At 63.6% G+C, this 57,671-nt stretch carries 51 protein-coding genes and 3 pseudogenes (2 of these 54 cut by a window edge); 33 read left to right on the plus strand and 21 right to left on the minus strand.

Annotation, left to right across the window (positions count from 1 at the left end; genetic code table 11):
• Both SM116_RS08575 and SM116_RS08580 read left to right on the plus strand, forming a co-directional pair.
• Positions 1-342, plus strand: the 3' portion of a protein-coding gene (locus tag SM116_RS08575) for a glycoside hydrolase family 2 TIM barrel-domain containing protein (protein WP_320944016.1). It extends 1,629 nt beyond the left edge of the window; 342 of the gene's 1,971 nt are visible here — the last part of the coding sequence; its start codon lies off the left edge, out of view; it ends in the stop codon at positions 340-342.
• A gap of 624 nt (positions 343-966) precedes the next feature.
• Positions 967-1,170 (plus strand): annotated as a pseudogene (locus tag SM116_RS08580) (SMR family transporter); the annotation flags it as partial.
• Positions 1,171-1,277: 107 nt separating this feature from the next.
• Here SM116_RS08580 and SM116_RS08585 read toward each other — a convergent pair.
• Positions 1,278-2,966 carry an ATP-dependent helicase gene (locus tag SM116_RS08585; RefSeq protein ID WP_320944017.1) on the minus strand — a complete coding sequence of 563 codons (1,689 nt, stop codon included), beginning with the start codon at positions 2,964-2,966 and terminating at the stop codon, positions 1,278-1,280.
• Positions 2,963-4,570 (minus strand): ATP-dependent nuclease, encoded by a 1,608-nt coding sequence (locus SM116_RS08590; protein WP_320944018.1) that lies wholly within the window; start codon positions 4,568-4,570, stop codon positions 2,963-2,965. Before SM116_RS08590 ends, SM116_RS08585 begins: the two co-directional genes overlap by 4 nt.
• A 288-nt stretch (positions 4,571-4,858) precedes the next feature.
• On the opposite strand from SM116_RS08590, the gene SM116_RS08595 reads away from it, so the two are divergent.
• Positions 4,859-5,065 (plus strand): hypothetical protein, encoded by a 207-nt coding sequence (locus SM116_RS08595; RefSeq protein ID WP_320944019.1) that lies wholly within the window; start codon positions 4,859-4,861, stop codon positions 5,063-5,065.
• Between the two features lie 67 nt (positions 5,066-5,132).
• Complete coding sequence (locus SM116_RS08600; RefSeq protein ID WP_320944020.1) at positions 5,133-5,624, plus strand: DUF3846 domain-containing protein; 492 nt, start codon at positions 5,133-5,135, stop codon at positions 5,622-5,624.
• 128 nt (positions 5,625-5,752) lie between these two features.
• On the opposite strand, the gene SM116_RS08605 is transcribed toward SM116_RS08600, so the two are convergent.
• Positions 5,753-6,211 carry a hypothetical protein gene (locus SM116_RS08605; protein ID WP_320944021.1) on the minus strand — a complete coding sequence of 153 codons (459 nt, stop codon included), beginning with the start codon at positions 6,209-6,211 and terminating at the stop codon, positions 5,753-5,755.
• Between the two features lie 103 nt (positions 6,212-6,314).
• Positions 6,315-6,602 (minus strand): hypothetical protein, encoded by a 288-nt coding sequence (locus SM116_RS08610; protein ID WP_320944022.1) that lies wholly within the window; start codon positions 6,600-6,602, stop codon positions 6,315-6,317.
• A 530-nt stretch (positions 6,603-7,132) separates the two neighbouring features.
• Between SM116_RS08610 and SM116_RS08615 the strand changes: the two genes are divergently transcribed.
• The 4 genes from SM116_RS08615 to SM116_RS08630 all read left to right on the plus strand — a co-directional run bounded on the left by SM116_RS08615 (position 7,133) and on the right by SM116_RS08630 (position 12,585).
• Positions 7,133-7,741, plus strand: coding sequence for a hypothetical protein (locus tag SM116_RS08615; protein ID WP_320944023.1), 609 nt, complete (start codon positions 7,133-7,135; stop codon positions 7,739-7,741).
• Positions 7,742-7,892: 151 nt separating this feature from the next.
• Positions 7,893-9,695, plus strand: a complete 1,803-nt coding sequence (locus SM116_RS08620) for a hypothetical protein (protein ID WP_320944024.1) — start codon at positions 7,893-7,895, stop codon at positions 9,693-9,695.
• A 57-nt stretch (positions 9,696-9,752) separates the two neighbouring features.
• Positions 9,753-10,721 carry a hypothetical protein gene (locus SM116_RS08625; RefSeq protein WP_320944025.1) on the plus strand — a complete coding sequence of 323 codons (969 nt, stop codon included), beginning with the start codon at positions 9,753-9,755 and terminating at the stop codon, positions 10,719-10,721.
• A 250-nt stretch (positions 10,722-10,971) separates the two neighbouring features.
• A complete protein-coding gene (locus tag SM116_RS08630) occupies positions 10,972-12,585 on the plus strand; it encodes an SGNH/GDSL hydrolase family protein (RefSeq protein ID WP_320944026.1) in 1,614 nt (537 codons plus the stop codon).
• A gap of 142 nt (positions 12,586-12,727) precedes the next feature.
• Here the strand turns inward: SM116_RS08630 and SM116_RS08635 are convergent, their stop codons facing one another.
• A complete protein-coding gene (locus SM116_RS08635) occupies positions 12,728-13,933 on the minus strand; it encodes an MFS transporter (RefSeq protein ID WP_320944027.1) in 1,206 nt (401 codons plus the stop codon).
• Positions 13,934-14,462: 529 nt separating this feature from the next.
• On the opposite strand from SM116_RS08635, the gene SM116_RS08640 reads away from it, so the two are divergent.
• The 4 genes from SM116_RS08640 to SM116_RS08655 all read left to right on the plus strand — a co-directional run bounded on the left by SM116_RS08640 (position 14,463) and on the right by SM116_RS08655 (position 16,770).
• Complete coding sequence (locus tag SM116_RS08640) at positions 14,463-14,813, plus strand: hypothetical protein (protein ID WP_320944028.1); 351 nt, start codon at positions 14,463-14,465, stop codon at positions 14,811-14,813.
• A 108-nt stretch (positions 14,814-14,921) separates the two neighbouring features.
• Positions 14,922-15,125 (plus strand): hypothetical protein, encoded by a 204-nt coding sequence (locus SM116_RS08645; protein ID WP_320944029.1) that lies wholly within the window; start codon positions 14,922-14,924, stop codon positions 15,123-15,125.
• 242 nt (positions 15,126-15,367) lie between these two features.
• Entirely contained in the window at positions 15,368-15,721 is a 354-nt protein-coding gene (locus SM116_RS08650; protein ID WP_320944030.1) for a histone-like nucleoid-structuring protein Lsr2, read from the plus strand.
• A gap of 248 nt (positions 15,722-15,969) precedes the next feature.
• The gene (locus tag SM116_RS08655) at positions 15,970-16,770 is read left to right on the plus strand and encodes a hypothetical protein (protein WP_320944031.1); all 801 of its coding nucleotides are present in this window, start codon (positions 15,970-15,972) and stop codon (positions 16,768-16,770) included.
• Positions 16,771-16,981: 211 nt separating this feature from the next.
• Here SM116_RS08655 and SM116_RS08660 read toward each other — a convergent pair.
• From SM116_RS08660 to istA, 3 genes and pseudogenes are all read right to left on the minus strand, one after another.
• Positions 16,982-17,644 (minus strand): annotated as a pseudogene (locus SM116_RS08660) (transposase); the annotation flags it as partial.
• 85 nt (positions 17,645-17,729) lie between these two features.
• A complete protein-coding gene (gene istB, locus SM116_RS08665; RefSeq protein WP_425563270.1) occupies positions 17,730-18,524 on the minus strand; it encodes an IS21-like element helper ATPase IstB in 795 nt (264 codons plus the stop codon).
• Complete coding sequence (gene istA, locus SM116_RS08670) at positions 18,521-19,723, minus strand: IS21 family transposase (RefSeq protein WP_320944033.1); 1,203 nt, start codon at positions 19,721-19,723, stop codon at positions 18,521-18,523. The genes istB and istA overlap by 4 nt, the downstream gene beginning before the upstream one ends.
• Before the next feature lie 318 nt (positions 19,724-20,041).
• On the opposite strand from istA, the gene SM116_RS08675 reads away from it, so the two are divergent.
• Positions 20,042-23,386 (plus strand): NACHT domain-containing protein, encoded by a 3,345-nt coding sequence (locus SM116_RS08675; protein ID WP_320944034.1) that lies wholly within the window; start codon positions 20,042-20,044, stop codon positions 23,384-23,386.
• A 271-nt stretch (positions 23,387-23,657) separates the two neighbouring features.
• Positions 23,658-24,371, plus strand: a complete 714-nt coding sequence (locus tag SM116_RS08680) for a hypothetical protein (RefSeq protein ID WP_320944035.1) — start codon at positions 23,658-23,660, stop codon at positions 24,369-24,371.
• Positions 24,372-24,458: 87 nt separating this feature from the next.
• Here SM116_RS08680 and SM116_RS08685 read toward each other — a convergent pair whose 3' ends face one another.
• On the minus strand, positions 24,459-24,917 hold the full coding sequence (locus tag SM116_RS08685) for a GIY-YIG nuclease family protein (protein WP_320944036.1): 459 nt from the start codon (positions 24,915-24,917) through the stop codon (positions 24,459-24,461).
• Positions 24,887-25,273 carry a hypothetical protein gene (locus tag SM116_RS08690; protein ID WP_320944037.1) on the minus strand — a complete coding sequence of 129 codons (387 nt, stop codon included), beginning with the start codon at positions 25,271-25,273 and terminating at the stop codon, positions 24,887-24,889. Before SM116_RS08690 ends, SM116_RS08685 begins: the two co-directional genes overlap by 31 nt.
• 102 nt (positions 25,274-25,375) lie before the next feature.
• Between SM116_RS08690 and SM116_RS08695 the strand changes: the two genes are divergently transcribed.
• The 5 genes from SM116_RS08695 to SM116_RS08715 all read left to right on the plus strand — a co-directional run bounded on the left by SM116_RS08695 (position 25,376) and on the right by SM116_RS08715 (position 33,596).
• Positions 25,376-26,273, plus strand: a protein-coding gene (locus SM116_RS08695; protein WP_320941095.1) for an IS5 family transposase whose coding sequence is annotated in 2 segments (ribosomal slippage) — positions 25,376-25,726 and positions 25,728-26,273 — 897 coding nt in all. Because the reading frame shifts where the segments join, the coding sequence is not laid out codon by codon here.
• Between the two features lie 592 nt (positions 26,274-26,865).
• Positions 26,866-28,446 carry a type I restriction-modification system subunit M gene (locus SM116_RS08700; RefSeq protein ID WP_320944038.1) on the plus strand — a complete coding sequence of 527 codons (1,581 nt, stop codon included), beginning with the start codon at positions 26,866-26,868 and terminating at the stop codon, positions 28,444-28,446.
• A complete protein-coding gene (locus SM116_RS08705; RefSeq protein ID WP_320944039.1) occupies positions 28,433-29,248 on the plus strand; it encodes a hypothetical protein in 816 nt (271 codons plus the stop codon). Before SM116_RS08700 ends, SM116_RS08705 begins: the two co-directional genes overlap by 14 nt.
• Positions 29,245-30,498 carry a restriction endonuclease subunit S gene (locus SM116_RS08710; RefSeq protein WP_320944040.1) on the plus strand — a complete coding sequence of 418 codons (1,254 nt, stop codon included), beginning with the start codon at positions 29,245-29,247 and terminating at the stop codon, positions 30,496-30,498. Before SM116_RS08705 ends, SM116_RS08710 begins: the two co-directional genes overlap by 4 nt.
• A complete protein-coding gene (locus SM116_RS08715; protein WP_320944041.1) occupies positions 30,495-33,596 on the plus strand; it encodes a type I restriction endonuclease subunit R in 3,102 nt (1,033 codons plus the stop codon). Before SM116_RS08710 ends, SM116_RS08715 begins: the two co-directional genes overlap by 4 nt.
• 6 nt (positions 33,597-33,602) lie before the next feature.
• On the opposite strand, the gene SM116_RS08720 is transcribed toward SM116_RS08715, so the two are convergent.
• The 4 genes from SM116_RS08720 to SM116_RS08735 all read right to left on the minus strand — a co-directional run bounded on the left by SM116_RS08720 (position 33,603) and on the right by SM116_RS08735 (position 36,306).
• Positions 33,603-34,091, minus strand: coding sequence for a hypothetical protein (locus SM116_RS08720; protein WP_320944042.1), 489 nt, complete (start codon positions 34,089-34,091; stop codon positions 33,603-33,605).
• Between the two features lie 483 nt (positions 34,092-34,574).
• Positions 34,575-34,925 carry a hypothetical protein gene (locus tag SM116_RS08725; RefSeq protein WP_320944043.1) on the minus strand — a complete coding sequence of 117 codons (351 nt, stop codon included), beginning with the start codon at positions 34,923-34,925 and terminating at the stop codon, positions 34,575-34,577.
• Between the two features lie 265 nt (positions 34,926-35,190).
• The gene (locus tag SM116_RS08730; protein ID WP_320944044.1) at positions 35,191-35,679 is read right to left on the minus strand and encodes a hypothetical protein; all 489 of its coding nucleotides are present in this window, start codon (positions 35,677-35,679) and stop codon (positions 35,191-35,193) included.
• A gap of 57 nt (positions 35,680-35,736) precedes the next feature.
• Positions 35,737-36,306, minus strand: a complete 570-nt coding sequence (locus tag SM116_RS08735; RefSeq protein ID WP_320944045.1) for a hypothetical protein — start codon at positions 36,304-36,306, stop codon at positions 35,737-35,739.
• 381 nt (positions 36,307-36,687) lie between these two features.
• Here SM116_RS08735 and SM116_RS08740 point away from each other — a divergent pair, with 381 nt between their 5' ends.
• Together SM116_RS08740 and SM116_RS08745 are read left to right on the plus strand one after the other, a co-directional pair.
• Entirely contained in the window at positions 36,688-36,975 is a 288-nt protein-coding gene (locus SM116_RS08740; protein ID WP_320944046.1) for a hypothetical protein, read from the plus strand.
• A 258-nt stretch (positions 36,976-37,233) separates the two neighbouring features.
• Positions 37,234-39,360, plus strand: coding sequence for a GmrSD restriction endonuclease domain-containing protein (locus SM116_RS08745; RefSeq protein WP_320944047.1), 2,127 nt, complete (start codon positions 37,234-37,236; stop codon positions 39,358-39,360).
• Between the two features lie 214 nt (positions 39,361-39,574).
• Here SM116_RS08745 and SM116_RS08750 read toward each other — a convergent pair whose 3' ends face one another.
• Positions 39,575-39,871 carry a hypothetical protein gene (locus SM116_RS08750; protein WP_320944048.1) on the minus strand — a complete coding sequence of 99 codons (297 nt, stop codon included), beginning with the start codon at positions 39,869-39,871 and terminating at the stop codon, positions 39,575-39,577.
• 619 nt (positions 39,872-40,490) lie between these two features.
• Between SM116_RS08750 and SM116_RS08755 the strand changes: the two genes are divergently transcribed.
• Positions 40,491-41,354 (plus strand): hypothetical protein, encoded by an 864-nt coding sequence (locus SM116_RS08755; protein WP_320944049.1) that lies wholly within the window; start codon positions 40,491-40,493, stop codon positions 41,352-41,354.
• A 40-nt stretch (positions 41,355-41,394) separates the two neighbouring features.
• Positions 41,395-42,560 (plus strand): annotated as a pseudogene (locus SM116_RS08760) (IS30 family transposase).
• A gap of 115 nt (positions 42,561-42,675) precedes the next feature.
• On the opposite strand, the gene SM116_RS08765 reads toward SM116_RS08760, so the two are convergent.
• The 3 genes from SM116_RS08765 to SM116_RS18430 all read right to left on the minus strand — a co-directional run bounded on the left by SM116_RS08765 (position 42,676) and on the right by SM116_RS18430 (position 43,695).
• A complete protein-coding gene (locus SM116_RS08765) occupies positions 42,676-42,813 on the minus strand; it encodes a hypothetical protein (protein ID WP_320944051.1) in 138 nt (45 codons plus the stop codon).
• A gap of 386 nt (positions 42,814-43,199) precedes the next feature.
• On the minus strand, positions 43,200-43,436 hold the full coding sequence (locus tag SM116_RS08770; RefSeq protein ID WP_320944052.1) for a hypothetical protein: 237 nt from the start codon (positions 43,434-43,436) through the stop codon (positions 43,200-43,202).
• On the minus strand, positions 43,357-43,695 hold the full coding sequence (locus SM116_RS18430) for a nuclear transport factor 2 family protein (RefSeq protein ID WP_430438689.1): 339 nt from the start codon (positions 43,693-43,695) through the stop codon (positions 43,357-43,359). The genes SM116_RS08770 and SM116_RS18430 overlap by 80 nt, the downstream gene beginning before the upstream one ends.
• A 261-nt stretch (positions 43,696-43,956) precedes the next feature.
• On the opposite strand from SM116_RS18430, the gene SM116_RS08775 reads away from it, so the two are divergent.
• The 5 genes from SM116_RS08775 (at position 43,957) to SM116_RS08795 (ending at position 50,380) form a co-directional block, all read left to right on the plus strand.
• Positions 43,957-44,457 carry a peptidoglycan-binding domain-containing protein gene (locus SM116_RS08775; protein ID WP_320944053.1) on the plus strand — a complete coding sequence of 167 codons (501 nt, stop codon included), beginning with the start codon at positions 43,957-43,959 and terminating at the stop codon, positions 44,455-44,457.
• Positions 44,458-44,916: 459 nt separating this feature from the next.
• Positions 44,917-45,459, plus strand: coding sequence for a hypothetical protein (locus SM116_RS08780; protein WP_320944054.1), 543 nt, complete (start codon positions 44,917-44,919; stop codon positions 45,457-45,459).
• Positions 45,456-47,549 carry a DEAD/DEAH box helicase family protein gene (locus SM116_RS08785; RefSeq protein WP_320944055.1) on the plus strand — a complete coding sequence of 698 codons (2,094 nt, stop codon included), beginning with the start codon at positions 45,456-45,458 and terminating at the stop codon, positions 47,547-47,549. Before SM116_RS08780 ends, SM116_RS08785 begins: the two co-directional genes overlap by 4 nt.
• Entirely contained in the window at positions 47,542-49,902 is a 2,361-nt protein-coding gene (locus tag SM116_RS08790; protein WP_320944056.1) for a hypothetical protein, read from the plus strand. Before SM116_RS08785 ends, SM116_RS08790 begins: the two co-directional genes overlap by 8 nt.
• Before the next feature lie 136 nt (positions 49,903-50,038).
• On the plus strand, positions 50,039-50,380 hold the full coding sequence (locus tag SM116_RS08795; RefSeq protein WP_320944057.1) for a DUF2834 domain-containing protein: 342 nt from the start codon (positions 50,039-50,041) through the stop codon (positions 50,378-50,380).
• Between the two features lie 172 nt (positions 50,381-50,552).
• On the opposite strand, the gene SM116_RS08800 is transcribed toward SM116_RS08795, so the two are convergent.
• A complete protein-coding gene (locus SM116_RS08800) occupies positions 50,553-51,584 on the minus strand; it encodes a DUF695 domain-containing protein (RefSeq protein ID WP_320944058.1) in 1,032 nt (343 codons plus the stop codon).
• A gap of 639 nt (positions 51,585-52,223) precedes the next feature.
• Complete coding sequence (locus SM116_RS08805) at positions 52,224-53,126, minus strand: LysR family transcriptional regulator (RefSeq protein ID WP_320944059.1); 903 nt, start codon at positions 53,124-53,126, stop codon at positions 52,224-52,226.
• A 127-nt stretch (positions 53,127-53,253) separates the two neighbouring features.
• Here SM116_RS08805 and SM116_RS08810 point away from each other — a divergent pair, with 127 nt between their 5' ends.
• The 3 genes from SM116_RS08810 (at position 53,254) to SM116_RS08820 (ending at position 55,691) form a co-directional block, all read left to right on the plus strand.
• Entirely contained in the window at positions 53,254-54,111 is an 858-nt protein-coding gene (locus SM116_RS08810; protein WP_320944060.1) for an aldo/keto reductase, read from the plus strand.
• Positions 54,108-55,172 (plus strand): aldo/keto reductase, encoded by a 1,065-nt coding sequence (locus SM116_RS08815; protein WP_320944061.1) that lies wholly within the window; start codon positions 54,108-54,110, stop codon positions 55,170-55,172. The genes SM116_RS08810 and SM116_RS08815 overlap by 4 nt, the downstream gene beginning before the upstream one ends.
• Positions 55,173-55,253: 81 nt before the next feature.
• Entirely contained in the window at positions 55,254-55,691 is a 438-nt protein-coding gene (locus SM116_RS08820; RefSeq protein ID WP_320944062.1) for an SRPBCC family protein, read from the plus strand.
• A 40-nt stretch (positions 55,692-55,731) separates the two neighbouring features.
• On the opposite strand, the gene SM116_RS08825 is transcribed toward SM116_RS08820, so the two are convergent.
• On the minus strand, positions 55,732-56,262 hold the full coding sequence (locus tag SM116_RS08825) for a GNAT family N-acetyltransferase (protein WP_320944063.1): 531 nt from the start codon (positions 56,260-56,262) through the stop codon (positions 55,732-55,734).
• A 140-nt stretch (positions 56,263-56,402) separates the two neighbouring features.
• On the opposite strand from SM116_RS08825, the gene SM116_RS08830 reads away from it, so the two are divergent.
• The gene (locus SM116_RS08830) at positions 56,403-56,900 is read left to right on the plus strand and encodes a hypothetical protein (RefSeq protein ID WP_320944064.1); all 498 of its coding nucleotides are present in this window, start codon (positions 56,403-56,405) and stop codon (positions 56,898-56,900) included.
• 53 nt (positions 56,901-56,953) lie between these two features.
• A protein-coding gene (locus SM116_RS08835) for a bifunctional polysaccharide deacetylase/glycosyltransferase family 2 protein (RefSeq protein WP_320944065.1) crosses the window boundary here: on the plus strand, positions 56,954-57,671 show its 5' portion. It continues 1,394 nt past the right edge of the window; 718 of the gene's 2,112 nt are visible here — the first part of the coding sequence; it begins with the start codon at positions 56,954-56,956; its stop codon lies off the right edge, out of view.

The following is a 57,671-nucleotide window of genomic DNA, read 5'->3' on the forward strand; positions in this document are numbered from 1 at the left end:
GAGACGGTCGCCCCCGGCGTCGACGAGCTCGCATTCGTCTGGGTCGAGCTCGCGGACGACCAGGGCATCGTTGAGTCCAACGCGATCGACGTCGCCGCGCTGGAGGTCAGTGGCGGTGCGGAATTGGTCGGCTTCGGCAGCGCCTCGCCGACAACCACCGAGACGTTCGGCGCAACTCAACACCAGACATATCGAGGACGAGCGCTGGCCGTACTGCGTGGAACAGGCGCAGCCGGACCCGTACAGGTTGTCGCGCGAAGCACCTCGCACGGGGACGCGGAGCTCGAGCTCGAGCCAGCGGCGGTGCCCGTTACTGTTGGAACGGGCATCGTTGCGGCCTGAAGCAGTGATCGGCAATTCGGTCGACCTGCCCTCCCGAGTTCAGAGGCTGGTATCGCGCGGGAAGGGACACCGCGTGTATGGGGAAGCCGCGGACCCGTCGATCGTGAGGTTCCGCGAACGGCTCTACCTCTTCGCTTCGATGTCCGCCGGCTTCTGGCATACGCAGGCCTGCAGCCAGTCCAGTCAGCGCGGACAGCACGTCGGTGTAGCGCTCCGGGACGCGGATTGCCATGACCGTCCGGTCTCCGACCGGCTCGACCTTGAACTCGAAGAATGAGCAGCAGTCGGTTTCGCGTGCTGCCAGACTCCGTGCCATCGCGAGCATGCCACCGGGCATCATGACGACAGCCTCGGTCAGCGACACCCGGCGGACGTCGCCCACGGCTGTGGCGAACGGTCTGTGAACTCCGCGATACGCAATGGCCGCTCGACGGTCGGCAACGTGCACACCTCGAGCTGCCTGAGAAGATCCGCCGACTGGCCCACGAAACCAAAGCTAGACCTGTGCTTGACGGTTGCAACCCGGATCCCCATGCGGGCGGCGAACGGAAGCGGGACCGTCGCGTGCGATCGCGATGGCCCTGACCGCCTCGCTGGGTTCGAGCACACCCGACAACGTCAACCGTGCTCGGCGCCTTTCAAGCGGGCCGGGCATCGTCTATCGGCTTGTTCTACGCAGTCGCGCTCCCGCTGCTGACGCTGGCGCATATTGAGGGAATGCCAATCGGGATTGCCTACGGCGTGTGGGCGACATCGGGCGTCGCGCTGACGGCGATCGGAGCGCGCATCCTATTCAGGGATCCGCTGACCCGACTCACGACTATCGGCATCGGCCTCATCGGCATCGGAGTCATCCTGATTGACATGAGAACACCGCGCACTAGGCCCGCGGGTTCTCGAAGTCCTGCGTCATGGAGGCACCAAAGCCGGGACAGTCAGCGGCCTGCGACGGCCACCCAATCTGCGGCCTTGAACCACTCAACCAAACCCGCGGCATCCGTGAGCTGGGCCCGAAGTTCTGCCGTGAGGAACCGCGACGGATCCTTCGACCAGACGGTGCCGCTCAGCGCGGGAACGGCAGTCGCGTGACTCAGCACCAGACCGTGACGGGCACGGGACATAATGACGGAGAGCACCCGCGCCTCTTCGAGGAGGGCCTCCGGAGTCTTCGCCTCGAAGAACGGCACATTACCGTCCTCGACACCGATCGCGAACACCCAATCGAACTGCTGGCCCTTGCCAGCGTGCCCAGAGAGAAGGTGAACGCCGGGACGGGTGAGCAGAGTGGAGTTGTCGCCAACCCGAACTCGCTTGGCGATATCAGTGGGAGCGAGCCCCTGAGTGAGAAGTTCCAGCACCCAGCCAAGCGCATCAGCGAGCGCGAGTCGGTCGGCAGGATCCTGGAGCTCGTGGAAGTCGGCCAGGTCGCGCAGAGCTTCAATGGGATCCTTCGACGTGAGCACCGCTGCGCTGTCGACGTTCGCAAGCGTGGACCGAACGCGACGAGCCGTCTCGGTGTCGAGGACGCCGTCGTCCCAGCGATGCACCTCGAACCCTGGCTCCGCAGCGAGAGCAGCATCGGCGAATCGCCGGCGGGAGCCGATACGAGAGATCACACCGATCCGCTGACCGGGTGCGCGCGACAGGATCGCCTTCGCTGCCTTCACAAGCCACTCGGCCTCGCTGTCCGCAGATTGGTGGTGAACTTCGGCGGCGATCCCGCCAGAAGGCCAGGTATTCGGCGCAGCACACGTGAGTTCGGAGCCGAGAGTGAGTGGGGTGAGCGCGTTGACAGCCGCAAGCACCGCGGGCGAGGAGCGGTGCGACTCGGTCAGCTCAATCACCGTGGCGACCTCGTCCACGATCGCGGCATGAATCTCCTCCGGCTTTGCACCGGTGAATCCGTAGATGCCTTGGGCGAGGTCGCCCGCATACGTGGTGCGACCAGCCCCGATTCGATTGATCATGCGGAGCTGCTGCGGAGTGAGGTCCTGGAACTCGTCCACCGCGACAGCCGCGAAGTGGGCGCTGTACAGACCGGCGACCGCGTCGTTGGCCAGGATCAGCTCGGCCATCCGAGGGAGGTCGTCGTAGGTCAGTTGCTGGTCCTTGATGCGGAGACGTTCCACCTCGATCGCATCCCGGTTGCCTACAGCCTCAAGGCGCCGCATCACCTCGTCGTCATCGACCATGTCCTGCTTCGCCTGGCGAAGCGCCTTGTCGACGGCCGAGATCTGGCCATAGATCAGCCCCATACGCTGGCACTGCTCCTTAACCCAATCGTTCTCCGGAAGCTCCCACCCGGGGTCGAGTCCGATCGCCGCGGCATGGGAGCGGTAGAGACGCGCGGCCAATCCGTGGAAGTTGATCACGGTGACCTTGTCGCGGAGCTCGGCCGCAGTCAGATAACTGCGGAGGCGCTCGCGAATGTTGTCCTTTGCGCGGTTTGAGAAGGTCGCGACAAGAATGCGACGCGGGCCGGCGGCGACACCACGACGAATCATGCCCTGAACCCGGAGAGCGAGCGCCTCGCTCTTCCCGCACCCGGCGGGTGCCACGACAAGCAGGCCGAGATCAGGGGTGTCGCGAACCTGCAGCTGGAGAGCGGTGGGCTCAAGGCTCACAGCGCGGCTTCGATCTGCGCGAGCATTCCCTCGATGCTGGTAACGGCGCGAGCCTCAGTCTCGCCCATGAGAGTCACAGCTACAAGCGCGGACTGCACCTTCTTCGTGCGGCAGAACGTAGCCACATCGGCATCCGTGAAGGTTGCGCCCGGCCCAGAAGCCTTAAGGAACACGATCTCGTTTGGCTTGAAAAGAGTGGATGCCTGGAGCGCAGTCGCGAGCGCGCCTGCTCCGATAGCACGGACGTACTCATCCTCGAGATCGAGGCGTGAGACCCACACGAAGTTGGTGTTGAGATCAGCCACGGCGACACCGAGGCGCTTGGCGACTTTCTTCTCAGCATCCTCGTCAATCAGCATCGAGACGGGGACATCGAAGCCGCCCTTGCCGAAGAGGGTGTCGATGGCTCCCATGTCCCCGAATCCGTTGGCTTCGAGGAGCGAGACGCCGAGACGGTCGAGCGTGCGGTCGGTGAGCTCTGCGGCCCGCTCGACGATGATGCGGTCGGCCAGGCCTTCGACGGCGATCACTCGAGCTGCGGTGAGCGGCTCAAGGCGGTCACGCACCCACCATCGGACCGTGGTGCGCTCGTCCTGCGAAAGGAACCCAGCGTTCGGCTGAACGATCCGGCCGCCAGGGCGCACCAGCACGATTGAGTCTGAGTCAAATGCGCCGACGATGTCTGGCGAGTGTGTGGCGAGGATCTTCTGACTGCCACTGGCTTTCAGGAGGCGCGCCAGGCTGCGCTGGCTGGTGGGGTGAAGGTGAATCTCGGGCTCGTCGATACCCACCACGTTGGCGCCGGAGCTGGTCAGGTCGTAGAGCGCGATGGCGTAGAGCGCGCGCGTTCCGTCCGACTGAGCCGCCAGGTCGCGAAGGGCGCCGTCCTTCTGCACCTGCAGCCGAACGTCGCTCAGCGCGTCCTTATCTGCGCTCGATCCAGGGACGAACGCGAGATCCTTCGTTTTGACCTTGTTCGGGAGAGCCTTGGTCAGCTGGGAGGCGAGGTCCTGGCGGACCTGCTTGAGGACCTTCGAGTCGGCAAGTGTGTCGGTCAGAGTCTCGACGGCCTTGTCAAAGTCAGCCTGCTCGGCGCCAAGTTCGACCGCCGCGAGAAGATCCGTGAGGGCGGAGCGACGGTCGCTTCGGAGCTCCCGCGACTGCGATGTCGCGCCGAGGAATCGCCAGCCAATCGTCTCGAGCTGCACTCGCGACAATTGGCGACGAGTGCCAGATCCAACCGCAATGCGCTCGATGCTCAGTGTGTCTTCAGAGTCGACGGAGGCGCTCAGTCGGACGGTCATCGTCGACGGGCCGCCGTTCGGATCCGCGTTGATCTCGTCAGGGAACGCGGCCTCCTCGTCCTTGGAGAAGTCAACGAGCGTGACCTCAATGACGAGATCCTGGTTCGCGTCCCTGAAGTCCTCGCTCGTGATCTGTGCGTAAAGCTGTGCCGCGGAGGCTCCGAGCGCGAGCTGAAGGCAGCGGAGTACCGAGCTCTTGCCGACGTCATTCGCACCGACAAGAACGAGGTGCTCGCGCACCTCAATCTCGACGTCCGTCAGCCGGTTGTGGTTATCGATGCGCAGCTTGCTCAGTCGCATGGTGCCGTGATTCTCCCCTTGGCGAGCCAGTGTGCCCAGACCGCATCGCGCGGCTCTTCGGCCAATTGTTGTAGGCGTCCCTAGTGATGAGGACAGGGCTCGCCGAGGCAAGCGGCGAGTGGTTGTGAGATGGACATCAGCGCGCCATTCAAGAGGCCGGCGTGAGCCCTCGGGCTCAGTGCGTGCTCCGTGAGCAACTGCTTCGTCGTGGCGACAAGCCCGATGAAAACAAGGGTGCCGCGCGCAACCTGCCGCACGGCGCGGCCGTTTCGAGCATGATCAGAGACCATGGCAATCGACGCGATTCACCGGATCAGCTCGATAGGTTACACGCGCGCCGACTGGGCACCCGACAGCCTACTTGCGCTTTCGCTTTGGCATCGTGAAGAGGAACGCTGCCTCGCGGCGTTGGTTCAATCGCTCCCCGATGGCGGGGCTGATTGCCCCGACCAGTCCGAGTGCCGCACCCGCGAAACCTGCCACACCACCCGCTGAGCCCACGACCAGACCCATGCCGCCAGCGATGACCGGCACGGTGAGAGCAAAGCTGCGATACGTTCCCATGCGCTTGTTCGACGAGCCCGTCGAGTTGCGTGAGTTCTCTAGCCTCGAGGACTACCAGGCCGCCGTGGGGGGCTGGATCGAGCCGGTCGACCTGCTCGACCTGGGCACCACCGTCTACATCAACGAGGAAGGGCTGTTGCGGCAGTTGCCGTTCAACAGCCGCGCCACGTTCCTGTGGTGGTATCACGTGCCCGAAGCGCGGCAGCGAGCGATGTTAGCTGGCGACGCCGTCCTGGTCGGGTTGCCGGATAGCAACGGTGACAGCACCGATCTGCCGGGGAGCGTCAGCGAGACGCTTGCTGGCTCTGGCACCTGGCGCGTCGAGGTGCGAACGGTCGGCGACCCAAAGTGGTACGGCAACCAAGCGACCTACGTCGACTACTTCGAAGCGCTGGTCTGGGCCATGCTCACCCTCGAGCGGTGGACCGCTGCCGAAGACGTCCGCGTCGTCCCTGTGCTCCCCGACGAACTACCTCAACCCGCCGCCTGAGCGAACTCGGGTGCGGCGGCGACCCAAGCCTTGATCCGCTTCGTGCGCTCGGGGTGAGGGTCGCCGCCTTCGCATTTTCGGGAGGACCCTGGCCTAGTGCCCTTCCGCGGGCAGGCCCGCTGGTGGCGTTACTTGCTAAGGAGAGACGTTAGGAACACCGTGACCACGCCGCCGATTCCGAGAACCAGGACTACAGCCTTCAGAACTCCAACCCCGTCGCTGCCCACTACGAACACCGGTGCGATCTCGCCAACTTGCAAGGCAATGTTTATTCCAGCGGCGATGAGTGCCAATACCAGTCCAACAAGGGTGATCACCCCCGCAGTAGTTTGGAATAGCCAGCGCATCCGAGCCGCAAATGCCGTAGTCTTTTCCGCGAAACCGTTAATCTGTTGTCTATCCGGCAAGTCAAACGTGTCGGGCGTGACAAAAACTTCGTCGCCTTCACCGAACCCTCGGGGTTCTGCCTTCAGCGATACCTTCTCTCTTCGGCCGTCAACGGTGAGAACGACTCGGTCCTTGGGTCCGAACATGCTGCCCAATTGGGAATTAACCGGGAAGCGTGCGACACCCTTCTTCGCGGTCATGGACGAGGCCTTAATTTTGCACTGCAGTCTTGTCGTTTCAGGGGCGGGCGCTGGTCCTTGGCCAGTCGCTGGCGTACCATCGCTTGCGAGTGTTGCCTTGTTGTCATGCATAGGATTCACCGGCTAACATTGGAACCAGCGAACGGATTTCCGGAGAAATCTGTGAGTGCGGGATTTCGAGCAACATGGCGAGGGCAATCGCCGCCATGAGGAGATCGGTGCGCCTTTCGTCACCGTCGACCTTGATAGCCGCGCGCTGCCGAACGCCTTCGATCCTGCGTAGGCCGTCATCGAACCATTCGCGGTTGTAGGCTGGTCGACGCGCTAGAAACGCGGCGACAGTGGCAAAAGTCCGCCGTCTCCGACGTGCGTTCCTGAGCTCGGCGTTCACGCCACCGCCGCCACCGCCGCCATCGGGATCTCGATTCCCTCCACGATGCGCCCCGGGAATCGCGCTCCTCGTGAGTAGGTTCTGATCGCATTCTATGCAGATGAACAACGCTTCTGCTACGTCACGTTGGCCATGCTGATTGCACGTCAACGCGCCACATGACCTGCATGCCGCAACAGGATCTGACGCGGCAGTGGAAGGGATACTTGCGCACTTGTGAAGGCAGGAAAGACACTGGCTCATGGCCAATGCGCTATCACCTGAGGTCACCCGTGTCAAGGGCACGTTCCGATGGCGAGCCGCAAGTAGGTAGGCCCGCTGATCGGCCTGGGTAGTCTGCGGAAACCTCGCCGGACCCTTTGTAGAGTCCGCCAATAGGTGTAGCAGCCGACGCGACGTCCTTGGCGAAAGAAGTTCGTCTGCGCACGTTGTTCTCACGGCAATGCATGCCGATATGCTGAGCGGCCAGGGTGTGCTGATCCGACAGGGGCTCTAGTCGGAAGGCGCTGGGGAGTGCATAGGGGGAATGCATGCGCGCAACAACTGCGGTGATCCTCGCGGCCGGAATCTTGCTTCTGAGCGGGTGCGCTGCGCAAGCGAATGCGACACAACAAGCCCCCGGCAACGATATGCCGACCGGTCCCGGTGCCTCGGCGGCTGCAAGCCAACTGCCGAGTGTCGCAGCCGCGCCTGCGTCCGGCACGGATGCGCAGCATGTGTGGGAGGTCTGCTACAAGCCGGATTCGTCGGCAGATGAGGTTACGGCGAACCTAAATCTCACGAATGAGATTCTGACAGCCTTCCCCACGGAGTGGACGCAGAACGTGCCCGTTCCGACTGGAGCCAACGACGGTGTGTGCCACCAGCACGTCAACACCGCGGGCACCGGCGGTGTCAAGGACGTGTGGTGGCTGCATTTCACCGACCTGCACGCCGGATATGCCGCGGCGACCGCTTGGGACGCGCAATTGAAAGCGGCTGGTGCCCAAGCGGCGTGTCAGCCAGGCTTCGGCCTCGATCAGGGCGCGGACGCTATATACAGCTGCTCATACGCTCTGCCGACGGGGTACCAGGCGCAGATCAGCCATCACACCTCGAGCTCCGGCGTAGACCTTCAGATCCAGCCACCGCTGTCGTGAATGGACTTCGATCCCGACGGTGCGCATTGGTTCCATCTTCCGATCGACAGTGCTGGGAGGCACCTTGCCAGGGATGCGTACTTCTCCGGAGCTCGCGCGAGTAGGCCATGTGTCCGCTCGACGACGTGGCACGCGATTGCTCGGCTTGGTCATGGCCGGCGCGCTGGCAGTGGCGGGCCTCACCGGCTGCACACAATCAACCCCTGCTGCTAAGCCGGGCGTCCTTGTCGCCCACGTGAAGGGACAAGACAAGACAGTCGCCGTGACCGCTCCCAAGCTGGACGACACGTCGATAGCCGACCTGAAGTCGATTACTGATCTGGGGCCCGTCGCTGTTGGTGTGCCAGTCCACCTGGGCGTGGACGGCGGTCTGCCCAAGGCAGGCGCAACAATTTCAAAGACCTACGCGAAGCCCCTCCCTAACGGCGCTGCTGCGACCTTCATATGGTGGGATCCGACCGCCGGAGCATGGGAGGCCGTGCCGTCAGAGCTCAGCAAGGACCGGCGCGTGCTTACGGCTCACGTCGAGCACTTCTCGATATGGGACGACCTAGTGGCTGGGAGTGCTGGGGCGATAAGTGCTGTGACGTCCGCCGCGAAGTCGGCGGGACAGAGCGTGTCGAATGTCATCAAGATCGTTGGCCAGGGGGTGAGTGCCGCCAATAAGGCGATCTCCAATGCGGTGCAGAGTGGCGCAGATGCGCTCTTCTACGGCGCCGGCGAGGTCCTCAGCACCCGAGCCGACGCGCCGCAATGCACGGGTGGCAACCCGGACTGGGTCGAAAGCGCCGTGTTCATCCAGGACTATCAGACGAACCCATTGCGCTTCTGCGTGGGCTCTGACTCGGCAGGAAACGTCGTCGTCAAGGCAGCGGCGAACCGAGCCTACGCATTTCCGTACACGCTGGCCGTCGCTCCGGTTTCCGAGGAGGGAGAGGCGCTCGGCTTCAAGAAGGCGCTCGACTCCGCCGTCGACCTCGACAAGGACATCGCCAACTCGGTCGCGACGCTCACGAACGGGGGTCGTCTGATCCTGCCCGGGGAGACGGCAAGTTTCACGTTCAGTCAGGACGCGATCGCGGCCCTCAAGGACCCTGCGGTGTTGTCCGCATCAGAGCCGAACCTCGTGACGTGGTTGATGGCCGAGCTGACGTCGATGCTCGTCAAGTACGGGATCTCGCTCGATACGAGTTACGTGTCTGCCGTGCTGAAGTTGGCGACCTGCGCTCGGGACTACATGGACGTCAAGGATTTGGGCTCGCTGGCGAAGGTGGCGAGTAGCTGTGCTGACGCCTCCATCGGGCAGGACGTCCTGACCAACTACCTGAAGCTTCAGGGCGCCGCGGGTAGTGCCCTCGACGCTGCCAAGAAGGTCATGGACAAGATCGGCATCTGCTTGATCTTCATCTCCGCCGGGTTTGACGCGGTCACCTACGGCACGGACAGTCAACTGCCCAGCTCCGCGCGCACCGTCAACATCACGGCGAAGCCCTTCCCGGCGTATGGGCACTGGGTCATCGATTCGACCGGCATCGGGCCGATCAAGCTGAACAAGACGTCGTATTCGCAGTTCTCGTCCTTCTTGGCGAAGACTTGGCAGCAACCGATGTGCGGACAGATCACCGCATATGCCGCAGCGGGTGTGCCCAAGGGTGGTGCTTCAGGCTGGGAGGTCTATGGCACCGGTGTGAAGGACGGTCCGTACACCGAGCTTGACCTGATCACGTTCGACACGTCCAAGGTGGTCAATGCGCCGCGGACCGCGAGTGGGATCACGCTGGGCACGAAGGAGTCCGTGTTGGCGGGGATGGGGTTGACTTCAACGCCGACGGTTCTCGAGCCGGGAATGCAGTACTCCTGGACTGAAAACGGCACGCCAATGCTCGCTGTGGCTCACAACGGCGTCGTCGACATCATCGCGGTCAACCTCGCGCTTTGGTACGGAGACTGCTAAGTGTTCGAGCTGGATCTCGAACGCCGACAAGACATCGACGCAAGGGAGTGGTAACTCGTGGAGAAGCCGACGTTCCAACGCAAGGTGCTCGTTCCGTGTGGATGGGCAAGCCTCATTGGGCTGCTGCCCGGCTTCTTGCTCATGCTTGGGTCGCAGAACCTGACGGACTACCCGTTTTCGCCGGCCCTTTGGCTCATCATCGGTCCGCTCTTCTTTGCCGTGCCGACGTTTCTGGTCCAAAGCGTGCGTCTGGGTATCGCGAGCTCGGAGTATCAGGAGCGTCAACGAAACGAGTGGAACACGCGAAAGTTGGCGGAGGCTGCCGCCGATCGGGCGGCTGAGGACGCGGCGAAACATCGGGCGAAGCGTCTGGCCGCGGAGGTCGACGAGCGCAGCGAACGCGCCGTGGAGTTGTTCGAATCGCTTCCCAAGTGGCTCGACAACTCTGCGTCATGGGTCGCGGATGCGAGGAAACACTTTGCGGCGGGTGCATTTTCGCCCTTCTGGTCGTCGATCGAGAATGCTTACGCAGCGCTCGGCGCATACAACGGGAACGTGCGTGCGATCGAGAACCTTGCGACTCGGTATCGGGCCGACGTGACAGAACTACACCGCCTCGAGAGCCGCGTCTTTCCGGCGGCTTTCCCTATCGACCTCGATGACGTGCGAGCAACCGCGGCTGCAGAGGAAGCCGCCCGCCAGCTCGGGGGCGTCGTCTACGAGGCGCAACGGCACCCCGTATTCGCGCAAATCTGGGAACAGCGACGAACCACCGCTGCTGTCAGCGCGGGGTTTGCGAACCTCGAAGATGCCGTCAACCGCATGAGCTTGAGTCTGCAGTCAAGCGTCGCCGGATTGAGTCTCGTGATACAAAGTGAACTCAGCGAGTCGAGATCAGCTTCTGGTGCGGCAGCAAGCGCCGCCGACCGCCTCGCTTCAGCACAGCTCACCAACCAAATCGCGCTCAACAAGCGCGTCGACGACGCGGTATGGCTTCTGGAGCAGGCGGAGCGTCGCGCGGTCTGACGCTGGGTGATTGAATCCACCCACCCCGCTGAATACGTGCACCCCCAGGTTCATCACGCTTCATTGCGACGCCGAGCGACCAACTCGACGACATCGAGGAATCCGACTAACTGGGGCCTCTTGTGAGCCATCTCTAATCGCTGGACAATGGCCCCGGTTGGCAACCAATGACGGTGTACGCGGGTCGGCGCAGGGGACGCGGTTCGATCGTGAACACCATCGATGCCCACGTCAGTGGTTGGGGGAAACGGTGATGGACGACCCGTGCGAAAAGCAGGAGCCGGAACCGCGTCAGACGAGCGATCGGTATAACGAGACCTTCGACGTCAACCTGCTTGACCGGCCGCGAAGACCTATCACGGACCCGACGCTGGGAGTCCCGGTGGCGAAGAGTGAGGGGGAGAAGCACGACTCCCGTCGGCTCGTCGCCCTCGGCGACTCGCTGACGCAGGGCTTCCAGCATCTCGCGATCAAGAACACGAGCATTAGCTGGCCGGCGATGATCGCGGCGCGGCTCGGACTCGGCGCAGACGAATTCCGATATCCGGTCTTCCCTGAATTCGGCGGCTACCCCTACAACCTGGAAGTGCTGCTCGGACTACTTACGGACGAGCCCCTGAAGGATATTGAGAGCATCCTCGCCCACCTCATGGAGGTCAAGCACTACTACGTCCCGATCGATGGCCCGCTGATGCCGGACCCGATCTATCCAAACGACAACCTGGCAGTATGGGGCTGGGACATTCGGGATCTGCTCTCCCGCACCGTTGAGACGGAACGGACCGCCATCGGCCACGAGGGTCGACTCGATGAGTTGAGCCCGAAGATTGGCCAAGCGATGAACCGGACAGGGCTGGTCACGCTCGCGGAAATCGTAGAGATGGAACGCGACGGGACGCGCATTCCGATGGAGGGTCCGCCGCGCACGGCCCTCGAGCTCGCGCACGATCGCGGCAACGTCGACGGCACCGACGGTATCGAGACACTGCTCATCTGGATCGGTTCGAATAACGCGCTGGGCGCCATCTCGACGATGAAGATTGTTCCCTCGGGCGACGACTTCAAGGACCTGAACAAGAAGTCTGCCTACAACGTCTGGCTGCCCAAGCACTTCGAGGAGGAGTTGAAGGAGCTTGAGGGAGAGGTCGCGAAAATCAAAGCCGAGCATGTGATCTGGGGCACCGTTCCGCACGTCACGATCCCCCCTCTGGCGCACGGCCTCCGCGGACGCCTGCCCGACAACCACCGCTATTTCAACTACTACGCGTACCCATGGGAAGACGAAAAGTCGTTCAAGCCCGACCACCCGCACCTGACCGGCGAGGAAGCTTGGACGATCGACAGCGTGATCGATGCCTACAACGACGCGATCGTCGCGATGGTTCGTCGCCAGCGCTGCGAGTTCAAACGGGATTGGCGGATCGTGGACACATGCGGCCTGCTCGACCGATTGGCGGTGCGTCGGAACGGTGCCGAGGGTCAGGCCTTCGACTATCTACCTCCCTACGAGTTCCCGAAGGAGTACATCCGAGACGGCAAGAACCTGGACACCCGTTTCATCGATGTCGAAGAAGTCGACGCCAGCTTCGTCCTGAGAGCCGGCGGCTTGATCGGCCTCGATGGTGTCCATCCGACGACCGCCGGCTACGGGCTCGTCGCGGACGAGTTCATGAAGGTCATGCACGACGCCGGTGTCGCCTTCCCCAACCTGTCGAACGGGGATGCTCCGCACCCGGTGTGGGCCGAGATCATCAAGGCAGACAGCATCCTGAGCAATCTCCCGGTCCGGATCGACGGAGCGCTCGACCTGATTAGGACCCTTGAAGAAAAGTGGGACGTCATCTCCGACGCCGAATGGGCATGACGAGATGCGTCGTCGCGACAGCCAATCCTTTACACGACGTGACGACACCTGGGTGCGACGTGCGTTCGCGCAGCACGGTCGCCTGGACTGATGTGCCCGCTGTTCATCACCAGCTCGGCAGCGAGCTGGTTGGTCACACGCCTCAGCTCTTGGCGCTCGAGGTATCTGACGAGGCCGCCGTGTCAGTTGTGCTCGACTGGGCCGTCGGGGCACCGGGCGGCGTGAATGAATCGATGCCTTTCAGCGGTCGTTCGAGCAGGAGCAAGACGACGGGCGAGATCGCGACCACCGCGAGCACGAAGATAATTGTCGCGGCCTGCCAGCCGTCGATCTTGCTATCAGACGCCAGGTAGATCACCCACAACGAGAGGATCGCCGAGAAGATCAGGGCAATCGTGAGTACTCGCATTGCCACCTTTGAAAGCGCGCGCCAACGCTTGCGATCCTTAGTGAACTGGTGGACGAAGTCAACGAACTCCGTGTAGTACGCGATCCGTTCATCCTCCAGATCGAGTTGCTTCTGGAGGAGTCCCGGCTCATAGACGGGGATTCCGGCCCGAGCCTTCAAGATGTCGGCGGCCACGGAGCGGCGAGCGGCATCGTCAAGGTACAAGAAGAGTTCGGCGTCGGGCGCCACAGCCCAACCGAGCGAGCGCGTGAGCGTTTGCTCCTCCTCGAGAAACGCCGTTGTGCTCTTCTCGAAGAAGCTCTCGTTCGAGGCCGCGGGCTTCTTCAGGAAGTCTGGCAGTGGGCGCCTCGCCCTTGCGAGTTCGGTTACCAGAGCAGCCACCCCGTCGGGTTTGCTCTCAGTCGCCGGCTTGGTGGCGGCTTTGTCAGCGGAGTTGTCCTGTTGCGCTTTCTTCGAGGGCGGCGATGCCGGCTCGTCAGGGGCTGTGCCGTCGACTGACGTCTTGTCCGTCTCAGCGCCAGCGCTCGTCGGCGAGTCTGAGCGCGTGTCATCACTGTTGCCGCCCCGATCTTCGACGCGAGCGCCCGAGGGGAAATCGGGAAAGGGTGTGTCTATCGGGATGAGGCGGGCAACCTGGACACCGCGGTCCGCGAGCTTGTTCCAGCCCTCTTGGAATATCGGGAGCTCTTGCCACGACGGCTGTGAGACGACAACCTGCGTCGTGTCCTTATCGTCCTTGGCGATTAGGACAGTCGACTTGCCGGGAGACATGAGCTCCTGGAGAGCTGTCGAATCGTCGTGATCGTCCGAACCCAATGGGATCTCGACGACTGCATCCTTTTCTAGGGCAAGGTCGATGTCGTCGAGGAGCTCGCCAACAAGTGCCGGATCGATGTCGCGATCGCCGTTGGACCGCGTGATAAATATACGACGCGCCATTTGAGCCCCCTAGGTCAAGTGCGCATGCCTACGTACTAGTCAGAAGTACGGAAACGACTATGCACCCGCTATGGGCCAGCTGGCAAGAGCTTTGCGAGAAGCCGAGGAGTCGAGGATCGAGCCTTAGTGCGACCCTCCGCTATGCCGTTGCGCCATCGTCGCTGTAGCTGGCCGACGCCACGGAGGGGATCGTGCCGATCACCACGATGCGGCACGAGTGGCAGGCGTAGCCGCTCCCGGCGTCCCTGAGTACCGCACCGCACTCGGGGCACCGGGGCGTTTGTGCATCATCCAGCGGATCGCTGTTCAAGGTGTTCTCCCGGGCATCGTCGCGACTTCAGAACTCGAGCCTATTCTGCCTACCGGGAACCGAACACGAGGTGGCCGACTCGCATCGCCGCGACATGGTGGCCGCCCCGCCGGGCGCCAGCGAGTAGTTTCGAGTGTTACTGTGCATACGCTTGCTCTAACCTGGAAGACAGGTTCGACCGCTGTCGGCGTCCGTTCGAACCGAAGAGGGGTCTTCGCGGTGGGAACGAACAAGCGATACGCCAGCTACTACGACCGGCTCGGCGATGAACGTGCGCTGGCCAGCTGTGCGGCGAAGGGTGGGCTGCAGAGTCTGGGGGAGCGCGAGCTCGATCTGGCGAAGGAGCTGACCACGACGGATCCGGAACCGAAACCAGTGCGGGCTTGGGTTCGGTTCTACGATCACCCGATCAACGTCAGAGCGCTCGCATGCCGATGGACGTCGCGCGCGATCGAGGTCTCGTTCGTGGCGGGCGGCAAGGAGTACAAGACCTGGGTGTGGTCGAACGCGGTGGTAGAGGATCGTGAGCCGCGCGCCGATCCGGACAAGTATGGCCCTTCCGGGCAATAAGGACGATGGTCGCGCGCCTTGACGCGGCGGGGGCGCGGCGCGTTGTGCCCGTGAGGGGCATAACCGTTGATGATCGATGTTGCTGAACCTCGTCCTACTCTGGGGAGGATGGATGCCTACGCGACGAAGTGCTACGACATCACCGTCGAACGGAACGGTGACGTCTGGCGCATCGAGATACCTGAGCTCGGTGCGTCGACGACGGCCGATTCGCTCGAACACGTCGTTCGCGTCGCGCAACGCTTCATCGCGACTGATCGCGGCGTACCTCTGACCTCATTCATTGTTCAGATAACGAGGTTGGTGGAGTAGGAAAAGCGTGCCAGCGCGGCGTTGGGATCGTCGCGCCTAGCTCGTGCTTCCGATGGAGTGATGCTTCCGATGGAGTGATCAGACGGCACTCCAGATTTCGGCGGTCGATGACCGGGCGTACTCCTTTCGCCCCGCATTCGGATAAATGGGTGTCCGGAGTGAACACAGGAAATTGCCCTGGAGAGCGATGATGAGGCGCTTCTAATCTCGACGCCCTGTCATTGAGGACTAATGTCGTCAGCATGGCAAAAAAGATCATTCAGCAACTGGTCGATGACCTCGACGGCTCGCTTCTCGAAGATGGCGCGGGGGATACCATCCTCTTCTCCTTGGATGGCATCGCGTACGAAATCGACCTCTCGGACGCCAACGCCGCCGCACTGCGTGACGCCCTGGCATCGTACGTGGCGGCTGGACGACGCGTCTCCCGCACCGGCTCCGCGTCTGCGACCCCTACTCGACGCTCGCGCACCCGCGGCGGCGCAGTAAACGAAAACGCAGCCATCCGCGAATGGGCCGGCTCGAACGGCTACTCGATCTCCTCGCGCGGGCGCATCCCGGAGAACGTCGTCGTTGCCTACAACGCCGCAAACTGACCGCGCGCAACAAGTCCCCACACGCCGCCGCCCCTCACACGACCGGGGCGGCGGCTTGTCCTACGTAGTCACTCCGGAATCGCCACAACGACCACGCCTTTGGTAGCGCGCCCGAGTTCTGTGTAGGGAAGTCCCGGAGCCCAAGGCGGACCGATGGCAAGTGACGAAAGAGGACGGCACCCGCTTGCTTCGGCAATGTCGGACGGTCGTGGTACAGCTCAGGTGTGCCGACTGCAGCCAATGCTTCCGTGGATGTCCCCCCGATCTTCAACGCGCCTGCACTCCACGAGCGCTTCAAAGATCTCGCCGGCATGCGTGCGTTCGCCCAGCAGATCATCGACTGGTGGGATCGGGACCGGGGGCGCGACTTCAAGATGAAGACCGAATATGTGCAGGGAGCCGGCCCCATCGTCTGGACCTACGCCACGCACGCGGTTGAGGTGATGCGCGTCGTTCTGCGGCAGTCGGAACTGGGTCGCATGGCCGTGGTTGCCTCCGAGGTCCGCCTGATGATCGAGCTCGGTATGACGTCGATCTGGCTCTACCTGCAACCAGTGCCTGCGGCCAAGGCACTGCTACACGAGACTCTGCGCCAGCACCGTGCCACTGTCCGCGATGCCATCGCCGTGGGCCACGACGGATTCGAGGAGTTGCTGAAGCGTCTCGACGCCGAGCAGGCCGAAAACGATGGCGACAGCTCGCCGACGGGTAAGTCGTTCGAGCAGCGTTGTCGCGCCATCGACGGCGGACTGGAGATGTACGTCATGTGGCGGCTGTACAGCCGCATGAGCCACGCGACCGGCAACCTCGCCGACCACTACCTGCTCGAAGTTCCGATCAGCGCGGAGAACCCGCTCGGCATCGCGCTCAACCCGGACGGCGAGGAGGACACCCACGAGTCCTCGCTCGGCCTGGCGATCTGCATGCTACTGGTGGCGCTCAAGGCGTGCGATCTGATCGACGCAGAAGGGCGGCGAACGACGCAGATCCGCACGGCTGCGAAGAAGATCGGCCTCGGCCTCGACTTCAAGCTCATCGCCACTGAATAACGTTCGCGGAGTGGATCGTTGCACACCGAGCGCCGAGATCTGGACGGCGTAAGGCGTCACGGCAGCCGAGCTGGTTCGTCACAAGATCGGAGTCTCATTGCTGAATGTGTGCTGACTGTCGTGACTTTGTTCGGCGTGTCGCCCGCTATGGCGCCCGCTGCGGTCGACGCTGAGAGCCCGACGAGTTGGCCGAAAGGAGGTGATTCCATTGACCGCGCCGGTGATCCCGGCCGGTTCGTAACGGGGACGGCGTCGGTTTGCGCAGAATCCCGGTCGAGGGACGGTAGATCGCCTGATAGATCGTCTCGGTCGCCAGTTGCCGCGCCGGTTCTCCCGGGTGCGCGCGATGCAGCGCCCGCGAGATCTGCTGCGGACTCCACCGCTCCTTCAATCTCGCGACTACGTAGGACAGCAACACCGGATCGGTGGCCAGCTTCAGGGGTCGCGTTCTCCGGCGCCGGGTGGCAGCGGTCGCATGCGCGTGAAACGGCCGATACTGCCCTGAGGGATGCAGATTCCGCCTCAACTCCCGACTGATCGTCGACGGCGCCCTGCCCAGCGCCACTCCGATCGCCGTCGGGCCCAAGCCGCGCGATGCGAGATCGGCGATCTGCACCCGCTCCTCCTCTGAGAGAAACCGGGGCGAGATGACGCGGACCGAAAGCGGCTCAAGCGGGGGCACGACCTTGACGGTGCCATCCTTGCGTCTGACCGTCGTGCCGTTCTTCCAAATGTTCGCCGCGGACCGACTCACACCCACCTCTCGCGCCGCCGCAGACATTGACCACCCTTCGGCGAGCAACTCCATGAAGCGCTTCCGGGCCAACGACTTCGGCCTGCGACCCGGCCCCTTCGGAACACGACGAGACGACATCTGAGAACCCCTTTCGGATGGTCCTCGTTGCGACGGTCACTGGAAACCACCCGGGTGAAAACTAGGCCACCTGGTTGTCGTTTGTTCAGTCTGCCGGATCCTGCGTCTTGATGCTCGGAAGGCTGTCGATGCCCCGCCCGCGGAGCCGGTAGCTGGCTCCTTTGAGGGTGAGCACGTCGGCGTGGTGGACGATCCGGTCGATCATCGCGGCGGCGACGGCCTGGTCGCCGAACACGCCACCCCACCCGCTGAACGGCAGGTTGCTGGTGAGGATCAGTGAGGCGTGTTCGTAGCGGGAGGAGACGAGTTGGAAGAAGAGGTTCGCGGCGTCCTGTTCGAACGGCAGGTAGCCGACCTCGTCGACGATGATCAGCCCGTAGCGGCGGAGCCGGGCGAGCTCACGCGGCAGGTTCCCTTGCCGGTGCGCGTCGGTGAGGCGGGTGACCCAGTCCGTCGCGGTCGCGAACAGCACCCGGTGCCCGTGCCGGGCGGCGACGATCCCGAGCGCGGTCGCGAGGTGTGTCTTCCCGGTTCCGGGCGGGCCGAGTAGGACCACGTTCTGCGCTTCGAGGAGGAACCCGCCGGAAGCGAGGGCGGCGACTTGTTGGCGGGCGGTGGGTTGTGCGTCCCAGTCGAAGTCCTCCAGCGTCTTGCGCGCGGGGAACCCGGCTGCTTTGATCCGCAGTTCCGCGCCGGAGGCGTTGCGGGCCGAGACTTCACGTTCGAGGACGGCGGCGAGGTAGTCCTCGAACGACCACCCCGCATCCCTCGCCTGGTCGGCCATCCGGCCGGCGGCCTCGGTGATCCGGGGTGCTTTCAGCGCGCCGGCGAGATAGGTGATCTGCTTCACCGACTCGGTGCTCTTCTGGGTGCCCATCATGCGACCCCGCTGATCCCGAACGCGCGGTCGTAGTCCGCGAGATCCCGACTCAGGTCATCGTCGCCGACGCGTCGCGGCTGCTGGAACTGGTGCCGCAGCAGCTTCGCGGTCTCCCGATGGGTCGGGTCGGTGACCACGGCGCCGCGCGCCCAGATCCGCGGATGGTCGGCGACGATCCGTCCGTCCAACCGCACCCGAACGCGGTCCAGGTCAGCCGTGACGTCGACCATCCGGCCGATCGCCTGCGGGTCGACGGAGTAGTCGCTCGCATCGAGACGCACGTAGTAGTCCCGTCCCAGACCCACTCGTTCCCGCCAGCCCAGCTGCAGCGGGATCGGCGGCAGGGGCAGCATCCGCGCCCGGTCATGCTCAATCAGATCGATCGGCCGTGCCTTGATCGTCCGCACCACTCTCGCGTTCGCCTTCTCCAGCCAGTCGGCCAGCTGCGTGTTGAAGTCGACGGGTGAGTCAAAGCTGCGGCCGGGCATGAACGAGGTCTCCATCCACCCGTTGCGGCGCTCCACGATGCCCTTCGACTCGGGGTCGTAGGGGCGCAGTTGCACGACCTTCGTGGCGAGGGTGCCAGCGAACGCGGAGACGCCCTGCGCGAGTCGGCCCTTCTGCCCGATGCCGGCCTCGTTATCCCAGATCAGCCGGCGCGGCACCCGGCCCAGCTGGCGGATCAGCTCCCATGAGCCGAGCAGCAGGTCCTCGGTCTTGCGGGTCGGGATCATCCGTGCGGTGACGAACCTGGAGTGCGCCGCCACGATCACCAGCACCGGCAGCAGCACTGCGCCGCCGTCCTCGAGTGGGACCTTCCGGGGAGGGAACCACAGATCGCACTGCGCCGCATCCCCGGCCGCCCAGGTCAGCCGGTCCGCCGGATCGACTGGGCGATGCTCCGGGCGGAGTCGCCTGACGTTCTCCCGGAACCACGTGATCGACCCGCTCCACTCGACGCGTTCCGCGATCACCGTCGCCGGCATGTCGGGATGCTCGGTCAGCAGCGCCCGCACCCGCGCCTCGAACGGCGAGAACGACGTCGACTGCGTGGGCCTCTCATACTTCGGCGGCCGGTCCGATCGCACCGCCGAAGCGACCGTCTCCCTCGCGATTCCGAGGTCTCTCGCGACCTGCCGCTGCGGAACCCCGTCCGCGACCAGCCGCCTGATCAACGCCCAATCTTCCACCGAGATCACCCACCCAATCTGCTCTGGGTGGCCTAGTTTTCGACCGTCGTTTTGGCCTAGATCTCAAGCGTCGTCGACATGCGGTTCGCAAGCTCAACGAGGCAGCGTCACCTAGAGATCCGAATCGCCCTCGGGCTCCTACGCCCCGAATGGTGCTGCGGCGGACTATTCTGTGCGTTCGGTCGTTTATTCTCGTGCAAGCCAGACCCGCGCGATTGTTCCCTGCCGGATGATGAGCTGCACATATCTCACGGCCGCGAGCTGTACCCGGAACACGGCCCTCCCTGCATCCTGCCGAGCACCGGATCGCGCTCTATCGTGACACGTATGTTGACGACGCTTCCCGGGGATGAACCAGCCAGTGAGATTGGGCTGGGCATATTCAAAGCCGTTCTAAAGCTGGCGGGCGGAGAGAAGCTTGCGGACGCACTGGGTGAACTCACAGGACTGGGGCGCGCGACTGTAGAGGGCCTCAGCCAGCGTGCTCTCGAGGCCGTTGCTCACGCAACAGCGGTGGAGTTTAACCTGGTGGCGGAGGCGGACCGTGAGTGGGCGGAGAGCATTCTTGTGCAGGCCTACTGCCGCGTCGCCTCCGCGCCGGATGCCGTACTGGCAGGCGAGAGCCTCACCGGCGCCGAGTCTCTGGCCGCCTGGGTCTTCGGCGTTGGGATCGTTGGGAAGGACCGGTCTGACCTTGAAGAGGCCTCGGAGGACGTTCGCTCCTACTTTCAGTTGATCTCACGGAGCATGGCCACACTGGTCTGCAACTGGTACAGAACCGACCCAAGGGCGAATCAGGCTGCTGTCTCCTCCGCCGCGGGAGCGGTTCTTGCCACGGTGCGCGAGATCCTGGTTCGCGTCGGCAACCTCGAGGGCTCGCTGACTTCGCAGGAACGTGGATCCGTCGAAACGTCGACGCGACGACTCATCTCGAGCTCGCTCGATGAGCTCAATCGTCCTCCCGAGTACTACCCCGATGTCTTCGACAGCGAAGGCCTCGCATCCTCACTTGAGGTCACCGAATTGGACGAGCGGAACTTCATACACTTCGGGGGGACAGGGTTGTACTGGGAGGGTACTCTGTGGGGCGAACGCCAATCGCTCCCTCTCGAAGCGGTGCGTCCCGGTGAACTGACAGTTCTACTTGGCAATCCGGGATCGGGCAAGTCGACGATCGCCAAGGGGCTAGTCGTACACGCTCTGCAGCAGGGTCAGTTGGCGCTGTACTGCCGTCTCGAGGACTTCAGCCGCGTTTGCACCGGCATGCCGGATCAGCCTGCCCCGTCGGCGGTGATTTCGGCCGCGCAGGCAGCGAGTATCCCGATGACTGTGGCGGAAGGCGTACGGATTGCGAGCAGTTGGGACCCGGGCCATCCTCCGCTGATTGTCCTGGACGGCCTCGATGAGCTTGCGACCGCGAGTGATTACGCCGTCGCGCGGCGCGCGGCCAAGCAGCTTGCCAACGCGGGTCATCCCGTCCTTGTGTCGTCACGCGTCGCTGGATACACGACGCCATGGGAAGGCGTTCACCGACACGTTGCAATCTGGCCCTTAAACGAGCATGCGCGAGATTTGTTCGCCGAGCGTTGGTTTGCGTCCACGGGCGATGTCGCAGCCCGCGCTCGCTATGTCGCCTCCACATCCAGTGGGGCGCTTGACGAAGTTCTGACCAACCCGCTAACTCTCGGATTCGTGTGCATGCTCGCGCATTACGGTCACGTCCCGAGCACGGCCGGCGCAATCTTCAACAGGTTCATCGACCACTTCTTGCGCGCCCAGTGGCGCGACCCCGCCCAACAACGGATTAGTCCGGCGCAGATCGGTCGGCTGAAACAGGCCGCCGAGGAGGTTGCCTGGGCGATGGCCAATTTCGGCCATGGCGACGACCTCACATGGCTAGACATCGTGGAGCTGGACACCATCGAACGAGCGACACGGGATCAATCCCCGTATGAGACATACGCTACCGGCCTCCTGATCCCGCACGGACCGGTTGAGCCACTCGGAGGGACTCAACAACGAGCGAGATGGCTTCACCGCGCTCTCCAAGAGAACTTTGTTGCGCAGAGAATGGCGGCCCTTATTGAGACGGATGATCCATCATGGCAGGAACGGCTCCTGCGAGCGACATTTTCGATGACTTGGCGGGGGGCACTGGCTCAGACGTTCATGCTGTTGGGTGAACGCGGGGCATTGAAGCCGGTACTTAGCTACTTCATGGCACAACTGCGAATCGGCGATTCGCCTCTTGGGCATATGGCGGAGATGCTGACTGTCGTAGCCTCTCATAGCGCCGAGCTGGAAGAGCGCCAAAAGGCAGCTGATATCTTGATTGCGCAAGACCGTTGGGACTCGGCGGAATTCATTGATCCGGTAGGAGTTATAGGCGCCCTGCATGATCGGATTCGACTGGGGCAACGAGAATTTGGTGGTCAGATCTGGCCGCATGTCTACCGTTCCAACTCACCGGGTGCGCGAGAGCTACTTGTTGAGGCCCATCAAGTTGGATGCGCGGACCAAAGCCGAGAGTTAGCGTCCGTGGTCATGTGGTTGGAGTTGGAATGCGCCCGTTTCGAAGATGTCGAACGGATCGTCGACAGCCTTTGCTTGGCCAAAGACCCTCCAAATACGTGGTTCCTGCGGCCACTTGAAGAACCGATTAGGAGCGTTGCGGTCGACCGTCTGGCATCGCTTCTCCGAAGGCCTCGGTTGCAGGGGTGTCCGAGCCTCCGTCGGGTCCACTGGATATGGCAGGCGATCGTCGGCGACGAGGAGGCTTCGCGTTCGACACCCACAGATCCGGATCTTCTTGTTGCTGTGATCTTCGGCAGGAAACTCGAGAATATGGACCGCGAGATGGGCGGCATTCGTCAACTACTCAGACGGCCGCTGGCGAATGAGGACATTATGCCTGGAGGCGTGTGGATGGAGACGCAGGGCTCCCCGGTACCAGTTGTCGATCGGGACTATCTGGCCTTCGCGCGGATCGAATGTGAGCTATGGGAGGCGGAGGATTCGCGTGTCGAGGAGCTATTGTCGATCACCGATCTCTCTCAGCCACTCGCCATCGCAATCCTGCAAGAGTTCGCTGATCAATGTCCGCTCCCAACCACCAATCGCCGAGAGACATTGATGTGGACTCTCGCTGTGCTTCGACGAGTGCCGAGCGTGGAAGCCATACCTTGGCTCGTGCCGTTGCGAACGGAGGCGTGGGCCGAGTGGGAGATCGACGCAAACTTCCTGTACTCGGCGATAGGTCGACAATGCTGGGACTTGCTGGCGGAGCGCGTCCTTGCTGAGCCGACGTCGAATCCTTCGTGGGATGCAGAAGTGCTCCTCAGTGCGGCAAACTACTCAGACGGGCCAAATGCCACAATAGAACTGGGTAGGGAATTGCGGATCGCCTACTACCTCGAGGGAATGCGCCGCTGGGCATCGGATAGAAATCGTTCGCTGTCATTAGATGACATTGGATACCTGGAAGACCTGGATCGTGGTAGCGCTGCATTGATCGTCACTGAGATAGAAGCGCTCGTTCGGGAGTGTGATCCGTCCACAGCGAATGCGCTTCTGACGCTCGTTGAGAGGTCACTCGTTGCGACTGGTCAACTCGGCCAATTCTGGGATCGGCTTCGGGTTCGCGCGTCGGCGGATCAATTCGGTCGCCCGTAGAGACAGAACTTGCGGCGGAGTAGTCCTCTCACGGTCTGCCCACAGCACAGCCGGAGCGCGACCGTGACGCTTCAATGCCGTGAGGGCACCAGACGGAGTAGACGTCCGAACTGGCTCACGCTAGGCCCGGGTGGCCACTTGCGGGATACAGAGGTTTGCTGGCTCAGTCGTGAGATAGATCATGTTGGAACCGGGCCAGTGCGGGAGGTCTGCGAGCGTGGCGGAGCGACACGCGAAGCGTGTAGTCGGTGGCGATCAGTACTCTCGGACCATGCCATACGAACCCGATGTGCCCGATGGTCAACACCTTGGGACTTCCCGTACCGTGGATGGCGCTGTCACGGGGCATCTGTTCGACGACAAGACGAACGATCTGAAAGGTCATGCAACGTGGCGCTGGGTCGACGAGCCCGACGAGGACTATTCAGGCGACACGACCTACGCGACTGAGCAACCTCGCCCGCTGACACCCGAAGAGCGCATCATCGCGGAAGCCCTCGCGCAGGCAATCCTGACCGGAATCGTGGTCGCTGTCCAAGTGGCCTCACCGCATGTCAAGCGTTGGTGGACGGAGAAGTTTGTTCCGGGTGTCAGATCTAGGGCGCGTCGTCTAATTGCTCCGCGAAAGCCAAAGCGCGCCAGCAAGCGCTCCGAGCAGTCGATCGATACCCAGCGAGTATTCGTCGCATCCGCAACGGGCGCCGAGCTTGTTGTAGCCGATCCGAAGATCAAGATGAGCCGCGCTGAGTGGAAGCTTCGTCTGCAGGCGATGCTTGACGCCGCCAACTTTCAGGATGAGCAGCGTCGCATTCTGTCTGTCGCCGAAGTCGTCGACGACGAGGCTGAACTGGAGGCCGTCGCCGCCGAAGAACTCACTCCGCAGCAATTCGCTCAGCAGATCAAGCGCATGGTCGAAGCCAACCCGGCACTTCTTGATTCCGAGACATCCGCGGAGTTGATACGCGTACTTGCGCCGAAGTCTTGACATGACGAAGTGAGCTGGCAGGGGACGAGTGATGCGCATGTTCGGAGTAGCGCAAAGCACTGCGTGACCGTTAGTCGTTCGGACGAATCAGTTCCGATTCAGCCCGTGGCGGCAGCTATCGAGTGCGTTCTTGAAGTGGCTCTCCGCCACGTCGTTGTCAGTCCTCGGGGTCGACGGGTCGAAGACACGGAGCAGCGAGAAGCGGAAACTTGAAGGATCAAGTCCCTGGAGCTCGACGTTGCCACCGTGTCCGTTCGTCGCGTAGGCCGTCCAGCGCTGACGGATACCGCCAGCGCCGGCAGCCTGGCCGACGTAGTGCCGCCCATCGCGGGTGTCAGTGACGAGGTAAATGCCGAACACGGATGAAAGCGCCGTGCGCCATGACGCGTACCGATGCTCGCGCATGACCGCCTGCAAACTGTGCGTGGCTGAGTGCGAGTCGGTCAAGCCAGGAAACGGGATCGGTTCGGCGTCCGCGATGCCGACGACGGGATAACTCGCTGCCGTGCTGGCGTTCATCCGCCACGTGCGCGCGGCGAACGCCATCCCATCACGAGACGGTTCCGTAGATCAGCCATGTGCTCGGACTCGATGGCGTCGAAGGTTCGGATGATTCCGGTGTTCTCTACCTCGCCGCGGTTCTCGAGGACTGACCACAGCCGTGCTTGGTCCCCGCCCTCCTTGATGAACACGACCCACAGCGGCGGAGGCGTGGCTGGGAACCGCCTCGAGTCGGCGGACTGCCTGCGGGTGTACTCCAAGATCTCGGAGTGCGTCGAGTCTGAGTGGAGGCCGGTCAGGCCACTCTCCTGAGATTCCTGCGCGAACCCGTGACGAATGACGAGCACCCAGGTCGGATCGACGCCAGCGTCAGTGAGCAGCGGTCCAAGCATCAGTGGCATGTCCTGAACGTAGCGGGTTGGCGGACGTGCAGCGCGCTGAGCCCGAGTGACCTAGGGCGTGTCTCCTAACCTGTCGGGGTGGTTGGCGGCAGGCTGGTGAGCGTGTCGCGTACTGAGTCGCTGTCGGATGCTGCGTGGGCTCGGATCGAGCCGTTGATGCCGGTCGCGTCGCGGAAGGGCGGTCGCCCTTTCCAGGATCACCGGCGGGTCGTGGAGGGGATCGTGTGGCGGTACCGGACCGGTTCGCCATGGCGTGACCTGCCTGCCGAGTTCGGGCCGTGGCAGACGGCGTGGAAGCGGCACCGCCGGTTCAGCGGCGATGGCACGTGGGATCGGATCTACGCGGAGATCCTCGCTGACGCCGACGCTGCCGGTGAGATCGATTGGGCGGTGAGCGTGGACTCCACGATCAACCGTGCGCATCAGCACGCGACGAACCTTCGGCGCGACACAGGGGGCTCTCTCGAGTTACAAGAATCTGCGCGAGGAACCGCCTGACCATGCGATCGGCCGGTCACGCGGCGGTTTGAGCACGAAGATCCATCACCTCGTCGACGGTCGCGGGCGTCCGCTGGTGGTGCTCGTCGGGCCGGGACAAGCCGGCGACGCGCCGATGTTCCCCGTCCTGATGGACCACCTCAAAGTCGCCCGGCGCGGACCCGGAAGGCCGCGCACCCGCCCTGACCGGCTCCGCGGCGACAAGGCGTACTCGTCCCGTGCGATCCGGCAGCACCTGCGGGACCGGGACATCGTCGCCGTCATACCCGAGCCGTCGGACCAGCAGGGCCATCGCAAACGGCGCGGCTCCCGCGGCGGGCGGCCGGTCAGCTACGACATCCAGGACTACAAGGGCCGAAACGTCGTCGAACGCGGCTTCAACGAAGACAAGCAGTGGCGCGGCCTCGCCACCCGCTACGACAAACTCGCCCTCACCTACCGCGGCGGAGCCGTCCTAAGAGCCATCACCCTCTGGCTCAAACGGTTAGGAGACACGCCCTAGGCGGTCGGCGTCGCTGTGGCAATCGCGACGCACAGCGCGCGGAGCTTGGACAGCTCGGGGAGCGCTCTCGGATTGTCGCGAAGCTTCACCAGCGGGGTGTGGGCGCGGATTAGCGCAACCTCTGTGATGTGCACGCCGTCGTCGAACGCGACCCAGGCGATCGACGTGCGGATCGTGCCTGGTCCGTGGGATGAGGCGGCTGGTCAGCCGGCCTCGAACCCAACATTCTGAGCTTCGTCGTCTGGCGGCGGCTACCGAACCGAGCGGCCTTCGCGGGCCTCGGGCGGTGGTCGTCGCCATCTCCACGCATCTTGATGCTTTCGACGCGCCCGAGATCCCCGCGTGCTACCAAGCCGTGAACGCGCATTACGTCCGGCACAGAGGAGACGAGCTGTTTCAGAAAATGCCTGATTGTGAGATAATTTAGCTACTCACACGCTGAGTCGGTTGAGCGCGGATGCTCCCGACCACACGCGGGACCGCTTGCCGGTTGCACCGCACGAGAGTGTGGCGTCTGCGCTCGCCAGTACGGTAAAGGTGAGCACTCGAGTGAAGCAACATTGACGCGCGTCGCTGCGCAGGAGAACAGAGTATGGCACCCACGACAAAGGAAGCGCAGCGCGCTGAACTCCACCGAACAATTTGGCGCATCGCGAACGACCTGCGCGGTTCCGTCGACGGTTGGGACTTCAAGAGCTACGTCCTGGGCATCCTGTTCTACCGCTTCATCTCGGAGAACCTTGCCAATTACATCAACGAGGGCGAGCGTACGGCCGGTGATGTGCACTTCGACTACGTCACGCTCAGCGACGCTGCTGCCGAGTTCGGTCGCAAGGAGACGGTAGCCGAGAAGGGCTTCTACATACTCCCTAGCGAGCTCTTCACCAACGTGAGGAAGCGTGCCGCAGACGATGAGAACCTCAATGAAACGCTCGAGCGGGTCTTTGGCAACATCGAGGGCTCCGCAATGGGCACCGACTCAGAGGACGACCTCAAGGGCCTGTTTGACGACCTTGACGTGAACAGCGCCAAGCTCGGCAACTCCGTGGCACGGCGCAACGAGAAGTTGGTCAAGCTGCTGAACGCGATCGGTGATCTCAATCTGGGTGGATTCGACAATCATGCGATCGACACTTTCGGCGACGCATACGAGTACCTCATGCAGATGTATGCAGCCAATGCCGGCAAGTCTGGTGGTGAGTACTACACGCCGCAGGAGGTCTCGGAGCTACTCGCCCGCATAACGGTCGTCGGCAAGAAGTCGGTGAACAAGGTGTACGACCCCGCAGTTGGCTCGGGCTCGCTACTACTGAAATTCGCCAAGGTTTTGGGCAAAGAGAACGTTCGCCAGGGGTTCTATGGCCAAGAGATCAACCTGACCACCTACAACCTCGCCCGGATCAACATGTTCCTGCACGACGTGAACTACGAGAAGTTCAACCTTGCGCACGGCGACACGCTGATCGAGCCGGCACACTTGGACGATGAGCCTTTTGAGGCGATCGTCTCGAATCCTCCGTACTCGATAAACTGGGAGGGGGACTCGAATCCGCTCCTGATCAACGATCCGCGCTTCGCGCCGGCCGGTGTTCTTGCACCCAAGAGCAAGGCAGATCTTGCCTTCACCATGCACATCCTTAGCTGGCTTGCAGTCAACGGCACAGCAGCCATCGTGGAGTTTCCTGGCGTCATGTACCGCGGTGGCGCGGAGCAGAAGATTCGTAAGTACCTCATCGAGAACAACTACATCGACGCGGTCATTCAGCTGCCGCCGGATCTCTTCTTCGGTACCTCGATTGCCACGTGCATACTCGTGCTCAAAAAGTCGAAGAAGGACAACTCTGTTCTGTTCATCGACGCGACTGATGAAGTCATTCGTCCGGGCAACAAGAACAAGCTGAGCCCGGACAACCAGCAAGCCATCCTCGATGCCTTTGTTGCACGCGAAGACGTCGACCACTTCGCCAAACTAGTCTCAAACACCGATCTTGCGGCGAACGGCTACAACATCGCGGTGCCGTCATATGTCGAGGCCAAAGACACTCGCGAGGTCATCGACATCCAGAACCTGGAGGCGGAGCTGGCCAAGATCGTGGCACGCCAGACCGAACTCCGAAGCGCCATTGGCGAGATCGTCGCAGATCTAGGGGCGGGGGGACATGCTTCTGTCTGATCTGCTCTCCAAAGCACCTGAGCAAGTCGAGTCACGGGTTGACCGCTTCCTTTTTGGCAGTCGGCCCCTCGGGTGGGGGAAGACCACAACACTTAAGTCCGGCCAGGTCGCCCTGAACTTTCAGTGCCGGACATGTGGAGGCATCCGCACGTTCCTCTCGGGATCCAGGTTGTCCTGTCTCGTCGTTGGTGCGGGGCTGCTCAGCATCGACGTCACTCTCAAGTGTTCGACATGCGCCAACACCGTTGAGGCTTGGTTTCTGGTGGCTGCGGTGGACGACTTCTACTCTTCTGCGCCGCTCGTCCGGGTCGAGCGCTACACAGAGAATCTTCGTGATCGAGCCGATCGCGTCGAGTCCACCTCTGGCCCGTTCTCCGACCTCTTGACGCGCGCCCAACTCGCATACGAACTTGGGTTGGGTGCGGGTTCAATGATCTACCTACGCAAGATCTTCGAGTTGGTGACCCACGAGGTTGCTGAAATCGCAGAAGTCCCGATCGTCTCCGCCAAAGGAAAGCGTCGTCCCTTCAAGGACGTCCTCCAGGAGGTAAACGAGAAGCGGAACATCATTCCGCTGAGCTTCTCGGGTAGCGGCTACAAACTCTTCGGAGAGCTCAGCGACGTGATTCACGGCCAGTCCGACGAAGTCGTCGCGCTGGCCAAGTATGCGCCTTGCCGACAGCTGGTATTGGGTGTCGTCGATCAGGTAAATAAGGACAACGAGTTCGCCAAAGCGATCGAGGAGCTTGGGTGGGACGTCGATGACATTGGGCGGATTGCGGCCGAAGGGGCAATGTCATGAGCCGCGTTGACGAACTGCTTCGCATATTGGCTCCGAGCGGGGTTGAGTTCAAGCCTCTCGGCGACGTTGGCACATTCGTCCGAGGAAACGGTTTGCAGAAGGTCGACCTACGAACAGAAGGTTCTCCGGCGATCCACTACGGGCAAGTGCACACGTACTACGGCACTTGGGCTGACGCAACCAAGTCGTTCGTCGATCCGATTCTTGCCGCGAGGCTTCGGCGAGCAAAGCCAGGCGACCTCATCGTCGCGACAACCAGTGAAGATGTCGCGGCTGTCGCGAAGGCCACTGCGTGGCTTGGGTCCGGCGAGGTTGCAATTAGCGGCGACGCCTACGTCTACAGCCATACTCTCGATCCGCGTTACGTCTCTTATTTCTTTCAGTCGCAGCAATTCCAAGACCAGAAGAAGCGCCGCGTCACCGGCACTAAGGTCCGACGGATCTCCGGAGATGCCCTGGCGCGAATTGTGATCCCGGTGCCACCACTGGACGTGCAGCGCGAGATCGCCAAGATCCTGGACGAACTTGACTCGAACGTTTCATTCCTTACGACTGCAACCGGCGAGGAACTGGCCGCTCGGCGGGACCAGTACGCCTATTACTCGGATCTTCTCCTGACCGGGTTGCACACTGACGACGAAAGCTGGACCACTCTAGGCGAGCTGTATACCTCGTCATCGGGACTTTCAAAGAGTGCGGACCAGTTCGGATTCGGCCATCCATTTCTTTCGTTCAAGACGGTCTTTCGGAACGCGGTTGTGCCGACCGAACTGACCGACCTCGTCAACTCGACAGAAGTCGAGCAAGCACGATTTTCCATCAAGGCCGGGGACGTGTTCGTAACACGTACTAGTGAAGACCTCGAAGGTCTTGGTACGAGCTGCGCAGCGCTGAGGGACTACCCGAGGGCCACCTTCAACGGCTTCACAAAGCGATTGCGGCCGAAGGAAGCGTCGGTCGTCGACCCCCAGTTCGCCGCTTACTTCTTCAGGTCATCGCTGTTCCGCTCGCAGATATCCCGGATGGCGATCCTCTCCACGCGCGTCAGTCTCAACAACGACATCTTGAGGCGGGTCCGTATGCCGCTTCCTCTGATCGAGGAGCAGCGCAGGGTTGTTGCCAAGCTCGTCGAGCTCGACACCTTGAGCAGTGAGCTTGCCGTGCAGATCAGGGCCGAGGTCACGGCACGCCGGGACCAGCTCACCTACTACCGCGACTCGCTCTTCAAGTTCGAGGAGCTCGCATCATGAGCGATACACGACCTCGTCAGTACGCGCCCATCGCTGTCAGCACCGAGAGCACGGTCGTTGCCGAGTACGTCTCGGACGGCGACGCAACCAAGAAGTACCAGTCTGAGGCAGAGCTCGAGAAGGAGTTCATCCGGCTCCTGGAATCGCAGGCTTACGAGCACCTGCCCATCACAAGCGAATCTGAGCTCGTGGCGAATCTACGAGCTCAACTCGAAGCGTTGAACCGCATGACCTTCAGCGACGCCGAATGGGAGCAGTTCTTCACGACGAAGATCGCCGCAGCGAACGAAGGTATCGCCGAGAAGACAATCCGACTTCAGGAGGACCATGTCCAGATTCTGAAGCGCGATGACGGTACGACCAAGAACATCAGCCTCATCGACAAGAAGAGCGTTCACAACAACCGCCTGCAGGTGATCAACCAGTACAAGCTCGCTGCTGGTGAGGGCGGTGCGACCTACGGCAACCGGTACGACGTGACCGTGCTCGTCAACGGACTTCCAATGGTGCACATCGAGCTCAAGCGCCGCGGCGTCGACATCCGCGAGGCGTTCAATCAGATTGATCGCTACCAGCGCGACAGCCTGTGGGCTGGTTCGGGCCTGTTCGAATACGTTCAGCTCTTCGTTATCAGCAACGGCACGCTGACCAAGTACTACAGCAACACGACCCGTCGTCAACACGTTGAGGATCTGAGGGGCAAGAAGCGGACGCGCAAGACGAGCAACTCGTTCGAGTTCACGTCGTGGTGGGCCGACGCGCAGAATCGGCCAATCCAGGATCTCTCGGCATTCGCCAAGACGTTCTTCGCCCGTCATACGTTACTCAACGTCCTCACCAAGTACTGCGTTCTCACCGCCGACCGCATGCTGCTCGTGATGCGGCCCTACCAAATCGTCGCTGCGGAGCGGATCCTGAACCGCATCGAGATCTCCGGCAACTACAAGCAACTCGGCACCCTCAAGGCCGGCGGCTATGTATGGCACACGACAGGTTCGGGTAAGACGCTAACGAGCTTTAAGGCCGCCCAACTTGCGAGCCGAATGCCGAGCGTTGAGAAGGTGCTGTTCGTCGTAGACCGCAAGGATCTCGACTACCAGACGATGCGCGAGTACGACCGCTTCGAGAAGGGTGCGGCAAACTCCAACACCTCCACTGCGGTGCTCAAGAAGCAACTGGAGGATCCAAACGCACGGATCATCATCACCACGATCCAGAAGCTTGCAACGTTCATCAACGCACCGGCCAACAGGGGCCACGCCATCTTCGAGGGCCATGTGGTTCTGATCTTCGACGAGTGCCACCGATCACAGTTCGGGGACATGCACACCGCCATCACGAAGGCGTTCAAGCGCTACAACCTCTTCGGTTTCACTGGGACGCCGATCTTCGCGGTCAATGCGGGCACCAGTGGCAACCCGAAGTTGCGGACTACGGCTCAGGCTTTCGGGTGCTTCCTGCACGGTGACCCGAAGAACTGCCCGCCCGAGAGCCATCAGATGGCGATCCACGCGTACACAATTGTCGACGCCATCAGCGACAAGAACGTCCTGCCATTCCGCATCGATTACGTCAACACGGTTCAGGTCGGGGCAGTCGTCGATGCGCAGGTGTCCGCGATCGACACCGAGAAGGCGCTTCTTGCCCCGGAACGCCTCCTTAAGATCGTCGACTATACGCTCGAGCACTTCGATCAGAAGACCCGCAGGACCGAGCGTTACTCGGTGGGTGAGCGCCGCGTGCATGGCTTCAACGCTCTGTTCGCAACCGCTTCGATTGAAGCAGCAAAGCGCTACTACACACGGTTCAAAGAGGCTCAGGTCGATCTCACGCCCGATCGCCGCCTCAAGATTGGCATCATCTATTCGTACGCCGCCAACGAAGAAGTCGGCGACGAGTATCTCGACGATGAGGGCTTCGACACCGGTGCTCTCGATCAGTCGTCGCGCGACTTCCTGGCGGCCGCAATCGAGGACTACAACGCCATGTTCGCGACGAGCTTCGACACCTCTGCCGACAAGTTCCAGAACTATTACAAAGACCTCTCGCTACGACTCAAGAACCGAGAGCTGGACCTTGTCATAGTGGTCAACATGTTCCTGACGGGGTTCGACGCCACCACGCTCAACACGCTTTTTGTCGATAAGCGACTCGTCAATCACGGTCTTATTCAGGCATACTCCCGCACCAACCGCATTCTGAACTCCGTCAAGACGTATGGCAATATCGTCAGTTTCCGTGATCTCGAGGAGGAGACAAACGAGGCGATCGCGCTCTTCGGCAATAAGGACGCCAAGGGCATCGTCCTTCTGAAGCCCTACACGGAGTACTACGAGACCTACTCAGAGAAGGTGCAGGAGCTTCTTGAGCGGTTCCCGCTCGGCCAGCCGATCGTTGGCGAAGCGGCTCAGAAGGCATTCATCGCACTCTTCGGTCAGATCCTGCGTCTGCAGAACGTCCTGAGCTCGTTTGACGACTTTGTCGGGCATGAGATCCTCACGGATCGTCAGGGCCAGGACTACCGCAGCGTATACCTCGACCTCTACGCCGACTTCCGGAAAAGCAAACACACTGAGAAGGAGTCGATCGTCGATGACGTCGTCTTCGAGATCGAGCTGATCAAGCAGGTCGAGATCAATGTCGACTACATCCTGATGCTCGTCCAGAAATTCCGCGACGCGCGCGGTGACGGCGAGGACCGTGAGATTCGCGCAAACATCTCGCACGCCATCGACGCCAGTCCAAGCTTGCGCAACAAGAAGGACCTGGTCGAGGACTTCGTGGACTCGATCTCTGCGAGCGGGGATATCGACGAACAGTGGGCTGCGTACGTGGCTGCCCGTCGCACCACTGAACTGAATGCCATCATCGAGGAAGAGAACCTGAAGCCCGATGAGACCCGTGACTTCATGGCAACAGCGTTTCGCGAGGGCGAGGTGAAGGTCACTGGGACCGCCATCACGAAGGTACTGCCCCCGGTATCACGGTTCTCGCCCGACGGTGGCCATGGTGACAAGAAGCAGCGCGTTCTCGAGAAGCTCGGTAGCTTCTTCGAACGGTTCTTTGGAGTGGGCGCCAAAGAGACCGACATCGAGTAGGACCCTTCAGACGCTTGTCGGCGCGATGGTCGATCGCAGTAGGGCATCGCGTCCGGTCAGGTAATGCTGAGTCAGCAACTCTTGCACTCGCTGTGAGCTTTTCCACCCATCGGCGACACTCACGGCGTCGGCAAACGCCTTCACGCGCGTCTTGAGGTCTTCGACGCCGGCAGGAGTGAGGATTCGTGTCCCAGGCGGCGGTGTCCCTTCGATCAGATAAGTCGACTCAGGGTGAACAAGAACCGGGATCGATGCATCGTGCGCGTTATAGTTCGCCCGATGCCAGCTCACATGCCCGGAGAGCTGATCGAGTTCGGTCTTCTTTATACGGAGGTCTGCCCGCGTTACGCCGGTCTTCAGCTCTATCAGGAGTTGGAGGTCGTCCCGAACGGACCACAGGTCGTCGGGACCGGTGCCGTACACCTTGTCCGGGCGTTCGGCTGCGAAACCGAGGTGAAGCCCGAGTGCCTCGAACGCCGCTTCGGCGTCCGGCACCCGCGCAGGATCAAAGGCCATATCGCCCAGCATCAGTTGGACACCGAGGACCAGTTCAACTCCCGTCGCGTACTTATCCGTTAGGAAGGTACTCGCGGCTTGTGCTTGCTCAGCCGTAGCCCGAAGCCGCTGAACCGGAGGCGTCGATAGTGGAAGGAGCACATTGATGTTGGCGAGGCGGGCTTCGCGGAGACTCGCTTGTGCGCCGTCAGGATTCGTGGCGTGCTGGTAGCGAGCGAGCTCCTCCCGATACCAACCGGAGGGACCGCTGCACGAGTCGGTGACATCTGATTTGGCATGCCCGGGAGGGCGGCCTGGAAGGATGTTGCTGTGCCCAAGCCCTACCCGACCGAGTTTCGTGAGGACGTGATGCGCGTCGCGCAGAACCGCGAGCCCGCAGTGGCCTCGTCGTACCATCGGTTGAGAGTGCTGAGAAAGCGCGAATCACACAGAGCTTGCGGTGGTATGGCCGTTATCTCGTGACTATCGCGTGCGTACGAGGTGAAGTTCTGCGATCCCACCGTCACAAACGCGCCGTCGAAGCAGGACCTTCGCATGCATCCTCGGGAGCGACCGAACTTCTACACGTTTCTGGATGAGGCGCTTGATCGCGAGCAGTTGAGCGCGATACTGCATAGTGCCGCTGGCAGGCGACAGGTCGGTGACGACCGACTGGCACGACTCGTCGAGACGGGAATTGCCCAGTAGATGAACGAGCAACTGCCCAAGATACGGCGTGAAAATGCGGATGCTCGACTGTGCCTGCTTCACGCGCGCTCGCCACTTCGGATACACATCGGCTGCGAGGAACTCGCTGCCCATCTCGGTGGACACGATCAAGAGCTTGGCATGCCGGGTGCCGAGCGGCGCAAGGCCGAGAGTGCGCTGACTCGCGCCCGGCCCTCCTGTCGCGAAGGGTTAAGCGGACCATTCGGACACACACCGGTGTTCGAGACCGGTTTCACGACCGGCCCGAGGCGTCAGTTTCGGGGTTCCCGGGTCATCTTGTGGAGCTGACGGCGGCGCCATTGTGCTCGAGTGCGCTGCCCTGTAGCAACGATGCCGGATGCTGCTCGCCGAGCGCACGGATGCGGGTCGTTCACCGAGTCACGCGCTGGGCGTCCATATGCTGTTCGTGCCACCAGGTGCTCCCGTCGTCGTTGGAACACCACCCGTCCCACTTGAACGTCTCGGAGGCAATGTCGCTGAAGACCCATCTCACGCGGCGGCCGTCAGCCTGAACTCCGACGAGCTCGATGCGATTGCCGTCTTGCTCTGCGGTCAGGACGACGTGTTCCGCAGCTCGAGGGCAGAACCAGACCACGCGCCAGCCGACGCGCGAATCCCACGTGCGGACGGTAGTACCCAACGCGGACCCAGCCGCATTGACAAGGACGTCCTGAATTCCCCGTCCATCGATGATCCAGCCGAACGTCCACACCAGGTCGCTCTCGGACCATGTCTGAGCAGTCTCGCTGTAGACGGCGTTGCGAACCTCCCACTCGCCGACGAATCTCCCGAACAGGGCAAGTTCGGACGCGAACTCCGGTGCTGGCCCATCGGCGACAAGGCTCTGCTGCATGCTCACGCGCACAATCTACTGACCTACCCGACAGCGCGGATGCCGGTCCCTTGACGGGCAATATCACGTGGTGGCGGGTGTTCGTGTGTGCAGTGCGAGGCGCACATAGGGGAGGTGCTCGCGTGCGATGACGACGGTTGTGACGAGGTCGGGTCGAAGTTGGGCGCCGGTCGCGTACACGAAGGGGTCGGTGTCGATCTCGACGGCCGGCACTTCTGCACCGTCGATCTCGAGTGTCGCGGCGTTGATAGACGACACGCCGACCTGCCATGGGCCACCCTCGGTGGGTGCCGGGCCCAGCCCCAGTTCGTTGCGGTAGTGGTTCATCAGGACGTTGTTGGTGTGATCGACGAGCTGCTGCTCGAGCGTGGTGAAGTCCGACGAGTCTCTGCTCCAGCTGGTGCGCACGGCTTCCCACAGGCGGGGGTAGCGCATGATCTCGAGGAACTCGAGTAGCCAGGCGGGGCGCGGCCACGGGGGGACGGTGTCGATGGTCGCCTGCTCATCCGGATCCAGGTGCTTCAGATTCACCGGGTCGTCACGATCGTCCGGGTTGCGCCACAGCCGGTACGTGAAACTCACCGCGAGCTGTGATCGGCCGGCCCCATCAGTCGCCTCCATGATGGCCGGCATGTGCAGGTCCTCGATGGTGGGTTGAGGGGCGAGGCCAATCAGCGGGAAGGGGAGGCCGGCAAGTTGCCGGGCGGATTCCCCACGCGGGTCCGGGGCATTCTCGGGGAGCACACCGGCGATACGCATGCCTCGAGCGTTCCGGATCGTGCCCTGTTGCGCAACGGCCCGTGCGCTCGCAAGGAAGCGCGGAACGGAGATGCACGCCGAGCGATGGACGGTGCTCGTGTGGGCCTAGCCTGCGCGATCGGCTCGGTCGAACACATGTAGTCCTACGTCGTCCCACGGAGTCCGATCGCGGGCCGGCGGTGCGGCGCGTGCGGGTACGTCGCGGTGCATCAAATCGTCGATTCGCAGGTCTTGTAGGGGCTCTATGCTCGCGCTATGAACAGCGCGCTCTCCGGCCTCCGGGTACTTGTCTTCTCCGCCATCATCATCGCGGTTATCTGCATCGTCCTGGGCGTCGCTCTCACAGTGGGGACGGCCAATAGCTACAATCCCAGCGCGTCGCTACTTGCGTACAGCTTCCTCGCCCTCGGCGGCGCCTTTATCCCGATCGCATTTATAGTGGGCGCGATCAGCCTGCACGCGCATGCCGTCACGGCGAAGCCAGCTGCCGCCAGGCTGGCACCTGCTCCTGCTCCCCGCGCCCAGACGCCGCCCGACCGGTAGCTCGAGAACCGCGGGATTCCGCGGATAGCATTCAGCGCAGAAGAAGCCGCTCTGGAGTGGGCGCGGCAAGACCTATCCTGAGGTCAACCAGCGATCGGGCCTGGCTGATCGCGCGACGGTTTCCCGTGCTTCCCCGATCCGCATTCAGCTGCGACGCTGCAGCTTCGAGAACGGCGAACCGCGCCCCATCCGGATCACACGGATATCTCCGGCGGTATGTCACGCGGGCGTGCCGATCTGTACGGAAGGATCGATGTTGTGGAGACCTTCAAGCGAACACCACTGCAGCTGTTCAATCTTCCGCAGCACTTCGTGATCCCGCTCTTTCAACGTCCGTACGTCTGGAGGGAGGAGGACCAGTGGGGACCGCTGTGGAATGACATCCGTCGTATCACCGAGTTGCGGATCGCGGAGCCTCGCTCGAACGCCACGCATTTCTTGGGGGCGGTTGTCATCCAGTCGCACGAGGCTCAGAGCTCCAGGATGACGACGTGGAACGTGATCGATGGCCAGCAGCGTCTGACGACGCTGCAGGTCCTCGCTGACGCCACTTGCGCCCTGCTTGCAGAGGGCGGCGACCTGAGGTTGTCCGGTCAACTGGACCGCCTCACCCACAATGACGAGAGCTTCGTCGAGGAAGGAGACACTCGACTGAAGGTCCGCCATCTCAACAAGGACCGGGCCGCGTTCGACGAGGTGATGTCTGCTGAGCCGCCCGTAGATCATGCCGACCTTGCCCATTCGGAGTCTCAGATCGTCTCCGCGCACGCCTACTTCTCCACCGTCGTGCAGCAGTGGCTCGGCGCGGTTGGATCGGATGACTATGCCGTGAAGGCCAAGGAACTTACGACCGTCCTTCTCGACGGACTCCAGCTGGTGTCCATCGAGCTGGAGGCCTCGGAGAACTCGCAGGAGATCTTTGAGACTCTCAACGCGCGCGGGACACCGCTCACCGCCGCCGATCTGGTGCGCAACTTCGTGTTCCAGCGTCTTGAAGCCGAAGGCGGCGACACGGCAAGGGCGTATCGAGACGATTGGCCGTTCGAGACGAAGTTCTGGATGCGGGAGGTCAGCGTGGGACGCAGCCTCGTCAGCCGCAGCTCGCTGTTCCTCAACCAGTGGCTCATCGCTCGGACGGGCGAGGAAGTCAGCCCGCAGGCGACGTTCAACCGTTTCAAGTCGTACGTCGAACTCGAGTCTGGTCATCTGATGGCCGATCTGCTACCGGTCATCAAGCAGCAAGCACAGCAGTACGAGTGCTGGACCGAAGCTGCCAACCGGCCGGGTGGAAGCCTGGACAGCACGGAGATGGCCGTCTACCGGATGCAGGCGGGTGGGGTAGAGGTCCTCAAGCCGCTGCTGATCTGGTTGCACGAGCCGGGCAGAGGAGTGGCTCCCGATTCCATTGACCGGATCATCCAAGCGGCGGAAAGCTGGGTCGTTCGTCGTCAGTTTCTGCGCCTGTCAGGTAGCGATCTCGGTCGCATCGTCGCGGACGTCATCGCTGCGAACTCGACGGTACCTGCCAGCGATCTTGCGGAGCGCGTCGCCGGTCACCTTGCACGCCTCAACGTCACGAGCACGTACTGGCCTGGCGACGAGGAAATCCGACGGACGTTGGCGACCGAGGCGGCCTATACCCGGTTCCCTCGAGGCCGGCTTCGGATGTTTCTTGAGGCTGCCGAGGACCACTTCCGCGCTGAGACGGGCCAGCCGCAGATCGAGCGCAAGGGCTACCCGATCGAGCATCTCCTGCCCCGAACGTGGAGAGACACCTGGCCCGTTGCGACGCCGGAAGAGGCCGACGCACGGCAGGAACGCGTGAACCGCCTGGGCAACCTGACGCTCCTGACTCGTTCACTGAACTCCAAAATCTCGAACGGCGCGTGGCCCGCCAAGCGATCTGCTTTGCAGGACCACAACACGATCACCCTCACGGGCCGGGTCATCAAGCGAACGGAGCAGCATGCGTGGGATGAGGCGCTGATTGACGAGCGGACCTCGGAGTTGATCGACGTCCTGCTCCGGGTCTGGCCGGTTCCGGAGGGGCACCACGGCAAGGTCGTCGACCCGCAGACCAAGGCCGGCGATTGGGTCGAACTCAAGCACCTGATCGAAGCCGGTCTCCTCGCAGGAGGAGACAAGCTCGTGGCAACCCATCGCGACTTCAAGGGCATGGAGGCCACTGTGACCGCTGACGGGGCGATCGATCTGAACGGCAAGCGATACACGTCGCCGTCAGCAGCTGGTCTCGCCCTCCGAAAGCGCGCGACGAACGGATGGTACTTCTGGGCAGTGGCAGACGGGCGCAGGCTACGAGACGTCCGCACCGAGTTCCAGAACTCCATGCCCCCCGACGAGGAGCTCCAGTTCCCGGTCGAGTAGCCCTACGAAAGAGGCACAAGCCGCGCCCGGATCCGACCCCGCCACCGATAAGTCGTGCACGGATGCTCAACCGGGGCCATTGCCCGACAAGGTCAGTAGCGAGCGCCCCTTGAGGAGCACGCTGTCGATCCCTTTGCGTGCAGGGCACGTAGGAGGGGCCAGGTCGCGCACCGGCTGGCGCCGGGAGTCGATGACGCCGGCCGGACGCGGCGGTTCAGTTCTTGAGGATCGCAAGGATCCGACGCGCGGTCTTTGCTGTCGTGTGGAACATCGCGAGGACCATGAGCACTGGCGCGGCAATGCGCTCATGAATCCGGCGGGTGCCGATTACGCCGCTCTTGCGGACTAGTGGTGCGGATACCTCGAGCAGCTTGAGCATTCGACGTTCGTACCCCGGGGCGAAGGCCAGCGCGATCGCCAATAGGAAGACCAGGCGTGAAAGGAAAGCGGCGACCAGGATGATCGCCATGACGGGCAGAATGTCGTGAAGGTAGCTGAACAGAATGTCCATGAGGCACGTCTCCAGAAGCGCCTGCCTGTCGGCGCTTCTCAGGACGGCTCTCATGGAGCTCTGGGATTGTCAGGTCAGCCGGCATGCAACATGCGAACTGGAGCTTCGTTGGGATCTGAAGTCGATCCGTTGGGCTCGTCACAGGCGACGAACAGGTCTGCTCGAGAGGTTATAACAGCCCTGGGTGATGACTATTCCCAGCAGCGTCACTCGGTCGCGAACAGGGCTCAGCTTGAGTGCTTGAGCGCAGCGATGTTCGCGGCGCGGTACGCCTCGCGATCCCCTTTACGGGCAGTGCTCGAAAGCCGAACTGTCGCGTGCATCGATCTGCCCCTCGTGGTCGGGGACTCGCTCCCGCTGAAGTAGATGTAGACATCTGACGATGTTGCACGATCACTCACCAGCGGATGTGTTCACGACCCTGCTGGACCCCCTGAACCCCAGCGGTTGCGACGTTGAGTAGAAACCACCACGCCGAAAGCGTTCCGAGTTTGAGCGCCGCCGACGCTCAGAGCCTCGTGACCAATCGGCCGTGACGTGCACGGGTCGTCACCGTCCGAACTGAGACCCTGATGCGAGCGCCGCCGCCACCCAAGTGACGACGGAGGAAGATGTCGACGTGGACATGCGGGAGTTTGACGTCCCTCTCGATAAGACGACACGCCTGAGACTGAGGAGCGGTCTCCTCGGACTGGCGGGGGCAGCCGAATCGATGGTGAAGCGTGGGGTGCGAGTGAAGACCTACGACACTTCGGTCGGTCGACTCGACGTGTCCTTTGTCGCCGACCAATCCCTGCTGCTCAGCCTTCTGTCGGCTGCCGACCACCTACGCGCTCTCGGAAAGCTCATCGTTGAGCCACGGGTCACGGTGACGCTCAGTTCGGCGTCGCGAGGCGCTATTGAGTCGCTGGCGCGCGGTCATTGGATAGCGAGCGGTGTCGACGGCACTGACGTGTCTGCCCGGGCGCTGACGCTGCTTCGAAGAGATGCTGTAGCTTCCAGGACCGCCAACTCGTTGCCGACGTACCAGGACCCCGGTTCCGCAGCGGAGCTCTCCGCCGACAAGTACCTCGCGCTGCTCGACTCCGCACTCGAGGCCGTCGGCGGCGTGATCCGTGACGCGCCACGGGCGACAGACCTATCCACGCGGCTCCTTGAAGCAGCGTTTCCGAACATGCCGGGCAGGCAGAAGTACGCGGAGCTGTCTGCGATCGCACACGGCGGCGGCGCGACCGTTGGCCTGTATGCGACAGGAGTGGGAACACTGCGCCTACCGCAATTGGCGGCACTGAATGTCATCGGCCCCGCGATCGGGTGCGCCGACGAAGGGGTGCCGACTATAGCGGCAGCGCCAGTCTCACTATTTCGCAACGACGCCATTCGGGAGATCTGGCAACCTGCAGTCCGGCGGATCGCTCCTTTGGTAGACGACCTTCGAGGCCGAGACCTTCCGGGTCAACCACCGCCGTTGCGAAGTCAGTGACCCATCCTTGGGTTCTTGCTGTGGTCGCAACACTTAGCGGGTGGAGAGTGTTGTGGCGGAGTTGGCGTTGCGGTTTCGGTTGGATCTGGTCCAGCGGGCGTGGGAGGGTTTCAGGCCGGGTGGTTCGCGAGTGAGGTCGGCGAGCGGATCGGTGTGAACCGGACGACCGCGAAACGGATGCTCGTCGCCGCCGGCGGCGTCAGACCCCGACGGGGCCGGAACCTGCAGGGCCGATATCTGTCCTTCGCCGAACGGGAAGAGATCGCGGTCGGCGTCGCCGCCGGCGAATCAGTGCGGTCGATCGCGCGGCGGATCGGGCGGGCGCCGTCGACGGTGTCGCGGGAGCTGTCCCGGAACGCGACGCGTGGCCGGTATCGGGCGTCGGTGGCGCAGATGTCCGCGTTCGAGCGGGCGAGCAGGCCCAAGCCGGCGAAGCTGGCGACCAATCTGCGGCTGCGTGCCAGGGTGGAAGCGGACTTGGCCAAGCGCCGATCACCGGAGCAGATCGCCGGTCGCCTGCGCCGAGAGTTCCCCGATGACCCGGAGATGCGCGTGAGCACGGAGACGATCTACCAATCGCTCTACGTGCAGTCCCGCGGCGCCCTGAAGCAGGAACTGACCCGGTATCTGCGCAGCGGGCGCGCACTGCGCCACCCCAGCCGGAAGGTGGGGCAGCGTAAGAACCGGATCCCGAACATGGTCAACATCTCGCAGCGCCCGCCGGAGGCCAGCGACCGGGCCGTTCCGGGGAGTTGGGAGGGGGATCTGATCATCGGCGCCGGGAACCTGTCCGCGATCGGCACCCTGGTGGAACGGCACTCGAACTTCACGATGCTCGTCCCGCTTCCTGAGGGCTACAAACCCGATCAGGTCGCTCCGGCGCTGACCCGGAAGATCCAGCAGCTCCCGTTGCAGCTGCGCGGCACGTTGACCTGGGACCAAGGACCGGAGATGCGCGACTGGGAGCAGGTCCGCATCGACACCGGCATCGAGGTCTTCTTCTGCGACCCGCACTCGCCCTGGCAGCGCGGCATCAACGAGAACACCAACGGGCTGCTTCGGCAGTACTTTCCGAAGGGCACCCGCCTCGACGGGTTCACCGAGGGCGAGCTGGACGCCGTCGCCTACCAACTCAACGACCGACCCCGCAAACGTCTCGACTACCAGACCCCGAATGAGATCATCAGATCCGTCCTGTTGCGATGACCGCCTGAATCCGCCGGTCCTCCAACGAGCGGAATCTAACCCACGACGAGCGGGCGGCGACCAGGGCCGTCGCGCTTCAAAGAGGATCCCTAATACGAGAGTAGAACGTTGGTTTTCAGACTGCTGGAGTGACGGTGACGTTGTAGCCGAGGTCGCGGAGTTGTCGAATGGCCTTGTTCTTGACCCTGCCGGGGTCGCTGCGGACGTAGAAGTCGGCGCCGAAGTCGGTGTGTCCCTCACCGTTTCGGAGCATGTGCCAGACGGCGACGAGGAGGGTGTGCTCGATCGCGACGACCGCTTTGAGTGGGCCGCAGCGAGATCACGCGTGAGACATGGTCGAACGGACGTCGGGCCACCTCTCAGGTGCGCGCGGTACTGTGGTCGAGATAGGCGAACTTCTCATTCGTCTCGCCCCGGCTGTGTGGTAACGGTCGGGGCTTCTTCTTTGTGTGGATGCGTCTAGGCGTCCGCGCAACCTCATGGCACCGTCGCGCGACGCGGCCTGTCTTGCCCGAAGAGCGCCCCTTTGCGGGGGTGCCTGGTGTGCAGCGGTCGGCAGGAGCCGTTGGCGGTCGGCGTTCTCGTGCCAGTCCATTGCGAGGCGTGCGCAACTTACGGATGTATGCCGGCCCTGCTGCGTCATGAGTGCTGCCGCCGGATCTCCCGTCCCGGCATGGGTTCCGCCAGTGTGATTCGCGCGTCGGGCGCGCCGAACGGGTCCGCGAAGTACTGCGTCTCGTGAGAGACCCGTCCGTCGGCGAACTCCATGATCGACACCGAGAAGCTCGGTGCTCCGTCATAGCTGATGATGCATTCGCTCACCCACAGCGACCCCTCGCCCTGGATGCGCAGGACAGTGAAGTGGCGCTCGGCCATGGCCGCCACGCTGTGCCGCGATCGTCGTGCGCCCATGGAAGCGCTCACCGGACTGCGGATAGTCGAGCACTGCATCGTCGGCGTAGATCGCGTGTTCGGTCGTGACGTCGCCGACGTCCGATGCGTGCCAGTGTTCTTGGATAGCTTGCCTGATCGAGTTCATCGCGTTGTTCTCTCCCGATGAAAGCCGTCGCGTCCGGGGGCCAGGGTACGCCCGCAGAGCTGCTCGTGGCGGTGACGATCGGGAACACTCCGCCATCAGGGATTGAGCACGTCGATAGGCCGGTCGCGGGCCGTGCAGTGCAGTGAGCGGTACTTCTCAGGGCACTTGTACGGACAGCGCATGTCGTGCGTGGCGGCGGCCGCGGCCCAATCACCTCGATGGGTGGTTGACGATGTATCGCATCTGGCACGCGAACTCTCTTCTCTTGCGGAGCCCTTGTCCGCACGGCGGGCCGCAGACGGGCGAGACAACGGCACGGATCAATTGTTTCTGCGGTCTTGACGAAGGAGCAACGCCATGTCCACACCACCCACGATCTCGGAAGGCTCCACCGGCGCCAACGTGCGTTGGGCGCAGTACCTACTCGTGCGGCGCACGCTCAGCTACAACCAGATCGACGGCAACTTCGGGCCGGTCACGAAGACCGCGGTCGAGGAGTTCCAGGGGTACAGCGGCCTGACGGTCGACGGCATCGTCGGACCGCTGACCTGGGCGGCCCTCGGTGGAGACGGACCCGAACCCCCCACCCTGCAGCAGGGCTCGGTGGGCACCGTGGTCGGCCGGTTGCAGACCGCACTGAACGAGGGGCGGGGTGGCTTTGCCCCAGCCAGCAACCCGGTACTCGTCGTCGATGACCACTTCGGGCCAATCACCGCTCAAGCCGTGCGCGGTGCGCAGACGTCGGGCGGGATCACGGCCGACGGCATCGTCGGGCTGCAGACCTGGGCGCTGCCTGTCCATGCGGCAGGTCAAGTGCTCGCCGATCTGTGCGGCGTCCCCGGACCGGGCGGATCGTGACAGGGAGCCGTCGAGAGAGGTCAACTGGGCTCACCGAGAAAGTTCGCAACCGATAGCGGCAGCACGCTGCAGCTCCTCACGTCGAGGTCGGGGAGGCTGGGGCATGACCAATCGTTCCGGGAATCCGAGGCATGACCAAGGTATCCAGGAAACCTGGGCGGGCTCCGTCACCTCCGGACGAACAGCGAACCAGACACTGCAGTAGCGGGTCGTCGACCGTGCACTGGACCGGGCGCGCGGCTCATCCTGATTGTCACCAAGCTGCAACCACACATTCCCTCTCGGCCGGCCACGTGAGCGCCGCGCGACTACTCCGGTGCGATGCGAACTCCCGAGGAGAGCTAGCCTCCTGCCCTGTGGATGTGCAGCACGTTATGTTGTCACCGTGCACCGGAATGGGTACTTTCCACAGGAGGGCTTGTGTACGAGGACGTTCGTTGGGCCGCTCGACTAGCGGACGTGGCCGAGGTCGGCTTCGCCGGAAGCCCGGGAATCGACCGATCCAAGCTGAAGTACCACGCCCTGCGACCCAGTACGCAGTACCGCTCGCTCTGGTGGGAGACGCCGGACGGGGCGACAACCCAGGCTCCAGCCGCCGCCCATCGCGCTGAGCGTGACGTAAGCCCCGCGACTCTCATCCGAAGAACATGGGAGTCGCTCGAACTCCCGGGCACAGCCGCCGACTGGCATTTCACGCTGCTGGACGCGACCAGTCAGCTCTGGCGGTTGCGCACCCGCCAGCCCGAGCACTTGGCGATATGCGAGCAGTTCTGCCGAATCGATATCAACTTGGTCCGGGTCCGCCCTGAGCCTTTCTGGCTCGGCGACTCCGCCGCTAAGGGATTCGTAAGTATTCCGACGTTCGACATCCTGATCAAGATTCTTCGCGCCGTCGACGAACTGGATGAGGCCCTTGATTACGCGCGACTCGGTGTCCCGTTCGGACAGGGAACCGAACGGGAAGTCGAGGAGCTTGAAGTCGCGCTCGGGGCAGGCGTGTGAATCTCCCATTCGATGAGCTCCTGCCTGCTGACAGCTTCCTCGAGGCTGCGTTCCTGCGCTGGGTGTTGACGCCCGTCTGCTTACCGAGCGTGGTTCCCCTGGTCCGTCCGCAACACAGGGTCAGCACCGGTGAGCACGACTACCGCGTCGACTACGCACTCACGGGCCGGGACCTCATCGCGATCGAACTGGACGGCTACGCTTTTCACTCCGATCGCGGCGCATTCACGTACGATCGGCTCCGCCAAAACGACCTGACGACCGTTGGTGCGCGCGTGTTGCGCTTCTCTTACGACGCAATCCGGACTCGTACCGCCTACTGTGCCGAGCAGACAGCCGCGCTACTGCGGACCGACCCTGTCCTCGCCCTGCACGTGCGAAGCTCTATCCACGCCGTTCCGGCCGAGATGCCCGCAGATCCCGCATACGCGCTCGCGCGGGCCAAGCCCTCAACGCCCGACGAACTTCCACTGAACGCGAGCTCCTTCGACCGAGTCCGAACCCGACTTGACCGACGTGTGCTGAGAACCTGCCAGCAGGAAGCGCTTGCCGCGCTCAGTTCGTACTATGCACCCGGCGGACAGAACGCTGCGTGCGTGATGAGCGTCGGCGCTGGCAAGACAGCGCTGGGTGTCGCCGCCACCCTCGCATTCACACGTCACCGCGCCCTGATCGTCACCCCCGGCACCGTCATCCGCGGCACGTTCGACGCCGCACTGGCTGCCACCAAGTCCCGCAGCGTCCTCTATAACTTGCCGTCCGGCCCCCTCCTGCCCGGCGCGAAGGCCCCGAACGTACTCGTTCTCGACAGCAACGACGGTGCGATCTCGAACGTCGCTCGCGAGCAGCTGCTCGCCGCCGATGTGATCGTGACAAACTTCCACGCGCTCGGAGAGGCAGGTGATGACAACCGGATTCTCGGCAAACTGCACCGCGACGAGATCGATTTCGTCGTCATCGACGAGGCCCATATCGCCGCAGCCGATTCCTATCAGCGCCTCTTCCGACACTTCTCCGGTGCGCGGACACTGCTTATGAGCGCATGCTTCCAGCGCTTGGACGGTAAGCCGATCGACGCCGACGTCGTCTACCGTTACCGGCTCATCGATTCAATCCTTGACGGGACGGCGAAGAACCTTCGGGTCCACCGATTCGCGCCGGACACCGAGATGACCGAATACCAGGTCACGCACCCCGATGGTTCAAGGGAGATCATCGTCGGCCGCGAAGCGTTGCTCGATATCCTCCGCCATGAGAACCGGATCGCGAGTATCACCGCGGTCAGCCCCGAACCGATTAGGCGAGTCTTGACCGTCACCAAGCGCTGCCTCGAGCACGCCCGGCCGTTATACCACCCGATCCGGCCGCGCGTCCTAATCGCTGCAGTCGGCCAGGCGCACGCACAGCAGGTCGCGACTATCGCCCGGCAAGTCGGACTCCGTGCCGAAGTCCTGCACCACTCAATGTCCCCCGCGACGGTATCTCACGTCCGCGAACGGTTCGAGTCCGAAGGTGGCGATCTCGACACGATGGTGCAGTTGCGGATGCTCGGGCAGGGCTACGACTTTCCCCCGATCAGCATCGTCGTCCCCCTTCGTCCCTACGGCTCGTTCGCAGAGTTCTACCAGTTCATCGGCCGCGGCATCCGCGTCTTGCAGAACGCCTCCTTGGCAGGTCGCATCGCCCCGGAACAACAAATCCTCGACCTCGTCCTACACACCGAGCTTGGCCTCGACGAGCACCTGGCGACCGTGCTCGCCGAGAACGATATGGACCCGGCCAGCATCCAGGTCGTCGAGGAGACCCTCGCGGAGCACACAGGACTCGATACCATCGCATCCGACGACATCGACCCCACCGAGAGTCCTGACGGGTCCGATATGACCGCAGGGTGGTTGGAGGCCTTCGTCCTCGTCGAGCGTGGCGTCGCCACAGACGAGATCACCTACGCCGACGAGCACCTCGCGGCTCGCCGCGAGGAGCGTGAACTCGAAGCAATCGCGCTCCGCTACGCCGACTACGTCGCCCAAACCGAGAACCCCGTCCCATTCGACGTGTTCGTCGACGTAATCAGGAGAAGCCGTGGCTGAAACACTCGGTCGGCAGCTGCGCAGCGCCGACGGACCCATCCAATGGCTCGCCCTTGAACATGCTGCCGCCACCAACATCTTCGACCCAATCGAGCAGACCCTCCTCGCCGTCATCACCGACATCCTGGCGGGCCGAGAAGCCCTCACCGTTACAGAACGGTCCAACCGAACGCAGACCCTGACGCTTGCCCGGAGCGACTCGGACCTCGTCCAGCAAATTTGGAGCGAAAGGGCGCAACGAGCGCGTGGGGCCTGGTGGCTTCAGGGCGCGCAGACGGACGTCTCCGTCAGTCTCATCGTGCCGCGTCTGATCAAGCTCGGCGACACCGCCCTCGCGTCGATCCCGACGCCGAGAGTGAAGGCCACCCCTGCGGATGGCGCTCTGATGTTCACAGCCGTCGTTCTCGAACCAGGGTTGCGGACGCTGCTTGCCCCGCTCCTGCTACGCACCCTCGCTGTGCCCGCTGATGTCGCCAAGCGACAGGCCGCCTGGTCCGAGCAGCTCAACGCGCTCGACCTCCTAGGGCTGGCAGACGGTCCTACCGGTGACGCAGCCCGGCGCATCGGACCGGGTGGCGACTGGCGGACGCTCGACCGGGCCGGCAGGCAGCAGCTGCGCCTGCAATACCTCGCGGCGCTCAGAACAGATGTCAGCCTCGACACCGTCCGACGGCTGAGAGCCGTAGGACTTGCCGGACTCGTTGACGCCGTATACGCCAAGGCGAAGAAGGCCACCGGGACAGACGATCTCGTGATACCGCTGGCGAGAACCGTCCTGACCAAGACCCACCAACCGGTACTGTCCGCGTGGTTCGGAGGCGACTGGCTCGCTCTGCTTCGCTACCTCGGCGAGAACGCGAATCCGAACGAGCAACTCGTGACGCAACTGCCGGAGACGCCCCTGATCGTCCCCGCCCCGGACGCAGTAGACAAGGTTGCGGCCGACACCGGACTGACCGCTGACGTCGTCGAGGACATCCTGCGCTCCTACCAGGAGCCCAGCCCGGCTGAACGGCCAGCGGCGGACGCCCCCAGCAGTGCCACCTCCCGCCCGCCCGCGAGGACGGGCATCAGCGGTGTCCACGATCGCGTCTCGGTCCTCCATTCGCTCTTCGAGCGCCTCGGAGAGTTGCAGGCGCGCCAGGAGACTTCCGGACCATCCGCGGTTCATGCGCTCACGGACGAGTCCTACGTCCTCGGCGGCGACCTCGTCAACCGCATCAACGAGCTCTGGAGCGGGATCTGCCTCCCGCGATACCCGGAAAAGATCGTCACCCGGCTGAGTCCACTTGACGGGGCGATCGAAGCCGCTGGTGTCGGCCTCACGTTCTGGCACGAGGTCTTTCTCACGTGCTGGTACACGTGCGCCGGCCCGTACGCCCGCGCCGAGATCAAAGACCTCGAGGCGTACTACGGTCGGTACTACCTGCCGGCGCTTGACGACATCGGCTTCGGCATCGATCGGAGCCTGTTCACCGACCTGGTCACCGCGTCGAAGAAGCTTGGCCGCCCCCAGCCGACCACTGACAACACCAGGACCACAGAGGTCGCGCCCGGAATTGCCGTCACGTTCTCGTCATCGTCAGGCTCAACGCGGACGGGCTTCAACTACCTGCGGGACGTCGTCGCCGCGCACCGCGCGGCCTGGATGAACCGGCACCTGGATGCCTACCTCGAGCAAGCCTGGCGTCGGCCAGTCCGGGACGTGGCTCACGAGTTCCAGCGCACCGTTGCCGCGAAGGGCAAGCCACCGACGCACAAACAGTTCGCCAGCGTCGGCGCCAAGGCCGCGACTGCATGGTTCGGAGGCAGCCTGGAAGGGCTGTACGGCGCCATCGGCGAACGCGCGCCCGCCCCCTCCGTACGGATAGACGCGACGAATGGTCGAGCCACGCAGATCCGAGACCTCGTCTTCAGTCGACTCGGCGGCGACACGTTGCGAGCGCGCGCCGACGCCGGAGACATTGACGCACGATACGAAGCTATCGATCTGCGGTATCTGACCCAGCGGAGCGAGAAGTGGATTCAACTACTCGAGACGCTGGGACAGCCGCCGACATCGAAGGACTTCGGTGCGGAAAGGACGACGTGGCGGCCGCTGACTGGAGAGCCTGAGCAGTGCTTCAATCAATTCTCCGCGGCGGTACAGGCCGCTCTCACTGAGAACGCACCGGGTATCGCGGCCGAACTCCCAAACACGGCAGCGCCTAGCCACACAACAATGCCCGAACCCGACGCGCCGCCCCGCCCAGAGGGTCCCCCCATGCCTCCGTCGTCGGGATACCCACCACCGCCGACAAATGCGGTACCCGAGAAGCAGGGCCTGTGGGCACGATTCCGTCGGCGCCCCTGATGTCAACTGCCGGTTCTTGAGCCCGGATGCCTAGTGGCCCGACATCGTGTCGCAAGCCGGTCCTCCAATGATGCGTGTCTGGATCCCGACCGGCTGAGCGCCGCGTCGGACCCCCGAACCCGGGGATGATCGAGTCATGAGACGTCACTGGACACCGCTCGCCTTCACCTACCTCGGGCTCGCGATCGCCGGCCTCATCGGCACCTGGTACTTCAACGTCCTCGCGATCATCCAGGTGCGGGACTACCTCCGCGACCTGGCGACCAGCGGCCCTGCCGTGTCGTCGTTCGGGATCGACCTGCTCGTGGTAGCTGTCGCGGGGAGCATTTTCATCATCGTCGAGGCTCGGCGCCTGGGTATGCGATTCGGCTGGCTGTATGTCGTCGGCGCGGCGCTTACCGCGTTCGCCTTCACTTTCCCGCTGTTCCTCGCCATGCGGCAGCAACGCACTACGGAGCTCGCCAGGGTCGAAGAATGATGCCGCCGTACCGCGGGGCGATGCGGGGCCCGCAATTGATCAGGCGCCGCCGCCGGTGGGGTTCTGCGATGTGAATCGAGGCAGGGAGGATGAGACGGCAACCCGGAAGGACGGATGGGGTCCTGTGCCGGGCATCTCTTGCCCTGCGAATCGTCGATGCGCGGGATCATCGTTAGCCGATCAAGTGGCGTACGAGGCTCCAGCCGGCGTCGTCGCTTGACTCGATCGAGAGACCTTCCTTACCCGACCACACGCGGAGAGCTTCGGCGACGTTCTGGTCCTCGCTGTCGGTATAGACGTGGAACGTGCGTCGGCCAGTCGCGGTCTGGTGTCCGACCACGACTCCACTCGCACCTAGATGCTGGCCGAGTTCATCCTCAAGAGCGCGCAACGTATCCAGCTCGTCACTGCCCAGCGGCAGCCCGTCTTCCCTCGACGCGAACGACATTGTCAGAGCATGGTGTTCGTCAAGTGTTGGATAGTCAAGCCATCGCAAGGCGCGACGATAGCTTGCGAGTCCGCGGTTCCCATTCTCATCATGCCATTGCGCGACCGCCCACTCATCGATGTCGCCTTCTCGCGCAAGCGCTGCCGCCGCAGTGATCAATTCACCGCCGTCCACCACAGCCGGCGGGGTATCAACCACCGCGTCGACCTTCCCCACCCAGCGTTCGACGTCGTCCTCTCCGAGTAGCCAGTCGAGCACCAGGAAGGCCACCTGTGTGCGCATCGAAGCGCTCATATCGGCGAACAGGGGATGGTAGACGGACACATGAAGACGCAGCCGATCAGGGTCGCTGGTGACGCCAAAGCGCATCCGTGCCAGTTCGAGTATCGCCCCGCCGATTTCGAGCGTATTGCTCAGCGCGTCGGGCTCGGCCTCCTTGCTTGAACGAAATTCCCACGTCTCGTCCCGCGGCGGCGCCGCTCGGAGCCACCGCTCGGCGATCGGACGAATGGCGGGGGCACCGTTCGCGGAGACCGTCAGCCTGTGACGGGCGTCCTGCCCAGCGCCGAACTCCCACGTGAGGTCATCGTTGATTGCCCGGACGCGCTGATCGAGTTGATTAACGAGCGCCGACGCCTCATGTGGGTCCACAGAGTGTCCGGTAGCGCGCCACCAGTCCCAGAAGTCGCTGATCGGGTGAGTGACGACGTTGTCGGGGACCGGTCGTGTCCGGCGGAAGAAGGCCACGGCGACCATGTTGACACAGTGGGCAGCGCACGGGAACGCAACCGAGGTGGACCGGCATCGCGTGGCTGCCGGCCGGTGCCTAACTGGTTCGCACGCGGGTGGTTGACCGGGCCGGATGACGACCGGCTACCGCAGTTGTCAGGGTGACGGCGAACGGTGTTCGTTTAGGACGAACGATGATCCGCACGATGAATAGGCCCGATACGGGCGACTCGATCGGCGGAATCGGCCGTGTCGAACGCGACGTGTGCTGATGCGACACAAACGGAGGGGGCGAGGTTCGCCTTGCGCGTCCGGCCCACCGCGAGCGCACCGGCCGTTGGCCTGGTTGACCCTGGAGTAGGCGGTGGCCACCGCCGGAGTCGGACGACGCGCATCTCGAGGCCAGTCGTCTTTTACTCGCTCTTTTCAACCCCAACCGACCCAGAACAACCGTGACGGCCAGCCTCCGGCGGGGTGCTCGGGCAACGTAGAATCCCTATTAACGACTGAGAAGTCGAAACAACAGAAAGGATTCGAACCACATGCACTCCTCTCAGGGGGTCAGGGGTTCGAGTCCCCTCAGGTCCACCGAATTCTCCTGATGACGATCGGCATGTGCGCGCACCGTCCGTGACGTACGTCACGTCGGCGCTCGTGGCGGCGCGGTCAGATGCGCGGTTCCACCAGGCTGAGGAAGTCCGCCACGAGCCCAGCACCGCTCTCAGGATGGTTGAACGCAGCGCTGACGGTCCAGACCGGGTCGCGCAGATCGGTGATGTGCAGCGCGCGCAGCTCTGCGGCTATCGTCTTCCTGGACACGGACTGCGGGACGACGGCGATGCCGAGATCCCGGTCGATCATGTCGATGAGGGCATGGATGTCACCCACGGTGAACGCCACTCGTCGGGGGATCTTCCGCCGGGCGAACAGCTCGTCGGTGACCACTCGGATGGCCCAGCTGACGTCGAGATCGATGTAGGTGCGATCTTGCAGGTCGTCCCAGGTGACGGACTTCTGCGTGGCCAGCGGGTGATCGGCGTGCGTCAGCAGCACCAGCGGCTCGGTCGCGAGTGCGGCAGAGTCCAGGCCGGTGAGGCGAAGCCGGGGGTCTGTGGTCTCCGGGGTGCCTGCGACGAAGGCGAGGTCGATCTCCCCCTCGCGCATGCGGCTCAGCAGGGCGGCCGTTCCCGCCTGCGTGAACGTGATCTCGACTTCGCCGTGGCGACGGTGGAATCGCTCCACGAGCTCGGGAACGTTGATCGAGCCCAGACACTGCTCGGCGCCGACGCGCAACGACCCTGTGATCTCACCCGCCGTCGCCATCACGGCGTCCCGCCCCGCGATCGCCTCTGCGAGGAGGTTCCGGGCATGGGGGAAGAGGGCGCGGCCCGCCGGCGTCAGCTCGACGCGGCGAGTGGTGCGGGTGAACAGCTGGGCGTTGAGATCCTGCTCGAGGCTCTTGATCGCGGCAGACAGTCCTGACTGGGACACGCGCGTGACCTCGGCGGCCCGCGTGAACTGACTCTCCTCCGCGAGCGCGACGAAGTACTCCATCTGCCTGAGGTCCATGCCCGCCTCCGCTACTCATGAGTCGCTGTTGTGAGTCTCACAATATTCTTCTGTTGGACAGATAGCAACGTGACTCGTACCGTGGAACCAGTTCCACTCAATCGCGGCCCATCAAGGAGATGCACAGATGAATGATCGCCGGATCGGAAACGTTTCGGTCAGCGAGATCGGGCTCGGCGGCATGCCGATGTCCATCGAAGGACGCCCCGATGAATCGCGTTCGATCGCCACGATCCACGCCGCCCTCGACGCCGGTGTCACGCTGATCGACACCGCCGATGCCTATCACCGCGACGCGGACGAGGTCGGGCACAACGAACTCCTCATCGCGAAGGCGCTGTCCGGCTATGGTGGCGACACATCGAACGTCCTGGTGGCGACCAAGGGTGGCCACCTGCGCCCGGGAGATGGCAGCTGGACGCTGAACGGCCGACCCGACTACCTGAAGCAGGCGGCCAAAGCCTCCGCGAAGCGCCTCGGCGTCGATGCGATCGGGCTCTACCAATTCCACCGTCCCGATCCCCAGGTCGACTACGCCGATTCGGTCGGCGCGCTGCGCGAGCTCCTCGATGAAGGGGTCATCCGGATGGCGGGCATCTCCAATGCGAACGTCGATCAGATCCGGCTCGCGCAGAAGATCCTCGACGGTCGGCTCGTGTCCGTGCAGAACCAGTTCTCGCCTGCCTTCAGAAGCAGCCAGCCGGAGCTGGAGCTGTGCGCACAGCTGGGCATCGCCTTCCTGCCCTGGAGCCCGCTCGGAGGCATCTCGCGTGCGAGCACGCTCGGCGGTCAGGGAGCTGCCTTCGAGAGGATCGGCGCTGAGCTCGGAGTCAGTGCCCAGCGGGTGTGCCTGGCGTGGGAGCTCGCCCTCGCCCCGGTCGTCATTCCGATTCCCGGAGCTTCACGACCCCAGAGCATCCAGGACTCCGTGCGAGCCTCGGAGATCACGCTCACCGACGACCAGATCCGGGAGCTCTCGGCATGAGTGCATCACAGACGCCCGACACCGGCCGCACCCCGTACCGCACGCTGGGCCGCAGCGGGGCTGTCGTGTTCGCCCAGGCGCTCGGCACGATGACGTTCGGCGCGGAAGCGGACGAGCCGACATCGCACGCCATCGTCGACGCCTACGTCGAAGCGGGTGGCAACTTCATCGACACCGCGGACGTCTACAGTGCCGGAGCCAGCGAGGAGATCATCGGCCGATGGCTCGCGACGCATCCGACGGACGCGTCCCAGCTGGTGATCGCGACCAAGGGCCGGTTCCCGATGGGCGCCGGACCGAACGACGTGGGAACGTCTCGTCGGCATCTGCGCACAGCGCTGGACGACTCGCTCCGTCGGCTGGGCGTCGACCACATCGACCTGTACCAGCTCCACGCGTGGGACGCGCTCACGCCTCTGGACGAGACACTGCGGTTCCTCGACGACGCGATCGTGCAGGGGAAGATCGGCTACTACGGGTTCTCCAACTTCACGGGCTGGCAGCTGACCAAGGCGATCATGCTCGCCGAGCAGCACGGCTGGAGCCGCGCGGTGACACTTCAGCCTCAGTACAACCTGCTCGTGCGCGGCATCGAACACGAGATCGTGCCCGCGTCGCTGGATGCGGGGATCGGGCTGCTGCCCTGGTCGCCGCTCGGCGGGGGATGGCTGAGCGGAAAGTACCGGCGGGATGTGCCGCCGACGGGGATGACACGTCTCGGCGAGAACCCCGAGCGCGGCATGGAGGCATGGCAGCAGCGGAACGCGAACGAGCGCACCTGGCAGGTCATCGACACCCTCACCGGCATCGCGGACGCGCACGGGGTCTCTCCGTCGCAGGTCGCGCTCGCCTGGCTCAGCGCCCAGCCTGCCGTGACCTCCGTGATCCTGGGCGCGCGATCCGTCGAGCAGCTGCGCGACAACATGGGCGCGGTCGCACTCGAGCTGGATGACGAGCAGCTGGCGAGCCTGACCGCCGTCAGTGCGCCCCAGACCGAGGACTACCCGTACGGGCAGCCCGCGGTGGCGCAGCGTCACCGGAAGATCGAAGGTGGACGCTGAGCGCGCCGACGACCTAGGACCCGGCATCCCGTCGGCCCGCCCGAAAGCCGCGTGTCGCACCCCGGCGGTAGCGTTCGTCACATGGCTGAGGGGCCCGCGTCATCGATCACGATCCATCACCACTTCGATGCTGCGCAGAATGCCGTGTGGCACGCGTGGACGGATCCGGCGATCGTGGATCGCTGGTGGGGCTCGGACCCCGACGGCGTCGTGACATCGGCGGCACTGGACGTGCGCCCAGGCGGGCGTTTCGTCATCTCGTTCCAGGATTCCAGCGGTGACGTGCACACGTGCACCGGCGAGTACCTCCGCGTCGAGGAGATGACCGAACTGGAGTTCACCTGGTCGTGGCTCAGCGAGACCAACACCCCCTCGCGAGTGACCGTGGTCCTCGCGGCGGACGAGACCGGAACGCGAATGCGTTTCGTGCACGGCGAACTGCGCGGCGTGTCGGGTCACGATTACGCGCAGGGCTGGCGACGCACCTTCTCGAAGCTGGATCGCGTCCTCGCCGGCTGACGGTCCGCGGCGTGCCGTGACGACGTCGAACGGTGGTGGATCAGGTCGGTGCGTCGCCGCTGACCCGCTGGAACAGGAGATGATCCTGCCAGCGCCCCGCGATGCGCAGATAGCGCGGTGCGAGGCCGATGCGCTCGAACCCCGCCCGGCTGAGGACGTTCTGCGATGCGGAGTTCGACACGAGGGTCGCGGCCTGAACGCGGTGCAGCGCGAGCTCGGTGAAGGCGAGATCCACCGCCGCATTCACCGCCTGGGTCGCGTAGCCCCTGCCCGTCCGGTCCTGAGACAGCCAATACCCCATGCTGCACGACTGGAACGCCCCCCGGACGATCGCGCTGAGCGTGAGGCGCCCGGCGACCTCGCCATCGTCGTCGAGGACGACGAACGGGACCGCCTCACCGGCGCGATGGCGGGCGAGCGCCGCATCGATGTCGGTCCGCTGGCCCGCGACCGTGAAGTACTCGTCCGGCCGCAGCGGGTCCCACGGCGCGAGGAACTCGCGGTTGCGGGCGTGGAGGTCTGCCAGCGCGATGTCATCCGTCGGCTGGATGAGTCGGATGCGGGGTGCCACGCATCCACTGTTCCACGTGCGTGCCCGCGCACGTGCCTGCTCGCGCATCGGCGGAGGGTCGCGACAGACGATCCAGGCGTGTTTCAGGATGATCCGCTAGCCTCGACGGGTCCGACAACCCTCTGAGGACGATTGCCCGCATGACCGAGCCGCCCGCGACCCGACGCGAAGCACGACTCGCCGCGGCCGCCAGCGCCGCCGCGAGCGAAGCGGTGTTCGTGGACCCCTCCGGTCGACGGTCACGGCGCCTGCGCATCGTGGTGACGGCCGTGGTGGTCGGCGTCGTGGCGTACGTCGCGTTCCTCGTGTTCGCCGTGGCGGGCGTCCCCGGAGTCAGTTCGCCGCTACTGCCGGGACTGCAGCAGCCCGCTGCGGGTTCGCCCGCTCAGCCGGTCGTCACCCCGACGCCGACGCCGCACCCCGCGACGTCGTCCGCCACGCCGGGGACCGTGACGCCCGGGAGATCAGCCACCCCCACGGCCAAGCCGGTCGCATCGGCGGCCCCGTCCGGCCGTCCGGCACCCGCCGCGACGCCGGCTGCGGTGCTGCCGACCGCGAGCCCCACTGCCACCTCCCCAGGCCGCAGCGGTACTGCTCCCAAGCACACCGCCCAGCCGACCCCGCCCGCGAAGCCGTGAGTCACCGCGCGCGACGGGACTCACCGCGCACCCTGAGACCGGGCTCCCATTGGGTGGCGCTTTCGGCCGTGCTCGTCTTCCTCGCGATCGCGCTCGTCGTGCAGGGGTATACGCACCACCTGGCCGGCGTCAGCGACGACGGCGTCGGAAGCACCGGGTCCGCTGCGGGCGTTCCTGCCGACGTCTCGCACGGCGGTCCCGTCATCGCGACCCACGACGGCGTCCGCACGCTCGCCCCGCGGGCACGCACGATCGCGCTGACGTTCGATGACGGCCCCGACCCGACGTGGACGCCGGCGATCCTCGACGTGCTGCGCCGCAACGGCGTGCACGCGACGTTCTTCGTCGTCGGGCAGCAGGCGATCAGCCACCCCGAGATCGTGCGGAGCATCGTCGCCGCCGGCAACGAGGTCGGGGTCCACACCCTGACGCATGTCGATCTCGGCACCGCCCCCTCGTGGCGTCGACAGATCGAGCTGCAGGGCGGTCAGCAGGCCGTCATCGACGCGACCGGGGAGACGTCCGCCCTCCTGCGTCCTCCGTACAGCTCGGAGAACTCCGCCGTCACCGATGCCACGTGGCGGGCCGTCCAGGAGGCGGGATCCACCGGATACGTCACGGTCCTCAGCACGATCGACAGCGAGGATTGGCGCCGGCCGGGCGTCGACACGATCCTCCGGAACGCCACGCCGGGGGGAACGGCCGGCCAGGTCCTGCTCATGCACGACGGCGGGGGTGACCGGAGCCAGACCGTGGCAGCCCTCGAGCGCC

It is taken from the genome of Microbacterium rhizosphaerae, assembly GCF_034120055.1.
GTDB lineage: Bacteria > Actinomycetota > Actinomycetes > Actinomycetales > Microbacteriaceae > Microbacterium > Microbacterium rhizosphaerae.

What these genes read in the sequence shown, in the direction of transcription:
- SM116_RS08590 (WP_320944018.1), bottom strand. Translation starts at nt 4,570, where the DNA reads ATGCGACTGAGCAAGCTGCGCATCGATAACCACAACCGGCTGACGGAC.
- SM116_RS08595 (WP_320944019.1), top strand. Translation starts at nt 4,859, where the DNA reads ATGGCAATCGACGCGATTCACCGGATCAGCTCGATAGGTTACACGCGC.
- SM116_RS08600 (WP_320944020.1), top strand. Translation starts at nt 5,133, where the DNA reads ATGCGCTTGTTCGACGAGCCCGTCGAGTTGCGTGAGTTCTCTAGCCTC.
- SM116_RS08605 (WP_320944021.1), bottom strand. Translation starts at nt 6,211, where the DNA reads ATGACCGCGAAGAAGGGTGTCGCACGCTTCCCGGTTAATTCCCAATTG.
- SM116_RS08615 (WP_320944023.1), top strand. Translation starts at nt 7,133, where the DNA reads ATGCGCGCAACAACTGCGGTGATCCTCGCGGCCGGAATCTTGCTTCTG.
- SM116_RS08620 (WP_320944024.1), top strand. Translation starts at nt 7,893, where the DNA reads ATGGCCGGCGCGCTGGCAGTGGCGGGCCTCACCGGCTGCACACAATCA.
- SM116_RS08635 (WP_320944027.1), bottom strand. Translation starts at nt 13,933, where the DNA reads ATGGCGCGTCGTATATTTATCACGCGGTCCAACGGCGATCGCGACATC.
- SM116_RS08645 (WP_320944029.1), top strand. Translation starts at nt 14,922, where the DNA reads ATGGATGCCTACGCGACGAAGTGCTACGACATCACCGTCGAACGGAAC.
- SM116_RS08650 (WP_320944030.1), top strand. Translation starts at nt 15,368, where the DNA reads ATGGCAAAAAAGATCATTCAGCAACTGGTCGATGACCTCGACGGCTCG.
- istB (WP_425563270.1), bottom strand. Translation starts at nt 18,524, where the DNA reads ATGATGGGCACCCAGAAGAGCACCGAGTCGGTGAAGCAGATCACCTAT.
- SM116_RS08675 (WP_320944034.1), top strand. Translation starts at nt 20,042, where the DNA reads ATGTTGACGACGCTTCCCGGGGATGAACCAGCCAGTGAGATTGGGCTG.
- SM116_RS08680 (WP_320944035.1), top strand. Translation starts at nt 23,658, where the DNA reads ATGCCATACGAACCCGATGTGCCCGATGGTCAACACCTTGGGACTTCC.
- SM116_RS08685 (WP_320944036.1), bottom strand. Translation starts at nt 24,917, where the DNA reads ATGGCGTTCGCCGCGCGCACGTGGCGGATGAACGCCAGCACGGCAGCG.
- SM116_RS08690 (WP_320944037.1), bottom strand. Translation starts at nt 25,273, where the DNA reads ATGCCACTGATGCTTGGACCGCTGCTCACTGACGCTGGCGTCGATCCG.
- SM116_RS08700 (WP_320944038.1), top strand. Translation starts at nt 26,866, where the DNA reads ATGGCACCCACGACAAAGGAAGCGCAGCGCGCTGAACTCCACCGAACA.
- SM116_RS08705 (WP_320944039.1), top strand. Translation starts at nt 28,433, where the DNA reads ATGCTTCTGTCTGATCTGCTCTCCAAAGCACCTGAGCAAGTCGAGTCA.
- SM116_RS08710 (WP_320944040.1), top strand. Translation starts at nt 29,245, where the DNA reads ATGAGCCGCGTTGACGAACTGCTTCGCATATTGGCTCCGAGCGGGGTT.
- SM116_RS08715 (WP_320944041.1), top strand. Translation starts at nt 30,495, where the DNA reads ATGAGCGATACACGACCTCGTCAGTACGCGCCCATCGCTGTCAGCACC.
- SM116_RS08735 (WP_320944045.1), bottom strand. Translation starts at nt 36,306, where the DNA reads ATGCCGGCCATCATGGAGGCGACTGATGGGGCCGGCCGATCACAGCTC.
- SM116_RS08740 (WP_320944046.1), top strand. Translation starts at nt 36,688, where the DNA reads ATGAACAGCGCGCTCTCCGGCCTCCGGGTACTTGTCTTCTCCGCCATC.
- SM116_RS08750 (WP_320944048.1), bottom strand. Translation starts at nt 39,871, where the DNA reads ATGGACATTCTGTTCAGCTACCTTCACGACATTCTGCCCGTCATGGCG.
- SM116_RS08765 (WP_320944051.1), bottom strand. Translation starts at nt 42,813, where the DNA reads ATGCTCCGAAACGGTGAGGGACACACCGACTTCGGCGCCGACTTCTAC.
- SM116_RS08770 (WP_320944052.1), bottom strand. Translation starts at nt 43,436, where the DNA reads ATGGCCGAGCGCCACTTCACTGTCCTGCGCATCCAGGGCGAGGGGTCG.
- SM116_RS18430 (WP_430438689.1), bottom strand. Translation starts at nt 43,695, where the DNA reads ATGGCGGAGTGTTCCCGATCGTCACCGCCACGAGCAGCTCTGCGGGCG.
- SM116_RS08775 (WP_320944053.1), top strand. Translation starts at nt 43,957, where the DNA reads ATGTCCACACCACCCACGATCTCGGAAGGCTCCACCGGCGCCAACGTG.
- SM116_RS08795 (WP_320944057.1), top strand. Translation starts at nt 50,039, where the DNA reads ATGAGACGTCACTGGACACCGCTCGCCTTCACCTACCTCGGGCTCGCG.
- SM116_RS08800 (WP_320944058.1), bottom strand. Translation starts at nt 51,584, where the DNA reads ATGGTCGCCGTGGCCTTCTTCCGCCGGACACGACCGGTCCCCGACAAC.
- SM116_RS08805 (WP_320944059.1), bottom strand. Translation starts at nt 53,126, where the DNA reads ATGGACCTCAGGCAGATGGAGTACTTCGTCGCGCTCGCGGAGGAGAGT.
- SM116_RS08810 (WP_320944060.1), top strand. Translation starts at nt 53,254, where the DNA reads ATGAATGATCGCCGGATCGGAAACGTTTCGGTCAGCGAGATCGGGCTC.
- SM116_RS08815 (WP_320944061.1), top strand. Translation starts at nt 54,108, where the DNA reads ATGAGTGCATCACAGACGCCCGACACCGGCCGCACCCCGTACCGCACG.
- SM116_RS08820 (WP_320944062.1), top strand. Translation starts at nt 55,254, where the DNA reads ATGGCTGAGGGGCCCGCGTCATCGATCACGATCCATCACCACTTCGAT.
- SM116_RS08830 (WP_320944064.1), top strand. Translation starts at nt 56,403, where the DNA reads ATGACCGAGCCGCCCGCGACCCGACGCGAAGCACGACTCGCCGCGGCC.